This window comes from Amycolatopsis vancoresmycina (assembly GCF_000716785.1).
In the GTDB taxonomy this organism is placed as follows: Bacteria; Actinomycetota; Actinomycetes; order Mycobacteriales; family Pseudonocardiaceae; genus Amycolatopsis; species Amycolatopsis vancoresmycina.
Map to the genome: position 1 here is coordinate 1 of NZ_JNYY01000006.1, position 54,740 is coordinate 54,740.

Below are 54,740 nucleotides of genomic sequence, written 5' to 3' on the forward strand. Positions count from 1 at the left end.
TTCATCAACCTCTCCATGATCACTATCATGACCAGGCGCCTGACCCGCCAGAAACAGCGGGCCAGGACCACCTAACCAAGATCCAAGACAGGCTCTAACGAACAACCCCGTACGCGCGATCAAGCGCACCCACGATCTCCTTACGCAGCCCGGCGCCGACGGCGATCGTCGCCGCGGAACCGACCGTGTGCTCGCTGCCGTCGCGGTCGACGACGGCCCCGCCGGCCTCGCGCACGAGGAGCACGCCGGCCATGGTGTCCCAGGGGTTGTTGGACAGGATCAGTGCGGCGTCGAGCTTTCCGTCCGCCACCCAGGCGAGGTCGATGGCCGCCGTGCCGAGCATTCGGATCTTCTGCGCCCGCGCACCGAGGTCCGACAGCAGCGTCAGCCGGGCGCGGTTCTTCTCCTCGGCGAGTTCACCGATCGCGAAGTCGCCGACGGCGATCATCGCGTCGCGAAGCGCCGTCGCGGCCGACGCGCCAACGCGCTCTCCGTTCGCGAAAGCACCTTCGCCGCGCGCGGCGGTGTACGTGACGCCGAGGTACGGCAGCGCGATCGCGGCGACTGTGCTGTGTTCGCCGTCCACCAGAGCCAGGGAAATCCCGCAGAGCGGAATTCCGCGGGCGAAGTTGGCGGTCCCGTCGATCGGGTCGAGCGCCCACCACCGGCCGCCGCGCTCCCCGCTGCGGCCGCGCTCCTCGCCGAGGATGCCGATCTCCGGCGTCTCGGCGGCGAGGAACGCCCGCAGCGCGTCCTCGACCGCCGTGTCGACGTCGGTCACCAGGTCGCGATCGCCCTTCGCGGAAACGGAAAAACTCGGGCGCGACCGGACGATCTCCGTCGCCCTCGCCACGGCCTCGCGCGCGACGTCCAGTAGTGCGGCATGCTCGGTCATGCTCACCAACCTAGTGAAGGGCCGCGGTCATGACCGATCTGTTCCCGCTCGCCACCACCGCCGACGAGCAGCAGCGGCGGGCGTCGGTCGCGGTGCTGCCGGTCGGCAGCTTCGAGCAGCACGGCGCGCACCTGCCGCTGGCGACCGACACGATCATCGCGGCGACGCTGGCGAAAGCCGTCGCCGACGCCCACCCCGTGCTCCACCTGCCGCCGATCACGATCTCGTGCTCGCACGAGCACGCGGGGTGGGCCGGCACGGTGAGCATCTCGGCCCGGACGTTGCACGCGGTGGTCACCGACGTCGCCGCGTCGCTCCGCGCGTCGGGCGTGGAGCGGCTCGTGCTGGTCAACGGGCACGGCGGCAACTACGTACTGTCCAATGTGGTCCAGGAGGCGGCCGGCGCGATGGCGCTGTTCCCGGGGGTCGCGGACTGGCGGGCGGCGCACACCGCGGCCGGCCTGCGGACCTCGCTGGACGACGACATGCACGCGGGCGAGCTGGAGACGTCGATCCTGCTGCACGCCCACCCGCACCTGGTCGGCCCGGGACACGAAACGGCCGACCACGTCACCGACCGGGAACACCTGCTGACGCTGGGCCTGCGGGCGTACACGGAGTCGGGGGTGGTCGGCCGTCCTTCGCTGGCGAGCGCGGCGAAGGGGCACGTCGTGCTGGACACCCTGGTCCAGCGCTTCCCCGCGGTGCTCGAGGTGCTCACCTCGTCGTGAGTGGTAAGGCGGGTTCTAACCCGCCTTACCACTCACGAGCCGGCGAAGGCCTGGTCCAGGTGCGGGAGGAGGTGGGCCATCCGCTCGGCTTTCGTCCGGAGGTAGCGCAGGTTCTCCGGGTTCGGCGGAACGAGCAGCGGAACCTGCTCGCTGATCCGGATTCCGTAGCGGGTGAGCTGTTCGACCTTCTTCGGGTTGTTGGACAGCAGCCGCACCGAGCGGATGCCGAGGTCGGTCAGGATGCCCGCCGCCGCGTGGTAGTCGCGGGCGTCGACCGGGAGGCCCTGCGCCACGTTCGCGTCCACCGTGTCCAGGCCCTCGTCCTGCTGCAGCCGCATCGCCTCGAGCTTCGCGAGCAGGCCGATCCCGCGGCCCTCGTGGCCCTGGACGTACACCAGCACGCCCGAGCCCTCCTCGACGATGCGGTCCAGGGCCGCCGCCAGCTGGTCGCCGCACTCGCAGTGCGTCGAGCCGAAGACGTCGCCGGTCAGGCATTCGCTGTGCACCCTGGTCAGGGCGCCGAGCGGGGAGACGTCGCCGTACACCAGCGCGACCTGCTCGGTGCCGGTGCGGTCGAGGTAGCCGACCGCGCGGAACGTCCCGTGCCGGGTCGGGAGCCGGGTCTCGACCACCCGCTCGACCACGGCCCGGCGCGGCAGATCCCCGACGACCTCACTTGCGGTCATGACTTCAACCCCACTTCCGATTCCAATCCGGGGCCGGCCGCAACGCGCGGAGCGGGCACGGCACCGGTGTGCGGAGCGCGGGTCACGCGGAACCCGGCGACACTCCGGACGAGCAGGACACCGGCGCCGGGCAGGCTCGCGACCAGCGTGAGCACGCCGTAGACGACAGCGACGGTGACACCTTGGGCGGCCCCCAGACCGGCCGCGCCGAAGAGCAGGGCGCAGACGCCCTCGCGCGGGCCGAAGCCGCCGATGTTGAGCGGGAGGCCCATCGCGAGCAGCGCGAGGACCATCAGGGGCACGAGCTGCCACACCGGCGCGGCCACCCCGGCCACGCGGGCGGCGACGACGAACAGCGCCAGGTGCCCGGCCAGCGTCGCCACCGACAGGAAGCCCACGCTGGGCCAGGTCTCGCGGGTCAGCAGGCCGAGCCGGACGTCGGCGAGGGTGACGGCGAAGCCGCGCCGGAACTTCGACGGGCTGTGGATCCAGCGCCCGCCCAGCAGGCGGCCGACGACCAGCCCGGCGACGGCGGCCAGCACGACGACCACCCCGGCGACCACGACGACCTCGCGGAACGCACCGGGCACCACCGAAGGCGCCCCGAGCACGACGGTGACCGCGGACGCGATCAGCACGACCTGGCCCGCGGTGCGTTCCAGGACGACGGCCCGCACGCCGCGCGGCACGTCCCCGCTGTCCCGGCCGTGCTGGACCGCGCGGTGGACGTCGCCGAGGACGCCCGCGGGCAGCACGCCGTTGAGGAACAGCGCGCGGTAGTAGTCGCCGACCGCGGTGCGCAGCGAGAGCCGCAGGCCGAGCCGGGTGGCGACGATCTGCCAGCGGCCCGCGCTGAACAGCGTCGTCGCGAAGCCGATGACCAGGGCGGCGAGCACGCCGGGGACGCTGATCCGGCCGAGCCCGTCGAGGAAGGCGGCGCTGCCGAGCTGCCAGACGAGGACGGCGAGGATGCCCGCCGCGCCGAGGATCCGCAGCCAGGCGAGTGCGCGCTTCACGCCGCCACCTCCAGGCTCGGCGGCAGGACCAGCAGGTCGCCGTGGTGGATGACCGCGTGCAGCTCGCCGGCCGCCGCCATCTCGAGCCGCCGCTGCAGGTAGCCGTCGGCGACCGGGCGCAGCTGGGGCAGCTGCTCGACGGCGGCGCCGACCCAGCCCTCGAGCCACTGCCGCTGCAGTTCGGCCTGGTCCGGGCCGAGCCGCCACGCGCTGTCCGCGCGGACGACGGTGGCACCGAGCCTGCTGAACGCGGTCGCGGCGACGTCGACGGCGTTCGGGCCGAGGAGGCGGCGGCCGTCTTCGGTGACCCGGCGCTGGTGGGCGTTGAACGCGGCCGCGAGCGCGGGGTCGAGGGGGTCGGCGGGCGAGAGCGCCACCTTGCCGGTGACCGACAGCATCAGCAGCGCCGCGCAGCCGGCTTCGACGACCGCCGTGGCCAGTGCGGTGATCTCGGCCCTGGTCAGCAGGTCGAGCAGGGCGGACGCGGTGACCAGCGACGTCCCGGCGAGGTCGGCGGCCCGCAGCGCGGTGATGTCCCGCTGCTCGGCGACGACGTCGACCGGGCTGCCGTCGAGCGCGGTCTCCGGGAGGCTCGCCTGCGCGCGGCTGAGCAGGTCGCGGTCGTGGTCGTGCAGGATCCAGTGCTGGGTGCCGGGCAGCCGGGCGGCCAGCCAGCGGCCGAGCGAGCCGGTGCCGCAGCCGAGGTCGCGGACGACGAAACCACCCCGGGGGGTCCGGGGGGCGGAGCCCTCCCGGGCGGGGTGCGGGGGTTGCACCCCCGCAGTCTCAGCGAGGAAGTCGCGCAGCGGGTCGACGAGTTCGGTGGCGCGGGCCGCGGCGTCCGCGGGTTCGCGCAGGTAGAGCCAGTCCGGGGCGAACGCGGTCATGCCGCCGCCTCCTGCCGCAGGAGGATGTCGGCGATCCGGCGGGCGGTGTCGTCCCAGCCGGTCAGGGTCTCGCGGCGCAGCCTCGCCGACGCGCGCAGCCGCGTCCGCAGCGCGGGCTCGGTGAGCCAGCGGCGCAGGGCCGCGCCGAGCGCCTCGACGTCGTCGCCGGGCACGAGCATCCCGGGCACCGAGCCGTCCGGCGCGACACCCACCGTGTCCGGCAGCGCGTCGACGTCGGTGGTCAGCACCGGCACGCCACGGGCGAGGGCCTCGGTGACCACCATGCCGAAGGTCTCGGCGCGCGACGGCAGCACGAGCAGGTCGGCGGTGTGGTAGGTCGCCTCGAGCGCCGCGCCGGTGCGGGGGCCGGTGAGCGTGAAGCGGGCGCCGAGCCGGTGCTCGCGCAGCCGCTCGACGTACTTGGTCTCCCGGCGGATCCCGCCGACGCACTCGCAGGTCCAGCGCAGGTCGGCCACGGTCTCCAGGGCCTGTGCGAGCACGCCCTGGCCCTTGCGCGGGGTCACGTTGGCCACGCAGACCAGCCGGGACACGCCGTCGGTGCCGACGGCCGGCGGCGCCGGGTCGACGCCCGGCGTCACCGAGTGCACGCGGTGCGGGGCCAGGCCGTGGTGGTCGATCAGCCGGCGGGCGGCCCACTCGCTGGTCGCGACGACCGAGCCGGCGGCCCGCAGCGTCTCGCGCTCCAGCGCGTCGAGCTCGGCGGCGAGCGCGGGCGGCAGGCCGGTCTCGTCGGCCAGCGGCAGGTGCACCAGCACCGAGAGCGAAAGCCGCCGCGCCTGCGGGACGACGACCTCGGGGACACCGCACGCGACCAGGCCGTCGAGCAGCACGGCCGAGCCGGTGGGCAGCGCGGAGAGGAGGTGGCCGAGGACCGCGCGGGCCTCGGTGTCCGGCCGCGGCCAGCTGCCGGCGACGGCGATCTCGTGCACGTCGAGGCCGGCCGCGGCGAGCCGGTCGCACAGGCGGCGGTCGTAGGTGTTGCCGCCGCTGGGGACGGACGAGTCGTCGACGTCCCCCGGGAGGATCACGTAGAGGGAGTTCACAGGGCACGCTCGTAACTCGCCCAGGCGACGTGCGATTCCTTCAGCGAGACGGCGATGCCTTCGAGGCCGCGCGCGCCTTCGCCGAGGCGTCCGGCGTGGACGGCGTCGGCGAGGCGGTCGGCGACGACCTTCGCGAGGAACTCGGTGGAGGTGTTGACGCCCTTGAACTCCGGCTCGTCGTCGAGGTTGCGGTAGTTCAGGTCGCTCAGCACCGCCTTGAGCTCTTCCGTGGCCTTGCCGATGTCGACGACGATGTTGTCCTCGTCGAGCTCGGCCCGGCGGAAGGTCGCATCCACCACGAAGGTCGCGCCGTGCAGGCGTTGCGCGGGTCCGAAGACCTCCCCGCGGAAGCTGTGGGCGACCATCACGTGGTCACGGACGGTGATGCTGAACACCAAGACCTCCGATGCGTTCGGGTGGACGTGGTCACTGCGGCTGATACATGACACGGAGGCACAGGGCGGAAAGTTCATTCGCGGCCAGCCTGGGTAACACGGACGGAAGATCCTTAAACGCGCACTCGCCGCTGACCAGCGCTTCGAACGCCGGATCGGCCAGCAGTTCGAGGGCGACGGCGAGGCGCTCGGCGTAGTCGCGGTCCGGCCGGGCGACCGTGCCGACCTGGCTGCTGCGGATCACCAGCCGCCGCGAATGGAAGTTCTCGCCGAGCGGGACGCGCACCCGGCGGTCGCCGTACCAGGACAGCTCGACGACCTCCCCTTCCGGCGCGAGCAGTTCCAGCGCGCGGGCCAGCCCGGCTTCGCTGGCGCTCGCGTGCACGACGAGGTCGCAGTCGCCGAGCGCCTGCTCCGGCGTGGCGAAATCGACGCCGAGCGCGGCGGCGATGGCCGCCTTGGCCGGGTCGACGTCGACCAGCTGGACCCGCGTCGCCGGGAAGCCGGTGAGGAGCTTGGCGACGCTCGCCCCGACCATCCCGGCGCCGATGACGGCGATCCGGTCGCCGAGCCGCGGCCGCGCGTCCCAGACGGCGTTCACCGCGGTCTCGACCGTGCCGGCGAGGATCGCGCGCCCGGGCGGGACGGCGTCCGGCACCGGGGTCACGGCCGTCGCCGGGACGACGTACGCGGTCTGGTGCGGGTAGAGGCAGAAGACGGTCTTGCCTTCGAGGTGCGCCGGGCCACGTTCGACGACGCCGACGTTGAGGTAGCCGTACTTGACCGGGCCGGGGAACTCGCCCTCCTGGAAGGGCGCGCGCATGACGTCGTGCTGGCTCGCCGGGACGCCGCCGCGGAAGACGAGGGTTTCGGTGCCGCGGCTGACGCCGGAGCACAGCGTGCGGACGAGCACGTCGTCCGGCCCCGGCGTGGGCAGCCGCGCCTCGCGCAGCTGTCCCGAGCCGGGACGTTGAACCCAGAAAGCCTGTTCCACGTGTTTCTCCTCAGCGGGCGACCGGAGGCTGGTGTCGCCACCCTATGAGCAATTCGCGGAGTCGACGATGATCAAACACGACCTTCTCCTGCGTGCGGTGATCCCGGCGCCGGTGCTCGCCGCGGGGGCCTTCGCGGGCGGGTTCTCCCTGCTCGCGTGGGCGACCGGCGTGGTGTACGGCCTCGCGCTGGTGCTGCTCACCGAGTGGGGCCTGCGCCGCAGCGGGCGCGCTGCCTTCGGGCCGGCGGACTGGATCACGTTCGCCCGCGCGGTGCTCGTCGGCTGCGCCGCGGCGCTGATCGCCGAAGGCGGTTTTTCACTCGGCTGGCTGGTCGGGCTGGTCGGCGTGGCCCTGCTGCTGGACGGCCTCGACGGCCAGGTGGCCCGCCGCACCGGCACGGCGTCGGAGTTCGGGGCGCGCTTCGACATGGAAGTCGACGCGTTCCTGATCCTGCTGTTGTGCATCCAGGTGTCCCGCACGCTGGGGCTGTGGGTGCTGGCGATCGGCCTGATGCGGTACGTGTTCGTGGCGGCCTCGTGGACGATGCCGTGGCTGACCGCGCCGCTCTACCCGAGCATGGCCCGCAAGACGGTGGCGGCCGTGCAGGGGGTCGTGCTGGTGGTGGCGGTGTCCGGGCTGCTGCCGGTTTCACTGACCTTCGCGGCGGTCGCCCTCGCCCTGGCCTCGCTGACCTGGTCGTTCGGCCGGGACGTCGGCTGGCTGGCCCGGCACCGCGTGGCGCCGGCCCGGATCATCACGCTCACGTCCCTGCGCCGCCCGCTCGGCTACGGCCACAACCAGGCCGCCTAGCCCGATTCGCGGGCCGCGCGGGCCCGGCGTTTGCCCTCGTGCATCGCGGCCACCCGGGCGATCGGGATCGTGTGGCCCTCCTCGACCAGGTCCGCCGGGAGCACGAACGGCTCCGGCATCTCCGCCGTCCACGGGTCGCCGCTGTCCAGCAGGTCCGGGACCGTGTGGACGGTGAAGTCGCCCGGCTTGACGCCGTCGACGTCGGTCCAGCGGACCGGGAACGACACCGGTGCGCCCGGGCGGTGGCGCGGGCTGTAGACCGAAATCACCGTCGCGCCGCCGGCACGGGTCGAGTCCAGGAACACCTTGCCTTCGCGGCGCTCGACCACGAACTCCGTCGTGCCCAGGGCCGGGTCGATGCGCTCGGCCCGGACCGCGACCGCGCGGGTCGCCGCCGCGATGTCCTCCATCGACTGGCCCGGCGCGAGCGGCACGAAGACGTGGACGCCCTTGGAACCGCTGGTCTTGACCGCGCCGTCGAGGCCGTCGTTGCGCAACGCCTCCCGCACCAGCTTCGCGGCGCCCACGGCGAGCGAAAACGGGGCGTCCGCGGGCGGGTCCAGGTCGAGGATCAGGTGCGTCGGCCCGTTCGCGACGTCCCGGCGGAACAGCGACGTGTGGTACTCGATGGCGCGCTGGTTGCCGAACCACAGCAGCGTGCGCAGGTCGTTGCACAGCGCGTAGGAGACGTCCCGTTTGGACGTCTCGGCCCACATCGAGGCCCGCTCGACCCAGTCCGGGGTGTACTTCGGCAGGTTCTTCTGCATGAACGGTCCCTGCCCGCGCAGCACCCGCAGCACGGTCAGCAGCCGGTCGTGCAGCTCCGGCAGCATCCGCTCGGCCACCGCTTCGAGGTAGTCGAGCATCTCCCGCTTGGTGACGCCCGATTCCGGGAAGACCTCCTGGTCGAGACTGCTCAGCTTGACGCCGTGCCGGACTTCGTCGCTGCTCATCGGCCCACCCTTGCGCCCCCGCGCAGAGCGGTCAACTCTCAAACAGGCGGACGTCCGGTGCGCAGCCGCCACCGCAGATCGGCGAGGAAGACGTTGTACGGGAACCGCCGCAGCGGTCCCGGCAGCAGGCGGACGACCCGGCCGAGCCCGGCCAGCAGCGCGTCGAACCGGCGCTGGTCGGCGGCGGTCCAGGGCAGCCGCATCTCGTCGCGGAAGCGCTGCGGGAGGAACCCGGTGGTGACGAACCGGTGGAACCGCCGTCCGGGCACGGCCAAGACGCGGGGCAGGAACTCCAGGTCGACGATCCGGGTGAGGTAGCGGCGGACGGTGTCGTCGATGCCGACCGCGGCCAGCCCGCCGGTCCAGTACTCCTCGAAGGCCGCGCGGTCCGCGGGCCACATCTCCGGCCGCACCTGCAGCGTCGTGCCCAGTGGCGCGGCGGCGGCGTAGAACCGCCCCGGCTCGCCGCCGGCGATGGCGACGTGGACGTCCTCGAAGCCCTTGTACAGGCAGGCCGCGACCCACAGCTGCAGCTCGGTGTCGAAGGCGTTGTAGGCGACCGGGCTCGACGCCGTCGAGTGCACCTGTGCGTGGGCCCGGTTGACGCCCCGGCGGTAGGCCGCGCGCTCGGCGTCGGTGCCCATCGTCGCGACCGCGAGGTAGGTCAGCGTGGTGCGGGTCCGCTTGACCGGGTGGCGGAAGAGGTTGCCGCTGTCGACCCGGCTCTCCAGGACGCCGTAGCCGACCGGCGCGCGGGAGAGCTGCATGATCACGTTCGCGCTGCCGGCGAGCAGCCCGGCGCCGACGACGGCGTCGCGGAGGGCGGTGTCCGTCACCCACCCAGGGAACGCCGTTGTTGACGGCCAGTCAAGAGCGGTAGGCCGCCCGGGCGAACGCGATCAGGGCGCGGGCCGCCGGGCTCAGCGGCCCGTCCGTCCGCCACGCCAGCGCCAGCACGCCCCGCAGGGCCGGCCCGCGAATCCCGGCCACCTGCAGCTCCGCTTGGTGGTACCGGCCGAGGGACTCCGGCACGATCGCCACCCCGAGCCCGCGCGTCGCCAGCTGCACCAGGACGTTCGGGTCGGCCGCCTCGAACGCGATCCGCGGCGTCAGCCCCGCCCGCGCGAACGCCGCGTCCAGCGCCGTGCGCAGGCCGGTCCCCTTGGGCAGGGCCATCAGCGGGAGGCCGTCGAGGTCGGGGATCGCCACCTCGACCCGGCCGGCCAGCGGGCCGTCAAGCGCGGCGACCGCCAGGAACGGCTCGTCGAGCAGCACCTGCGTCGCGATGCCGGGCGGCGGCGGGGTCGAAAGGCCGACGACGGCGAGGTCGAGGCGGCCTTCGCGCAGGGCCACGAGCATGGTGTCGGAGTTGGCCTCCGACAGCGTGATCTCCACCGCCGGGTACCGCTCGTGGAAGCCCGCCAGGAGGTCCGGCAGCCGGACCGGGCCCGCCGACGTCACCGCGCCGATCGCGACCTGACCGCGAACCAGCCCGGCCAGCTCTTCGACGGCTTCGCGCACGCCCTGCACCGCCGCGAGCGCGGCGCGGGCGTGCGGCAGGGCGGCGGCGCCGACGTCGGTGAGCCGGACCGTCCGGCCCGAGCGGTCCAGCAGCTCCTGCCCCAGCTCCCGCTCCAGGCGTTTGACCTGCGCACTCACTCCGGGCTGGGCGACGTGCAGCCGCTCCGCCGCGCGCGTGAAGTTGCCCTCCTCGGCGACGGCGACGAAGTACGCGAGCTGGTGCAGTTCCATAAGCAGCAATTCTAACCAGCAGAAAAATCAGATCTTGGACTTCTGATCGGGCTCGCCCGAAGCTGGAGGCATGAACCTCCTCCACCCCGGCCAGGACGGGTACGCCGAAGAACTCGCCGGATTCCAGACGGCGGTGCCCACCGCACCCGCCGCCGTCGTCGCCGCCGAGAGCGCCGAAGACGTCGTCGCCGCGGTGCGCTACGCCGCCGAACACCGGCTGGCCGTCGCGGTCCAGGCCACCGGGCACGGCCTGACGGCGGGCACCGACGGCGTCCTGATCAGCACCCGCCGGATGACCGGTGTCGAGATCGACGTCGCCGCCCGCACCGCCCGCGTCGAGGCGGGTGCCCGGTGGGAAGCGGTGATCGCGGCCGCCGGCGAGCACGGCCTGGCGCCGCTCAGCGGCTCGTCCCCGGACGTCGGTGTCGTCGGCTACACGCTCAGCGGCGGCTTCGGGCTGATGGCCCGCCGGTACGGTCGCGCCGCCGACCACGTCCGCGCGCTCGACGTCGTGACCGCCGACGGCGAGCTCCGGCGCGCCGAGCCCGGCTCAGACCTGTTCTGGGCCCTGCGCGGCGGCCGCGCCGGCTTCGGCGTCGTGACGGCGATCGAGTTCGAGCTCCTGCCGGTGCGCGAGCTCTACGGCGGCAGCCTCACCTTCGACAGCGCCGACGTGCCTGCCGTGCTGCGGGCCTGGCGGACGTGGTCGGCGGCCGCGCCGGACACGCTGACGACGTCGGTGGCCATGATCCCGTACCCCGACCTGCCGATGGTGCCCGAGCCGCTGCGCGGGAAGCACGCAGCCCAGGTCCGGATCGCCTACCTCGGCGAGGACGGCGACTCCCTGGTTGCACCGCTGCGGGCTGTCGCGCCCGCCCTGGCGGACACGCTGCGGGTGCTGCCGTTCACCGAGTCCGGCTCGATCGCGGCCGAGCCGCGGCAGCCGCACGGCTACCACGGCACCAACGCGACGGTGTCCCAGCTGAACGACGCCATGCTCGACGCGGTCCTCGAACACGCCGGCCCGGGCGCGGCGACCCCGCCCGTGCTGATCGTCGACCGGCTGGGCGGCGCGCTCGCCCGGACGCCGGAGACCCCCGGCGTGGGCTGGGACCGCTCGGCCGAGTTCGTCGTCCGGGCGCTGTCGGTGGTCGGCGACGACGGTGTCGCGGCCGTCCGGCGCGCGCACGCGAAGCTGTTCGACGCACTGGCGCCGTGGACGACCGGCCGCCTGCTGCCGTTCGTGTACGGCGAGCACGCGCCGGAGGAGGTCGCGGAGGGCGTTTACCCGGCCGCGGACCTGCGGCGGCTCCGCGAGCTCAACCGGCGGTTCGACCCGGAGAACGCCTTCCGGGCCCGGTAATGCGGATCCGGCCGGGGAAATGGCCGGGAAATCGGGGCCATATACTCGGCCGGTCGATCACACCTATGGGGGACCGCCTTGCGCACGATGAGCCACGAGGACTACCTCGGCATGCGGCGGTTCCCCGGGCTCGACGGCCTGCGCGCGCTCGCCGCGACGATGGTCATCTTCTTCCACTTCGGCGGGCCGAACTGGACGTGGCTGTCGGGCTGGGTCGGCGTCTACCTGTTCTTCGTGCTGTCCGGTTTCCTGATCACCACGCTGCTGCTGCGCGAGCAGGACCGGACCGGCCGGATTTCGCTGTCGAACTTCTACCTCCGGCGCGTGTTCCGGATCCTGCCGCCGTACCTGGTGATCCTCGGCGGGATCATCGCGTTCGTCCTGCTGCGCGCGGAGTTCCTGGAACGCGGTTTCCCGCGGGCGCTGAAGTACTACCTGACGTTCATGAACGAGTTCTTCCCGTCGACGGCCGACCACGCCGCGGACAACTTCTTCAGCGGCTCGTGGACGCTCGGGATCGAGGAGAAGTTCTACCTCGTCTGGCCGTTCCTGCTGGTCGCGATCGGGATCGGCGCGGCGAAGCGCAAGTTCCTGCTGGTGGCCGCGGCGATGGTGGTGCTGCTGGCGCTGGTGCCGCTGACCAGCGGCTGGGCGCTGGCAGGCTCGAAGGTCGCGATCTACCACTCGACCATCCACTACTTCATCCTCGCCGGCGGCTGCCTGCTGGCGATCACGCTGCACTACCGCCGCGGCTACGCGCTGCTGAAGCCGTTGACGCACCCGCTGGCGGCGATCCCGATCGTCGCGGCGTTCGTGCTGCTGCACGTCAACCTGGACACCGTGTGGACGGCGTCGGGGCAGAACCTGTGGTGGCTGGTGGCGTACGCGGGGCTGACGATGCTGCTGCTGATCGTGCTGGTGAGCCCCGGCCCGCTGCGCTGGCTGCTCGGCACGGCCCCGATGCGGTTCGTCGGCGAGCGGTCGTACTCGCTGTACCTGCTGCAGGGGCCGGTGCACTTCGCCGTCGTGCAGGCGGTGCCCGGGCTCGCCCAGAGCCGGACGGTCTCGGCGCTGGTGGTGTTCCTGGTCGGCCTGGCGATCGCGGACCTGATCCACCGCTGGGTGGAGAAGCCGCTGATCGACGTGGGCAAGCGGGTGATCCAGCGCAAGGAGGAGCGGCGCGAGCGGCGCCTGGAAGCGGCCCGGCCGGCGACCACGCCCGCCGAGCCCGCCCCCATCGGTTCCTAGCGCTCCAGCACGACGATCGGGATGAGCCGGGAGGTGTTCTTCTCGTAGTCCGCGAAGCCCTCCGCGTGCGCGACCATGCCCGCGTACAGGCGGTCCCGCTCCGCGCGGTCGGCGATCACCGTGGCCGTGGCCTCGAACTTCTCCGTGCCCACCTCGAGCGTGACCTTCGGGTTCGCCACCAGGTTGTGGTACCAGGCCGGGTTCTTCGGTGCGCCGCCCATCGAGGCCGCGACCACGTAGCGGTCGCCGTCGCGGGTGTAGACCAGGGGCGACAGGCGCTCGGCGCCGCTCTTCGCTCCGATCGTCGTGAGCAAGAGCACGTTCTTGCCCTCGAACATGCCGCCGACCCGGCCCTCGTTGGCCCGGAACTCCTCGACGATCTGCTTGTTGAAGTCGTTCATCTCGGATGGCGTCGTCATGGGATCCCCTGTTTCTGGCCGGTACGCTCGACCGACGCGAGGTACGCTCGAGCCAAAGCGTTTGCTTTGCAAACAAAGTTACCGAGAGGAGGCAATCGGTGTCAACGGAGGCCGGACCGAGTGTCGAGGACGGCGTTCGGCAGCTGCTGCTGCTCATGCCCCGGCTGGTCGGCCGCGCGAAGCGGACACCGGTGCCGGCGGAGCTGAACGGCTGCGCGCTGGCGCCGCGGCACCTCTCGCTGCTGTCGTACCTGCTCTTCGACGGCCCGATGACGGTGACCGAACTGGCGGCCCGCCTCCAGGTGGCGCCGACGACGGCGAGCCTGATGGTCGGCGACCTCAGCCGTCAGGGTGTGCTGAACCGCGACGAAGACCCGGCGGACCGCCGCCGCACGATCGTGAGCATCACCCCGGACAAGCGCCCGGCGGTCGACGCCTGGCTCGCCCGCGGCGCCAAGGCGTGGAGCGACGCGCTGACGCCGTTGACCCCCGCCGAGCGCCGGCTGGTGATCACGACGCTCGAAGCCTACGAACGCGGCACCTGCGAAGGGCCGGGCTGCTAGTCCTCGCCGCGCTTTTCGCGGGCGAGCTTGCGCTGCGCCTCCGCGCGCTCCCGGCACTTGCGCAGGAATTCCTCGTCGTCGTCCGGGTTCGTGGCCGCGAACCGGCCCGGGCGGTCGTACTCGGGGAACGCCGTCGCCTCGCGCTCGTACCGGCCGCGCGCCCGCGTCACCTGCTGCGGACGGCCCGCCACCAGCCAGACGATCGAGCCGACCAGCGGCACCACCAGGACCAGCAGCAACCACAGCCCCTTGGGCAGGTTGCGGCAGGACGATTCGTCCGTCGTGATCACGTCGACCAGGCAGAAGATCCACAACCCGAACGTGACGATGCCGAGCAGACCATCGAAGTACAGCAATTCCCGACCTTCCCCCAGACGATGAACGCGGTAAGTCTTAGCAGAGCCCGCCGGCCGGCCGGCTGCGGGCCACCTGCAGCACCGCGGGCATCCGGAGATTCGGCGCCGCCACCCACGTCGTTTCCCGTTCTGTCAGGCGGAAACCGCGCAACGCCTCGAGAACGCCGGTCGCGAGGGCCTCGGCGTGCCGCGAGCCGGGGCAGGCGCGGGGCCCGGCGCCGAACGGCGTCCCGGTGAGCGGCACCGTGACGTCCTCGCCGCCGATCCGGCGGCGGGTGGCGAGCACCGGCTGCTCCGCGGGTTTTCCGGTCAGCGACGCGAAAAGCCGGTTGCCGATGAGGCCCGCCGTGGCATCGCAGGCTTGGACGAGCAGGCCGATCCGCGCCGCCGTGCGTTCGCCCGGCCCGCCGCAGGCCGCGATCAGGCGGCCCAGCGCCGCTTCGGCGGCGGCATCGGGGGTCACGTGCGGGTGGTACGCGGCCGCCACCGGCACCACGTCGGCCGAGACGTCCGGCAGGCCCAGCGCTTCGGCGAGCACCCCGACCGGCACCGGGCGCGCGATCGTGGCCATCACGTCGACGACGTCGAGACCGGCCGTGAGCCGGCAGGTGCGTTCGAAAGCTTTGTGCTGCAACGAGTCCGCGTCGACCGGCGCCAGCGCGTCCACCGCCAGCGCCCGGCGCCGGACGTGGTCGGGGCCGTTGCTGAAGCGGGCGACGGACGCGCGCAGCCAGGCGATGCTCCCCGGTGTCACTTCGTCGGGCACGGGCGGAACCGGAGCGGAAAGCGCAGTCATACCGCGAAGTTAGCCGCGGGAAACGTCGGCGGACGCCGAAGTGTCAGAGCACCGACGACACCGGGAACCACGTGGCCTGCGGACCGTTGCAGCGCGTCACGCGCGGGACGTCGTGCTGGAACCACCACGCCTCGGTGACCCGGCCGTCCGGCAGGCGGTACGTCGGCGGGCCGGCGACCCGCGCGAGCCCGGCGGCCCGCAGCGACCGCGCGCTCGCCACGTTCCCCACCTCCGCGCCCGCGCGCACCCGCGGCAGGCCCAGGTGGTCGTGCGCCAGCGTCAGGCCGGCCGCGAACAGCACCCGGCCGTGGCCGCGGCCGCGGTAGTCCGGAGCGAGGTAGCCGCCGGTCTCCGGGCCGCCGTCCTCGCCGGTGTGCACGCTGACCAGCCCGACGCAGCGGTTGGCCGCGACGTCGATCATCACCAGGTCGACCGACTGCGGGTCCGGCGCCGCCCAGTCCGGGCCGGTGCCGGGCACGACCCGCAGCGCGTCCGCCCGGGACGGCTCGGCGACGATCGAATCGCGCTGCCAGCCGAGCCAGCGCTGCGCGGCCGGATCGCTGCCGCAGGCGACCGCGGCGGCGTACTCCCACGCGGTCGGGGTGCGGAAGAGGAAGCGCCCGGCGCGCACCACATGGCCCTGCCGGTCGCAGGCCCGCTTGGTCATCAGGCGGCCGCGGCGGGTGAGCCGGTCGAAGATCCCCTTGGTGGCTGGCTGCATCGCGGCGAAATCGTAGCGGAGCGATCCGGGCCGGAGTTGCTATCGTGGCCCGATGACGGCCGTACCCGACGCAACCGAACTGGACGGCTCCGGCCGGGCGGCCCAGCCGCGTCAGCTCATCGTGACGGTGTACGGCCTCTATTCGCGCACCGAAGGCGGCTGGCTCTCGGTCGCGTCGCTGATCGACCTGCTCGCCGCCGTCGGCGTCGACGAGCCCGCCGTGCGCTCGTCCATCTCCCGGCTGAAGCGGCGCGGGATCCTCGAAGCGGTCCGCCGTGACGCGACGGCGGGCTACGAGCTGTCCGACGAAGCCCGCGAGATCCTGCGGGAAGGCGACGAGCGGATCTTCCGCCGCGGGCGCGCGACTCCAGCCGACGGCTGGCTGCTCGCGGTGTTCTCGGTGCCGGAGACCGAGCGCCACAAGCGCCACCTCCTGCGCGCCCAGCTGGCCCGGATGGGCTTCGGCACCGCGGCCTCCGGCGTCTGGATCGCGCCGGCCCACCTCCACGGCGCGACCGAGGAGGCCCTGACCCGGCTCGGCCTGGCCGGGTACGCCGACCTGTTCCACGCCGACCACCTGGCGTTCGGCGACGTCGCGGCGAAGGTCCGCGAGTGGTGGGACCTCGACCGCCTGGACGAGCTGTACACGACGTTCCTCGACGAGCACGGCCCGGCGCTGCGCCGCAAGCCGGTGACCGAGGAACAGGCGTTCGCCGACTACATCCGGGTGCTGACCGGCTGGCGGCGGATGCCGTACCTCGATCCCGGGCTGCCGGCGGAGTTCCTGCCGCGTGACTGGTCCGGGATCCGCGCGGCGGAGCTGTTCTTCGAGCTGCACGCCCAGCTGGAGACCCCGGCACGAGCGTACGTCGCGAAGGCCATCAAACTCACCTGAGCCCCGGCGCAAGTTGTCGTGAGTGGTAAGGCGAGTTCTAACCCGCCTTACCACTCACGACCGCGAAGCCTTGGACCTCGACCAGGGCTTCCTCGTCCCATAGTCGGGAGACGCCGATGCCGGCCATCGCCGGGTACTCCGTGCCCGCGAGCCGCTTCCAGACCCGGCCGATCTCGCGGGCGTTGGCGCGGTAGTCGGCCATGTCGACGATGTAGATCGTCACGCTGCAGAGGTCCTCCGGGGTGCCGCCGGCCGCGCGCAGGGCCGCCAGGAGGTTGCCGAGCGCGCGTTCGAACTGCTCCACGACGCCGTCGCCGACGATCCGGTTCGACGCGTCCAGCGCCGTCTGCCCGGCGAGGAAGACGACCCGGCCCTCCGCCACCACCGCGTGCGAGAACCCGGACGGCTTGCCCAGCTCCGGCGGGTTGATGCGTTCCATGCCGGACACCGTACGCCATCTTTCGCGTCATTGACGGTCGTACCGCTGACGACATACCCTGGACATGTGCGAATCGCGGTCATCGGTGGCGGCCCGGCGGGTCTGTACTTCGCCGCGCTCGCGAAGCAGCTCGGTCCCGGCCACGAAATCACCGTCTGGGAGCGCAACGCGCCGGACGACACCTTCGGCTTCGGCGTGGTGTTCTCCGACGAGACGCTCGGCGGCATCGAGCACGCCGACGCGGCGGTGCACGAGGCGATGAAGGCCGAATTCGCCCGGTGGGACGACATCGACGTGCACTACCGCGGCACGGTCACCACCTCGGGCGGCCACGGCTTCGCCGCGATGAGCCGCAAGCGCCTGCTCGGCATCCTCCAGAGCCGCTGCGGCGAGCTCGGCGTCGGCCTGCACTTCCGGGAGGAAGCACCGGCCGACCTCTCGGGGTACGACCTGGTCGTCGCCGCCGACGGCGTCAACTCGGCGATGCGCGCGCGGTACGCCGAGACGTTCCGGCCGAGCGTCGAGACGCGCCGGTGCCGGTACATCTGGCTGGGCACGGACCTGGTGTTCGACGCCTTCAAGTTCTACGTCCTCGAAACGCCGGCCGGGATCATGCAGATCCACGGCTACCCGTACGGCCGCGACGGCAGCACGTTCATCCTCGAGGTCCAGGAGGACGTCTGGCAGCGGACGTTCGGCCCGATCGCGGCGGCATCGCTGAAACCCGGCGAGAGCGACGAGAAGTCGATCGCGCTGATCCGCGAGCTGTGCGCCGACGTCCTCGACGGCCACCAAGTGATGGCGAACAACTCGAAGTGGGTCTCGTTCGGCACGGTCCGCTGCGAAACGTGGGTGCACGAGAACGTCGTCCTCCTCGGCGATGCCGCGCACACCGCGCACTTCTCGATCGGCTCCGGGACGAAGCTCGCGATGGAGGACGCGCTCGCGCTGGCCGCGTGCCTGCACGAGAACGACGGCGTGACGGAGGCGCTGAAAGCCTACGAGCTGGAACGGCGGCCGGTCGTCACGTCGACGCAGCGCGCCGCGCAGGCCAGCCTGGAGTGGTTCGAGAACATCGCGCAGTACGCCCACCAGGAGCCGCCGCAGTTCGCGTTCAACATCCTGACGCGCAGCCGCCGCGTCACCTACGACAACCTCCGCCTGCGCGACCCCGAGTTCGCGGCCGAGCTCGACCACTGGTTCGCCCGTTCGCTCGGGACCACTTCGCGGCCGCCGATGTTCCAGCCGTTCTCCCTCGGCGAGCTGGAGCTGCCCAACCGGATCGTCGTGTCGCCGATGGACATGTATTCCGCTGTGGACGGTGTGCCGGGCGACTTCCACCTGGTACACCTGGGAAGCAAGGCCCTGGGCGGCGCCGGGCTGGTGATGACGGAGATGGTCTGCGTCTCCCCCGAGGGCCGGATCACGCCGGGCTGCGGCGGCCTGTACACAGCGGAGCAGGAAGCCGCCTGGAAGCGGGTCGTCGACTTCGTGCACACGCAGACACCCGCGCGCATCGGTGTCCAGCTGGGACACTCCGGGCGCAAGGGCTCGACGAAACTCATGTGGGACGGCATCGACGAGCCGCTGCCTTCGGGCAACTGGGAGCTCTGCGCCCCCTCGCCGCTGCCGTACTCCTCGCGGAACCAGGTCCCGCGCGAACTGTCCACATCGGAGCTTTCGGAGATCCGTTCGCAGTTCGTGGCGTGCGCCGAAGCCGCCGCCCGGGCCGGGTTCGACGTCCTCGAGCTGCACTGCGCGCACGGCTACCTGCTGTCGTCGTTCCTCTCGCCGCTGACGAACCAGCGCACCGACGCTTACGGCGGCTCGCTGGAAAACCGGCTGCGCTTCCCGCTCGAAGTCTTCGACGCGGTCCGCGCGGTGTGGCCCGCAGGCCGGCCGATGACCGTCCGGATCTCGGCGACCGACTGGTGCGAGGGCGGCATCGACGCCGACGACGCCGTGGAGATCGCGCGGGCGTTCGCCGCCCACGGCGCCGCGGGTATCGACGTCTCGACCGGCCAGGTCGTCAGCGAGGAACGCCCGCAGTACGGCCGCAGCTACCAGACCCCGTACGCCGACCGGATCCGCAACGAGATCGGCGAGGAGTACGGGATCGCGGTGATCGCGGTCGGCGCGATTTCGTCCTACGACGACGTCAATTCGCTGATCCTGGCCGGGCGCGCGGACCTCTGCGCGCTGGGTCGCACGCACCTCTACGATCCACAGTGGACGCTGCACGCGGCGGCCGAGCAGGGGTACCCGATGCCGTGGCCGAAGCCGTTCGCCGCGGGCAGCCGCAAGCCGCAGACGGGCCGCTCCGACGGGCCGGAGCCGCGTCTCGACCTCGTCCGGTCCGGTCCCGCCGGTACTGCCCATGCCCGCTGGCGACCGGGAGCTTCGTCATGACCTTCGCGCTGAATCCTGCACAGCAGGCGTTCGCTCTTGAGGTGCGGCAGCTGGCAGCCGAGCAGCTGCTTCCGCTCGCGGAGTCCGGTGTGGAGGGTTCGGTCAACCGCCCGCTGCTCAAGGCGATGGGCGCACTCGGCCTGCTCGCTCGGCTCTTCCCCGGCGTCGCGTCGGGCACGCCGTCGAGGCAGGCGGCCGCGACGGACCTGTGCATCCTGCGCGAGAACCTCGCCATGGTCAGCACCGAAGCCGAGACTGCGCTGGCGTTGCAGGGCCTGGGAAGTTACCCGGTGCTGCAGTCCGGGCAGGACGATCAGGTGGCTCGCTGGCTGCCGGCGGTGGCGGCGGGCGACGCGGTGGCGGCGTTCGCGCTGACGGAACCGGACGCGGGCTCGGACGCGGCAGCCCTGTCGCTGGCGGCGGAGCCCGACGGCGACGGCTGGCGGCTCACCGGGACGAAGATGTGGATTTCCAACGCCCCGGAAGCGGACTTCTACACGGTGTTCGCCCGCACCACCCCGGGCGCGGGCTCCCGCGGGGTCAGCGCGTTCGTCGTCCCGGCCGACCGCCCCGGCCTCGGCGGCGAGCACCTCGACCTGGTCAGCCCGCACCCGATCGGCACGGTGACGTTCGACGGCGTCTCCGTGCTGCGTGAAGAACTGCTCGGCGAGGAGAACCGCGGTTTCGCCGTGGCCATGCGGACCCTCGACCTGTTCCGCCCGAGCGTGGGCGCGTTCGCGGTCGGCATGGCCCAGGCGGCACTGGACGCCACTGTGGACCACGCCGGCGAGCGCGAGGCGTTCGGCGGGCCCTTGATCAAGCAGCAGGCGGTGGCCCACACGCTGGCCGAGATGGCCACGCGCACGGAAGCGGCCCGCCTCCTGGTCTACGCGGCGGCGGGAGCGTACGACGCGGGCGAGCAGAACCTCGGCGGCCGCGCGGCAATGGCGAAACTGTTCGCGACGGAGGCGGCCCAGTTCGTCGTGGATTCGGCGGTCCAGCTGCACGGCGCCCGCGCGTTGCGCCGCGGGCACCTGTTGGAGCACCTGTACCGCGAGGTCCGCGCCCCGCGGATTTACGAGGGCGCATCGGAGATCCAGCGGACGATCATTGCGCGCTGGCTGGCTTCCGCTCGAGCCACCACTGACTGAGCAGCAGCAGGCTCAGCACGCTCAGCACGCCGGACACCGCGGCCGCGGTGAGGATCATCGTGGTCTTGTCCCCGCCCCGCGGCAGGACCAGCAGGAACCCGACCGGTGACAGAGCGCGGGTCATCAGGGTGTTCATGCACATGGCGAAGCTGCGGACCATCCACTTGCGATGGTCGCCGTACCGCCGCCGCCGGATCGCCCGCCACCCGGCGATCGTGAAGCCGAGCCAAAGCAGGGCGGCAACGACGTCGATCGCGCCGGCGAAAACGTAGACCCGCCCGATGCGCCGGTGCGCAACGGGGTGCGTCCGGCGCAGCCAGGGCCAGATCTGCAGGATGACACCGACGATGGCGACCGTGCCGAAGGCGATGTGGGCGACGAGGAACCACGGCTACCCCCAGGGTCGGCTGCCCACCGACGCTAGGGACGCCCGCCGGCGGCGGCCATGGGGCAGGCCGCCGCCCCGGCGGTAGGGAACGCCCTACCGCCGGAAAGGGTCAGCTGCCCCGGACCCGGCGGACCGTGTCCCGGTAGAAGTACCCGCTCTGCTTGATCGTCCGCTCCTGCGTCTCGTAATCCACCCGGATCAGGCCGAACCGCTTCGCGTACCCGTAAGCCCACTCGAAGTTGTCCAAAAGGGACCAGGCGAAGTAGCCGCGCACGTCCGCCCCCGCCTGACGAGCCGCCGCCACTGCCGCGATGTGCGAGGCCAGGTAAGCCGTACGCCCGTCGTCGCGGACGAAGCCGGACGAGTCCGGGTCGTCGTCGAAGGCCGAGCCGTTCTCCGTGATGTACATCGGCAAGCCCGGGTAGTCCTGGCCCAGCCGGGTCAGCAGCTCGGTGAACTTGCCCGGGAGGATCTCCCAGCCCATCGCCGTCGTCGGCTCGCCGAACGGGATCACCCGGGACGCCGGTGCGCCGTCGGCGTCCACTGTGGACCCCGACTCGTCCACGCCCGAGAACTGCTGGCCGAAGTAGTAGTTCACGCCCAGGAAGTCCAGCGGGGTGGAGATCACGTCGAGGTCGCCGTCCTGGACCGGGAGGCGGACTCCCCGCGCGGCCAGGTCGTCCACCACGTCCGCCGGGTAGCGGCCGTGGACCAGCGGGTCCAGGTAGATCCGGACGCCCAGGCCGTCCGCCTGACGCGCCGCGCGGACGTCCTCCGGCGAGTCCGTTGCCGGGTCGGCCGTGCACATGTTCAGCGTGATGCCGAACTGCGTGTCGGCCGGGGCCGCCTCGCGCATGCGCTGCACCGCCAGCCCGTGGCCCAGCAGCAGGTGGTGCACCGCGTGCAACCCCGCCGCGTAGTCACGGCGGCCCGGGGCCATCACGCCGTGGACGTACCCGTGCATCGCCGAGCACCACGGCTCGTTCAACGTCGTCCAGTGCCGCACCCGGTCGGAAAGCCGGTCGAAAACCAGCATCGCGTAGTCCGCGAACCGGTACGCCGTGTCGCGGGCCGGCCAGCCGCCCGCGTCCTCGAGCTCCTGCGGGAGGTCCCAGTGGTACAGCGTCAGCCACGGCGTGATGCCGCGGCTCAGCGTCTCGTCGACGAGCCGGTCGTAGAACCCGATGCCTGCCTCGTTGACGCCGCCGCGGCCGCGCGGCTGGACCCGGGGCCACGCCACCGAAAACCGGTAGGTGTCCGCCCCGAGTTCGGTGACGAGCCCGATGTCGGACGGCATCCGGTGGTAGTGGTCGCACGCCACGTCACCGTTGTCGTTGTTGTCGATCGCCCACGGCACCTGGCAGAAGGTGTCCCAGATGGACGGTGTGCGCCCGTCTTCCGCGACCGCGCCTTCGATCTGGTACGCGGCGGTCGCCACGCCCCAGCGGAAGTCCGGCGGCAGGGTGTCGATCAGCGCCTGCTGCTCGGCGGTCGCGGCGGTGGTCTCGGTCAAGGCGGCTCTCCTCCAGGGGTATCGGCGTTCAGGGAGCGACGGGGTGCAGCCAGCACGCCACTTCGCGCGCGGGATCGCCGGGCGTGCCCAGCAGGGGCACGCGGTCGGGGCACGGCTCGAAAGCCTTGGGGCACCGCGGGTGGAACGCGCAGCCGGACGGCATCCCGCGCGTGTCCGGCGGCGACCCGGGGATCCCGGCCAGCTCGCGCCGCGGCCCGCGCAGCGCGGGGAACGAGTTCAGCAGGCCGTGGCTGTACGGGTGCAGCGCGTCCCGGTAGAGGTCGGCCGCCGGGGCCTGCTCGACGATCCGGCCGCCGTACATGATCGCGATCCGGTCCGAGAACTCCACCAGCAGCGACAGGTCGTGCGTGATGAACAGGACCGAGAAGCCCAGCCGTTCGCGCAGTTCCACGAGCTGGCCGAGGATCTGCCGCTGCATCACGACGTCGAGCGCGGTCGTCGGCTCGTCCATGATGACGATCCGCGGTTCCAGCGCGAGCGCCATCGCGATCATCACGCGCTGCCGCATGCCGCCGGACAGCTGGTGCGGGTACGCCTCCAGCCGGTCGGCCGAGATGCCGACCAGCTTCAGCAGATCGCGCGCCCGCGCGACACGACCCGCACGCGTGGACCGCGGTTCGTGCGCCTTGATGACGTCGACCAGCTGCGTGACCACCTTGTGCACCGGGTTCAGCGAGTTCATCGCGCCCTGGAACACGATGGACGTCTCCGCCCACCGGAAGTCGCGCAGCTGCCTGTCCGTCAGCCGCAGGACGTCGTAGGGCTCGCCGTCGGCGGGGTGGTAGATCACCTCGCCGCCGCGGATGACGCCCGGCGGGGCCAGCAGCCGCGTCAGCCCGTAGGCCAAAGTGGACTTCCCGCTGCCGCTTTCCCCGGCCAGGCCGAGCACTTCGCCGCGGTGCAGCGTCAGGTGCACGTCCCGGACCGCGCGCACGGCCTCGTCGCCGACGCCGTAGTCGACGTCGAGTCCCTTGATTTCCAGCACCGGGTCCATCATGGCCGTTCCTCCCGCCCGAGCACGGGCGTGAAGCCCACCCGCATGCGATGCGTCTTCCCGTCGGCGCCCTTGACGCGCGCCTTGCCGCTGCCGCGCAGCCGCGGGCTGACGAACTCGTCGATGCCGAAGTTGAGCAGGGACAGCGCCGTGCCGAGGATGGCGATCGCCAGCCCGGCCGGCACGAACCACCACCACGCGCCCTGGGCGAGCGCCTGCTGGCTCTGCGCCCAGAACAGGATCGTGCCCCAGTTCCAGTTGGACAGTCCGGAGACGCCGACGAACGCGAGCGTGATCTCGGACATCACGGCGAAGATCACCGTGCCGACGAAGCTGGACGCGATCACCGCGGTCAGGTTCGGCAGGATTTCGAAGAAGATGATCCGCCACGTCGATTCGCCGGTCGCCCGGGCCGCTTCGACGTATTCCCGGCCTCTCAGCGACAACGTCTGCGCCCGGAGGACCCGCGCGCCCCACGCCCACGACGTGAAGCCGATGATCACCGCCACCAGGATGTCGCCGCCGGTGGGCACCGCGCTGCCGATGATGATGATCAGCGGCAGCGCCGGGATCACCAGGAACACATTGGACAGTGCGGACAGACCCTCGCCCGGGGTGCCGCCGAGGTACCCGGACGTCACGCCGACGATCACCGCGAGGATCGTCGCCACGATCCCGGCGGCCAGCCCGACCAGCATCACGCTGCGGGTGCCGACCACGACCTGGCTGAAGATGTCCTGGCCGAGGTGGGTGGTGCCGAACCAGTGCCGCGCCGACGGCGCCTCCAGCAGATCGCTGCTGCGCGCCGACGGGTCGTACGGCGCGATCCAGTCGCCGATGATCGCGATCACCAGGAAGAAGCCGATGACGGCGACCCCGGTGACGGTCTTGCCGCCGGTGAGGAACCGGAAACGGCGCCGGCGCGCGACCGCTTCGAGCGGGAGGGCCTGGGCGGCCTTGACGTCCGCCGCGGGGACAGCCATGTCAGCCCTCCTTCCGGGTGCGCGGGTCGAGCGCGAGGTAGGCGACGTCGGCGAGCAGGTTCGCCACCAGCACCGACAGCGTGATGATCAGGAAGATGCCCTGCATCAGCGGGTAGTCCTGCGAGCCGACGGCCTGGAACAGCTGGTAGCCGACGCCGGGGTAGGAGAAGACGATCTCCACCAGCAGCGTGCCGCCGACGATGAAGCCGAGCGCCAGCGCGAAGCCGGACACGCTGGGCAGCAGCGCGTTGCGCGCCGCGTAACCCACCATCACCCGGCGTTCCGGCAGGCCCTTGGCGTGCGCGACGGTGACGTAGTCCTCCGACGCGACCGTGACCATCATGTTCCGCATGCCCAGGATCCAGCTGCCCATCGAGCTGATCAGGATGGTCAGCGCGGGCAGCAGGCTGTGCTGGATCGCGCTGCCGATGAACGAGCCGTCCCAGCCGGGCACGGTGCCCGGGTCGTAGCCGCCGGACGACGGGAAGAAGCTGCCCGGGCCGGCCAGGATCGTCAGCGCGATCAGGCCGAGCCAGAAGTACGGGATCGACGACAGGAACGTCGTCACCGGCAGCAGGCCGTCGACCCACGAGCCGCGCTTCCAGCCGGCGACCACGCCGAGCCCGGTGCCGATGGCGAAGCCGACGACCGTGGTGATGCCGACCAGGATGATCGTCCACGGCAGACTGTCGGTGAGCAGGTCGGACACCGGCGTCGGGAAGAACGTGAACGAGATCCCGAGGTCGCCGCGGAAGAGCTGGCCCCAGTAGTCGAAGTACTGGGAGATCAGGCTTTCGTTCTTGTCGAGTCCGAACAGGACGTACAGCGACTCGATGGCGTCCGCGCTGATCATGCCCTGGTTCTTGGCGATCAGCGACTGCACCGGGTCGCCCGGGATCAGCCGCGGGATGAAGAAGTTGATGGTGACGGCGGCCCACGCGGTGAAGACGTAGAAGCCCAGCCGTTGCAGCAGGTACCTCATCGGGCGGCTCCGTCGTACAGCCAGCACGCGGCCCAGTGGCCGGGCGCGTCACCGACGTCGAACCGCGGCGGCAGCTCGGTTTCGCACCGGGCCATCGCGACCGGGCAGCGCGGGTGGAACCGGCAGCCGGACGGCGGGTCGATCAGGCTCGGCGGCTCGCCGGACCCGCGTTCGGCCGGTGTCTCCGCCGGGTCGCCGCCGCCCGCGATCCGGTCCGGGTCGGGGGCGGATTCGATGAGCAGCCGCGTGTACGGGTGTGCCGGCCGCTGCGTGATGGTTTCGCTGTCGCCGCCTTCGACCATCCGGCCCGCGTACATCACCATGGTGTCGTCGGCGAAGTAGCGCGCGGACGCGATGTCGTGCGTGATGTACAGGATCGCCAGGTGCAGGCGTTCCTTGAGGTCCCGCAGCAGGTTCAGCACGCCGAGCCGGATGGAGACGTCCAACATGGACACCGGCTCGTCGGCCAGCAGCGCCTCCGGGTCGGCGCCGAGCGCCCGCGCGATGGCGACGCGCTGGCGCTGCCCGCCGGACAGCTCGTGCGGGAACTTGTCGATGTACCGCTCGGGTGGGGTCAGCTGGACGCGCGAGAGCAGCTCGTGCAGCGACTTCTCGAGGTCGTCACCCGCGCGGCCGTGGATCTTCAGCGCCCGCGTCAGGTGATAGCGCACGGTGTGCACCGGGTTCAGCGACGCGAACGGGTCCTGGAAGATCATCTGGACCCGGCGGGCGTAGGCCCGGAACGCCTTGCCGTGCTTGACGTTCACCGTCTCGCCGTGCAGCCGGATGTCGCCGCCGGTGCGCGGGTAGAGGCCCGCGAGCAGGCGCGCGACCGTCGACTTGCCCGAACCGGACTCGCCGACCAGGGCGGTGACGCGGCCCCGCCGGAGCGTCAGGGTGACGTCGTCGACGGCCTGGATGCTGCGGCGAGGGCCGGTCAGCGCGGCCCGGCCCTTGCGGCGGACCGGGAAGTGCTTGGTGAGGCCCGCGGCTTCGAGGACCACGGGGAGGTCCCCCTCCGACCCGACGGCGACGGGGTCGGAGGGGGACTGCTCGGTCGTCACGGCTGAATCCGCCATCGTCAGGCCGCGGGCTTGAGGTGCAGGACGATGTCGAGCGCGTTGCGCAGCGTCGGCTGGGCCGGCGCGTACGGGTTGGCGTCGTCCGGCCAGCCGACCCAGTTCTTCGTGCTGTACTCGCCGCCGGAGTTGGCCGCCGACGTCGGGATCATCGGCTGCTGCTCGATCATGATCTTCTGCAGCGTCGCCATCGCCGCGGTGCGGGCGGCGTCGTCCTCGGCGTTCGCGTAGGTCTCCAGCGCCTTGGTCGCCTCGTCGTTCTTGTAGCGGCCGTAGTTGCCGTTGATGCCGCCCTGGCCGGTCGGCTTGTAGCGGTTGCCGTCCATGACGTCGCGGTACATGTCGTACGGCGTCGACCCGTCGTTGGTCCAGTGCATCAGGCCCTCGAAGTCACCGGTGTCGACCGACTTCATCCAGGCGTCCTGGTTCATCTTGTCGACCGTGGCGGTGATGCCGATCTGCGCCAGGTTGTCCTTGATGATCTCCAGGTCGGTGATGTAGTCCGACCAGCCGGACGGGACGGTGAGCTTGATGGTGACCGGCTTGCCGCTCGGGTCGGCCAGCTTGTCGCCGTTGAACTTGTAGCCGGCGCCGGTCAGCAGCGCCTTCGCGCCCGGGACGTCGACCTGGACCGACTGGCCCTTGTACTGCGGCGCGATGAACGGGTCGCCCGCGGGGGTCGGGATGCCGGTGACCTGATCGTTCTTCGGGTAGAAGTAGCCGGCCTCACCCTGGTTGAAGATGTCGTCGCGGTTGATCACCTTGTTGATCGCCTGGCGCAGCTTCGCGTCGTTCCAGGGCGCCTTCTCGGTGTTGAACCACAGGCCGTGGACGGCCAGCTGCGCGGGGAACCACAGCTTGTAGTGCTGCGGGTCCTTGTTGGTGTAGACAGCCTTGTAGTTCGGGATGAACACGAAGCTCCACTCGGCAGCCCCGTTGACCAGCGCGCTGACCTGCGCGTTGTTGTCGGTGTAGGAGGTGTAGCGGATCTCCTTGACCTTCGGCGCTTCCTGCCAGTACCCGCTGTCGCGCCGCACGACGATCATCGTCTGCGGGGTGGCCGACTTGAGCGTGTACGGCCCGGTGCCGATCGGGTTCTTCACGAGGTCGAGCGCCGGGTTCTTGACGTCCTTCCAGACGTGCTTCGGCACGACGAGCGTCTGGAGGATCTTGACCTGGTTGACGAACTGCGAGTTGTCGAAGGCCAGGGTGACCTGGTTGCCGGCCGCGGTGATGTCCTTGTACGGCACGGCGTCGACGTTCAGCGCCTTGTTGTCGCGCAGCAGCTGGAAGGTGTAGGCGACGTCCTCGGCGGTCATCGGCTGGCCGTCGGAGAACTTGACGCCGTCACGGACGGTCAGGACGAGCTTCTTGTAGTTGTCCGACCAGTCCCACTTGGTGGCCAGCCACGGCTTGCCCGGCTCCTGCGGCTTGACGCGGTTGAGCATGACGAGGGGCTCGTAGATCATCCACCGGTAGCCCATGTTCGACAGGGCGGAGGTCTCCAGGAACGGGTTGTTGTTCTCCGCCTGCGGGCCGTCCGGCTTGCCGACGTTGAGCACGGCGTCCGGGTTGCTCTGGGCGGCGTTGGAACTCCCGCCGGAGCACGCCGTGAGCCCGCTCAGCGCGGTGACGGCTATGAGCGCTGCAACGATGGAGCGCTTGACTCGCATCGGTTCCTCCTGGTCATCGACGACTTGCTTGCTGTCGACTGGTAGCGAGCCCCGACCGCCGGCGACCGAACGACGTCCCGAAGTCAACCCGGGTGACTCGGGTCACGTCAATAACACGGCGGTAACTTTTTGTGCCTAAGTTTAAGTACTGAAAGAACTGGCGGTCTGTACCTGTTGATCGAACTACTCCTTGCGACGCAAGGGTTTCAGCCGACGCGGCCACCGTTCGCCAGCAGCTGGGCGATCGGCAGGGTCGCGGCGCCGAGCGCGACCGCCTCGGGCCCGAGCCGGCCCAGGACGACCTCGGTGCGCTCCGCCAGGTAGTCCAGGGCGTGCCTGCCCACCGCGTCCCGGACCGCGGGGAGGATCGCCTGCCCCATGATCGCCCCGGCCGAGCCGGAAAGCACCACCCGATCGGGGCTGAGCAGGTTGATCAGGTTGGCGATGCCGATGCCCAGGTACTCGCCGGTCTCGGCGAGCACGTCGGCGGCGGGGCCGCCGCCCCGGGCTTCCTCGACGATCCGGGCCAGTTCGCCGTCGCTTTCGTCCCCGATGACCGGTTCCTTGCCGACGCGGGCGGCGTAGTGCCGAACGATCGCCTCGGTGCCGACGTAGGCCTCCAGGCAGCCGTGCGAGCCGCACCGGCACGCCGCCCCGGCCGCCTTGACGACGGTGTGGCCCCACTCGCTGGTCGTGATGCCCGGGTGCGAGCGCCCGGCCGTCGCGACGGCGGCCCCGACCCCGACGCCGAGCAGGGCGACGATGGCGCGTTCGGCCCCGCGGCCGGCCCCGCGCCAGGTCTCGGCCTGGCCGAGCGTCCGGGCGCGGTTGTCCAGGTGCAGCGGCGCCTGGATGTGCGGGTGGATCAGCTCGGCGAAGTCCACACCCCGCCAGCCGAGGGTCGGCGCGTGCACGATCCCGCCGTCGCGGACCGCGCCCGGCACGCCGATGCCGACGCCGAACACCGCGGCCGGATCGCCGCCCTCGAGCACCTCGGCGACGCCCGTGCGCACCAGGCCGGCCACTTCGTCCGGGTCGAGCCGGGTGCCGACGAGCGGGTGGCGCACGGTCCCGAGGGTGCCGAGCGCGCAGTCGAACAGGCCCACCTCGACGTGCGTCTCGCTGACGTCCACCCCCACGACGTGCCCGAAGTCCGGCCGGACGGCCAGCAGCGTCCGGGGGCGCCCGCCGTCCGATTCGACCGATCCGGCCTCGGCCACGACGCCGTCGGCGATGAGTTCGGAGACGACGTTGGTAACGGTGGCGGCCGAAAGTCCCGATTCAGCTACCAGTTCCAGTCTGCTGACGGGACCGCGGAGGTAGAGCGAGGAGAGCAGTGCCGCGCGGTTGTGCCGCCTGAGGTCACGGGTCGTCTGGCGCACCACCTGGGTCACCGGGAGGATTCTGCCAGACACACCCAGTTCGAGCCTTAGTTCAGTACTTAATACATAGCCACAACTTACGGTGATCAGGCATCCTGTCAGTGAGCCGGTAAGAAGTTAGATGGGTTGCCCATGGCGAGCAAGCGCACCACCGTCCGTGATCTGCGGCGGCACAACCGATCCCTGCTGCTGTCGAAACTGTACTTCGACGGCCCGCTGTCGAGGCACGAACTCAGCCAGCTCACCGGATTGAGTGCCGCCACGGTGAGCAACGTGACCGCCGAACTGGGCGAAGAACGCCTGATCACCGAAGCCGGCCAAGTCGAGTCGGACGGCGGCCGCCCGCGCGTGCTCCTGCGCGTCGACCCGGCGTACGGGCACGTCGCAGGCGTGGACATCGGCGAGACGGGGGTCAAGGTCGAGCTGTTCGACCTGGCGATGAACCGCCTGGCGACGGTCGAGCACCCCCTCCCGAAGGCCCCCGACCCGGCAACGGCGGTCGAGCAGGTGACATCGGGCCTGCGCGAGGTGTTCACCGGCGCGGGCATCGACGAACCGGCCGTGCTCGGCGTCGGCATCGGCGTGCCGGGCACGGTCGAGCAGGGGTCCAGGGTGCTGGTCCACGCACCGACGGTCGGCTGGGACGGGGTCCCGTTCGCGGCACTGCTGCGCGAGGCCGGCATCGGGTTGCCGCTGTTCATCGACAACGGCGCGAAGACGCAGGGCCAGGCGGAGATGTGGTTCGGCGCCGGCCGCGGAGCCCGCCACGCGGTGATAGCGCTGCTCGGCTCGGGCGTCGGAGCGGCGGTGGTGACGGACGGAACGACGTACCGAGGGTCGACGAGCAGCGCGGGCGAGTGGGGCCACACGACGATCGCGTACGGCGGCCAGGAGTGCCGCTGCGGCTCACGGGGGTGCCTGGAGGCGTACATCGGCGCGGGCGCGGTCCTGGCGCGGTACCGCCGAGCACGCGGCAAGGACATCCCGGGCGAGGACGAGCAGGCCCAGTTCGCGGCCCTGTTGTCATCGGCCCCGAAATCGAAGACGGCGGCCCGAGTCCTCGACGAAACGGCGGGCTACCTGGGCGCAGGCATCGCAAACTTGATCAATTTGTTCAACCCGGAGCGCATAGTGATCGGCGGCTGGGCAGGCCTGGCTTTGGGCGAGCAGCTCCTACCCCGAATCCGCGAGGCGGCGGGCAAGCACGCACTGCGGCACCCGTTCAGCCAGACATCGATCCAGCTGGGGTCCCTAGGGCTGGACGCGGTGGCAACCGGAGCGGCAACGCTGCCGGTGGCGGACCTGCTGGAGCAGGGAGCAACGTCGAGAATCGCAAAGCCGGGAGCCCCGGACTCCGACGCGGCGTAGACAGCGGCGCAAGCCGCGGCGCAGCCGCCCCACCACCGACCACCCAACGAGCAGCGGTCAAGCAAACAGGCCCCCGACGAGAACCCAGACCTCCCCGGGCACCCCGATCCGAAGCCAGAACACGGCCGGCGGTGCCGGGTCAAGGCACGCTTTCCCGCCTTGACGCGGCACCGCCGGCCGTAGTCACAATGCCGGCTTCGGGGTGCCGGAGGAACGCAAAGCCAGAGGTACCGGTCCAGGAGAGGACCGGAGTGCCCCACTGACCGGGAACCACCCACACCGTCATCACCAACCCTTAATTCGGGTTGAAAAAAATGACCCACCCGAGTGTTGCCCGGCTTGTCTGGACCATGCATACTTTGTTGCCAAGCACAACAAAGGCACCACGCCGCCACCCGCGCCCCGCCGCGCGGGCCCCGGCGAGCACACGCACGGTCACGCCTGCCGCCGCCCCGGCACGCGCGGCCACCTCCCCTCCCCCGCGTTCCGTGCTGCGCGCGGAACGCCGGTCCCCACGGTGAGAGAGGCGACAACGATGTCCACCTCCAGGAAATCCCGCTGGGCGGCACTCTTCGCCGCCTGCGCGCTGCTCGTCCTCGGGCAGCAGGTCCTCACGACGACGGAAGCCGCCGCCGCGGCCACCTTCACCGACGACTTCAACGGCCCCGCGGGCGCCGCCGTCGACGGGTCGAAGTGGCAGCTCGAAACCGGCGACAACGTCAACAACCACGAGCGGCAGTACTACACCTCCGGCACCAACAACGCCCAGCTCGACGGCCAGGGCCACCTCGTCATCACGGCCAAGAAGGAAAACCCCGGCAACTACAACTGCTGGTACGGCCGCTGCGAGTACACCTCGGCCCGGATGAACACCGCCGGCAAGTTCAGCCAGGCCTACGGCCACTTCGAGACGCGCATGAAACTCCCGCGCGGGCAGGGCATGTGGCCCGCGTTCTGGATGCTCGGCGGCGGGAACTGGCCGACCGACGGCGAAATCGACATCATGGAGAACGTCGGGTTCGAGCCGAACACCGTGCACGGCACCATCCACGGCCCCGGCTACTCCGGCTCCGGCGGTATCGGCGCGGCCTACAACGGCCCGAACTTCTCCGACGACTTCCACACCTACGCCATCGACTGGGCGCCCAACCAGATCAAGTGGTACGTCGACGGCAACCTGTACCAGACGCGCACGCCGGCGGACCTCAACGGCAACCGCTGGGTGTACGACCACAACTTCTTCGTCATCCTCAACCTCGCCGTCGGCGGGTACTGGCCCGGCGATCCCAACAGCAGCACGCAGTTCCCGCAGCAGCTGGTCGTCGACTACGTGCACGTGACGAACTCCTCGAGCCAGGGCGGCGGCCGGACCGGGACCATCACCGGCATCGGCGGCAAGTGCGTGGACGTCGCCGGCGCGAACAGCGCCAACGGCACGCCGATCCAGATCACCGACTGCAACGGCAACGCCGCGCAGAGCTGGACCGTCGGCACCGACGGCACGATCCGCGCCCTCGGCAAGTGCCTGGACGTGAACGCCGCGGGCACCGCGGACGGCACACCGGTGCAGCTCTACGACTGCAACGGAACCGGGGCACAGCAATGGGTGGTGACCGGCGCGAAGGACATCGTGAACCCCAACGCGAACAAGTGCCTCGACGCGACCGGCAACTCCAGCGCGAACGGCACCCGCCTGCAGATCTGGACCTGCACCGGCGGCGCGAACCAGAAGTGGACCACGCCCTGACCCACACCCTCGTGAGTGGTAAGGCGAGTTCTAACTCGCCTTACCACTCACGACCTCACAAGGAGATTCCCGTGCGGCGAATTGTCGTCGCGCTGATGGGGTGTGCCCTGTTAGCGCTGTCACTCACCACCGGCTCCGCCCAGGCGGCGGTCGAGGCGGGTCCGTCCGCGAGCCAGCTGCTCGCCAAAACCCAGTCCTGCCAACAGATCTCGAACGGAAGGTATTCCTTCGACGAAGGCGGCGCGGCAACTGTGCCCGTCTGCCAGGCGAACGGCGCGGTGTTCTTCACCGCCGACATGGACGTCGACTGCGACGGCGTCCGCACCACGCAGTGCAACGAGAACACCGACTGCTGCTTCTACCCCGACACCGCGTTCCACACTTCGACCGACCAGCCCCTCAACGCGGCGCAGCTGCCGTACATCGTCCTGCCGCAGCCGACGTCCACCTGGGACTACCGCAACTACGGCATCGACGGCGGCTCGGTCGTGGCGGTGATCTACAACAACCAGGTCACCTACGCCGTGGTCGGCGACACCGGGCCGACGAGCATCATCGGCGAGGCGTCCTACGCCACCGCCGCCAGTCTCGGCATCAACCCCGACCCGAAGAACGGTGGCACCGAGGGTCCGGTGACGTACATCGTGTTCCCGAACACGCACGTGAACCCGATCGAGAACCACGCCAACGCGGTCAGCTTCGGCGAGCAGGTCGCGACGCAGTTCGCGGGAGGCACGACACCGCCGCCGACGCAGAACGCGGGGTCGATCACCGGCATCGGCGGCAGGTGCGTCGACGTCGCCGGCGCCAACAACGCCAACGGCACCGCCGTGCAGCTCTACGACTGCAACGGCACCAACGCCCAGCAGTGGACGGCCGGCAGCGACGGATCCCTGAAGGCGCTGGGCAAGTGTCTCGACGTCACCAGCGCGGGCACCGCGAACGGCACGCCCATCCAGCTCTGGGACTGCAACGGCAGCAGCGCCCAGAAGTGGACGGCCAACGCGGCGAAGAGCCTCGTGAACGCCGGCTCGGGCAAGTGCCTCGACGCCACCGGCAACTCCAGCGCCAACGGCACCCGGCTCCAGATCTGGACCTGCGGGTCCGGCACGAACCAGAAGTGGACTCTGCCATGAGAAAGCGTTCTCTCCTCGCGGCGACAGCCGCCGCAGCGCTCACCGCGGCCACCTTCGCCGTACCCGCGCAGGCCGCGGGCGAGACGGTCAACGTCTGGCTCACCACCACCAGCGACGCCGGCGGCCGGACGGTCACCCGCGGTCTACAGCAGCAGACGCCGGTCACCTTCGCCTCGGGCACCGGCACCGGTGGCGTGACCATCAACGTCAACGAAAACACCACCTACCAGCAGTTCGAAGGCGGCGGCGCGTCCTTCACGGACACCGCGGCCTGGCTGATGAACTCCAGCGGCGCGCTGTCCCAGTCCACTCGCGACGACACCATGCGGAAGCTGTTCGACCCGACCAACGGCATCGGGCTGAGCTTCATCCGCAACCCGCTCGGCGCGTCCGACCTGGCCCGCTACAGCTACACCTTCGACGACATGCCCGCCGGCCAGACCGACCCGAACCTGACGCACTTCTCGATCGCCCACGACCAGGCCGACGTGCTGCCGCTGACCAAGCAGGCCAGGCAGCTCAACCCGCAGGTCAAGGTGATGGCGTCGCCGTGGAGCGCGCCGCCGTGGATGAAGGACAACGACAGCTACCTGCTCGGCTGGGTCGAGTCGCAGTACTACCCGGCTTACGCGCAGTACTTCGTCAAGTACCTCCAGGCCTACCGGGACGCGGGCGTGCCGGTCGACTACGTCTCGATGCAGAACGAGCCGACGTGCTGCTCGAGCTACCCGTCGACCAACTGGAACGGCGCCGGCTTGGCGTACTTCGCGAAGAACAACCTCCTGCCTGCGCTGCAGGGTGCCGGTCTGTCCACAAAGGTCCTCGCGCTCGACTGGAACTGGGACACCTACGCCTCCTACGGCGCCCCCACCATGGACGACGCCGCGATCCGCAACCACCCGAACTTCGGCGGCGTGGCGTGGCACGGCTACGGCGGTGACATCGCGCAGCAGACGACCGTCCACAACCAGTACCCGAACGTCAACGCTTACTCGACCGAACACTCCGGCGGCACCTGGATCTCGAACCAGCAGGCCGAGGACATGAACAACATCGTCGACTACACGCGCAACTGGTCGAAGAGCGTGACCAAGTGGAGCCTCGCCGTCGACCAGAACATGGGCCCGCACAACGGCGGCTGCGGCACCTGCACCGGCTTGATCACCGTCCACAACGGAGACTCGCGCAGCGGGCAGGTCGACTACACCGTCGAGTACTACACGATGGGCCACCTGACGAAGTTCGTGAAGCCGGGCGCCTACCGGATCGACTCGAACGACAGCTCGGCCGTGCGCAACGTCGCCTGGAAGAACCCGGACGGTTCGAAGGCGCTCATCGCGTACAACTCCGGCACGGGCAACCAGAGCGTGCGGGTGAACTGGGGCAACTCGTCGTTCACCTACACCCTGCCCGGCCGCACGTCGGCGACGTTCACCTGGAACGGCACCCAGGGCAACGGCGGTGGCACCGGCAAGACCGGGCCGATCACCGGCCTCGGCGGCAAGTGCATCGACGTCGCGGGCGCGAGCAACGCCAACGGCACCGCGGTCCAGCTCTACGACTGCAACGGCTCTGGCGCCCAGCAGTGGACGGTCGGCAGCGACGGAACGCTGAAGGCGCTCGGCAAGTGCCTCGACGTCACCGGACAGTCCACAGCGGACGGAGCCCAGCTCCAGCTCTGGGACTGCGGCGGCACGGCGAACCAGCGGTGGGCCGCCACCGCGGCCAAGGACATCGTCGGCGCGGGGTCGAACAAGTGCGTCGACGCGACAGGCAACTCCAGCGCCAACGGCACCCGGTTGCAGATCTGGACGTGCACCGGGGCCGCCAACCAGAAGTGGAACGTGCCCGCATGAAGATGACAGCAGCTCTGGGTGCGCTCGCAGCCGCCTCGGCGCTGGTGCTCGCCCCGGGTGTCGCACAGGCGGCGACGGGCCCGATCACCGGCATCGGCGGCAAGTGCGTCGACGTCGCCGCCGCGAGCACCGCCAACGGAACAGCCGTCCAGCTCTACGACTGCAACGGCACGAACGCTCAACAGTGGACAGTCGGCAGCGACGGTTCCCTGCAGGCACTGGGCAAGTGCCTCGACGTCACGAGTGCGGGCACCGCGAACGGCACCACCATCCAGCTCTGGGACTGCAACGGTTCCACCGCCCAGAAGTGGACGGCGAACGCCGCGAAGAACCTGGTCAACACCGGCTCGGGCAAGTGCCTCGACGCCACCGGCAACTCCAGCGCCAACGGGACGCGGCTGCAGATCTGGACGTGCGCGAGCACGGCCAACCAGCAGTGGACGCTGCCGAGCGGGAACACGACACCGCCCGGCCCCGGCGCAATGGCCGTGGCGCCCTACCTCTACAACGGCTGGGGCGACCCGCCGAACCCGGCGACGATCATGAGCGCCACCGGCGTCAAGTGGTTCACGCTGGCGTTCGTGCTGTCCAACGGCTACTGCAACCCGCAGTGGGACGGCGGCCGCGCGCTGACCGGCGGCGTCGACCAGGGCACGATCAACACCGTGCGGGCCAACGGCGGCGACGTCATCCCGTCCTTCGGCGGCTACTCCGGCAACAAGCTGGAGTCGTCGTGCGGCAGCGCGGGCGAGCTGGCGGCGGCCTACCAGAAGGTGATCAGTGCCTACGGCCTCAAGGCGATCGACATCGACATCGAGGCCGACGCCTACAGCAATCCCACGGTGCAACAGCGCACGGTCGACGCGCTGAAGACGGTCCGGGCGAACAACCCGGGCATCAAGCTGTACGTCACCTTCGGCACCGGCCAGTCCGGACCGGACAGCAGCCTGGTCAACCGGGCCGCCCAGGCCGGGCTCACGGTCGACGGCTGGGTCATCATGCCGTTCGACTTCGGCGGCGCCGGCCAGAACATGGGCACGCTGACACAGCGGGCGGCCGAGGGGCTCAAGAACGTCGTCAAGAGTGCATACGGCTATGACGACGACACGGCCTACCGGCACATGGGCATCTCGTCGATGAACGGCATCACCGACAACAGCGAGACGGTCACCCTCGCCGACTTCACCACGATCCTGGGCTACGCGAACGCGCACCACCTGGCCCGGCTGACGTTCTGGTCGGCGAACCGCGACCGCCCCTGCCCGGGCGGCTACCCGAACAACGACACCTGTTCGGGCGTTTCCCAGCAGGCGTGGGACTTCACGAGGATCTTCGCCCGCTACGCCGGCTGACCCGGCACCACGAAGGCCCGGCCGGAACCCCGGCCGGGCCTTCGCGCGTGCTGGGCTGCCGGGCCGCGGCGCTCTGGGGAAGCGGCGACCCGGCAGCGAGGGGCCCCGCCGGCCGCTGGGGGTCTCCGGCGGCGGAACCGCTCCCGAGGTTAACGACCGGATGTCGCGTCCGGCTCGTGCTCGGGCCGTCCGGCCGTCAAGCCTGCCCGAAACACCCCGTCACTCGGCCGCGACCGCCGCGCGGGCCGCTTCCGCACGGTCGGCGTACGCGCCGACCAGCTGCTCCTCCGCGTCTTCGAGGTACTTCATCAGCAGCTCCTCCGCACCCGGGCCGTCGCCGGCCTCGATGCGGTCGAGGATCTCGTGGTTGCGCGGCAGGTAGCGCTCGTGGAACCGCCGCGGCTCGGCCATGATGTGGAACACCAGCCGCAGCTCGGCGGTCAGCCGCCCGACCAGCTCGTTCACCCGTTCGCTGCCCGACAGCGCGGCCAGCTCCTGGTGGAACCAGACGTTCGCGGTGCCGAGGTCCTTCCAGTTGCCGGTGCGCGCGGCCTCGTCGCCGATGTCGACCTTCTCCTTGATCCGTGCGAAGGACGCCGGCTTCGCCGTCACCCCGCGGACCGCCGCGCACTCGATGATCTTGCGCACGCGGTAGATGTCGACGACGTCCTCGACGCTCGGGATCCGGACGAAGACCCCGCGGTTGAGCTCGTGGGCCAGCAGCCGCTCGTGCGTGAGCAGCCGGAACGCCTCGCGCAGGGTGTTGCGGGAGACGCCGAGCGCGTTGCCGATGTCCTGCTCCGACAGCCGGCCGCCGGGCAGGAAGAAGCCCTCCGCGATGCGCTTGCGGAGCACGCCGGCGACGCGCTCGGCCGTGCTCTTGCGCGTGACCAGGCCGCGATCGGCTTCGAGGCCGGCGGCGCCGCTGTCTTCGATGACCACGACGGCGATGGTACCCGTCACACTGAGGACGATGTAATTGCCGTCTTGTGGAATTGTTCAACAATCTCTACCGTGTGAGGCACGCCACGATGAGAGACACTGGCCAGGAGGTGCCCCATGACTGCCACTACCGCAACCGAGGCCCGGCCGTTCGACTGGTTCCGCACGCTGGGGAAACGGGGACGCCGCGCCTTCGCCGGCGCGTTCGGCGGGTACGGCCTGGACTCGTTCGACTACCAGACCCTGCCGCTCGGCCTGGCCGCGATCACCGCGTACTTCGGCATTTCGAGCGGTGAGGCCGGGCTGCTCGGCACGACGACGCTGGTCGTGTCGGCCGTCGGCGGGGTCGGGGCCGGCATGCTGGCCGACCGGATCGGCCGCGTCCGCACCCTCCAGATCACCATCGCGATGTACACGATCTTCACCGTGCTCTGCGGCTTCGCGCCCAACTTCGAGACGCTGCTGGTCTTCCGCGCGCTGCAGGGCCTCGGCTTCGGCGGCGAGTGGGCGGCCGGCGCCGCGCTGGTCGCCGAGTACTCGCAGGCCAAGTACCGCGGCCGGACGGTGGCGTTCGTGCAGAGCGCGTGGGCGGTCGGCTGGGGCCTGTCGGTGATCGTCTACACCGTCGTCTTCAGCGTGGCGAGCGACGACGTGGCCTGGCGGATCATGTTCTGGACCGGCATCATCCCGGCGCTGCTCGTGCTGTGGGTCCGCAAGAGCGTCCAGGACGCACCGCGCGCCGAAGAACGCCTGAAGGCCGAACGCCCGAAGGGCACGCTGGGCAAGATCTTCAAGGCCGACCTCCTGCGCACGACGTTCTTCGCCGCGCTGCTGGCCACCGGCGTCCAGGGCGGGTACTACACGATCTCGACGTGGCTGCCGTCGTACCTGAAGAAGACGCGCGAGCTGACCGTGATCGGAACCGGCGGCTACCTCGCGTTCCTCATCACCGGCGCCTTCGTCGGGTACGTCTGCGGCGGCTACCTGACCGACCTGCTGGGCCGCAAGAAGACGTTCCTGACGTTCGCGCTGCTCTCGGCCGCGCTGATCGTCGCGTACACCCAGATCCCCAAGGGCGCCAACGGGCTCGTGCTGGTGCTCGGCTTCCCGCTCGGCTTCTCGATGTCCGCGATCTTCAGCGGCTTCGGCGCCTTCCTCGCCGAGCTGTACCCGACCGCGCTGCGCGGCACCGGGCAGGGCTTCACGTACAACTTCGGCCGTGCGGTCGGCGCGATCTTCCCGACCGTCGTGGGCTTCCTCGGCGCGGGCGGCGCGATCGTGTTCGGCGCGATCGGGTACGGCATCGCGGTGCTGGCCCTGCTCGGCCTGCCGGAGACCCGCGGCATCGAACTCGTGGACTGAGGGGGCGCGATGACGACCTTCGACGAGCCGGCCACGTACACGCCCGCGCAGGCGCGAGCGGCGTTCCGCACCGGCACCGCCCACCCCACCACCGGCTGGGCCGGCGGCTTCACCCAGACCAACCTGATCGCCGTGCCCGAGGACTGGGCCTACGACGTCCTGCTGTTCTGCACCCGCAACCCGCAGCCGTGCCCGCTGCTCGACGTCACCGACCCCGGTGACCCGGCCACCCGGCTGGCCGAGGGCGCGGACCTGCGCACCGACCTGCCGCGCTACCGGATCTGGCAGAACGGCGTGCTGGCCGGCGAGGTGTCCGACGCGACCGGCCTGTGGCGCAGCGACATGGTCGCCTTCTCCATCGGCTGCAGCTTCACGTTCGAGACGGCTTTGGCCGCCGAGGGCATTCCGCTGCGGCACGTCGACCAGGGGCGCAACGTCGCGATGTACGTGACGAACCGGCAGTGCGAGCCCGCCGGGCGGCTCTTCGGGCCGATGGTCGTGTCGATGCGGCAGATCCCGGAGGACCGCGTCGACGACGCCGTCCGGATCACCCGGGCGATGCCCGCCGTGCACGGCGGCCCGGTGCACGTCGGCGACCCGCGCGCGCTGGGCATCGCCGACCTGGCCCGGCCGGACTTCGGCGATCCGGTGGACGCGGAGCCGGGCGACGTCCCGGTGTTCTGGGCCTGCGGGGTCACGCCGCAGGCGGCGCTGATGGCGTCGCGGCCTCCCTTTGCGATCACGCACGCGCCGGGGTACATGTTCATCACCGATCGGTACGACAGCGAATACCGGGTGGGCTGAAATGGATCTGAACAGCGACCTCGGCGAAGGCTTCGGCGCCTGGAAGATGGGCGACGACGAAGCCATGCTCGACATCGTGACCAGCGCGAACATCGCGTGCGGGTTCCACGCGGGCGACCCGTCGGTGATGCGGCGGGTGTGCGGACTGGCAGCCGAGCGCGGCGTCGCGATCGGGGCGCACGTCGGCTACCACGACCTGGCCGGGTTCGGCAGGCGCGCGCTCGACATCGCCCCGGACGACCTGGCGGACGAGGTGCTCTACCAGATCGGCGCGCTCGACGCGTTCGCCCGCGCGGCGGGCAGCCGCGTGACGTACGTGAAGCCGCACGGCGCGCTGTACAACACCGCCGCGGTGGACGCCGAGCAGGCCGCGGCGATCGTCGACGGCCTGCGCCGGTACGACCCGGCGCTGGCGCTGCTCTGCCTGCCGAACTCGGAGATGCAGCGGCAGGCCGAGGCGGCGGGCGTGGTGGCGTACGCGGAGGCGTTCGCGGACCGCGCCTACACCGCGGACGGCAAGCTCGTGTCGCGCAAGCAGCCGGGCGCGGTCATCCACGACGCCGACGTGGTCGCCGAGCGCGCGGTCGGCATGGCGACCGGCGGCGTCGTGACGGAGGACGGCACCAAGCTCGACGTCCGCCCGGACTCCCTGTGCGTGCACGGGGACACGCCGGGCGCGGTCGAGCTGGCCCGGCGGATCGAGGCGGCACTGACCGGGGCGGGCATCCAGCTCGGCGCGTTCACCGGATGACCGTCCGGCTGCTGCCGTGCGGGCGGCGCGCGGTGCTGGTGGAGACCGCCGACGTGCTGGGGTTCCAGGCGGCTTTGACGCAGTCGCTGCCGGACGGCGTCGAAGAGCTGGTCCCGGCGGCCCGGACGCTGCTGGTCCGCTTCGACCCGTCGGTGACCGACGCCGGCCGGCTGGGCGAGGTACTGCGCCGGGTGTCCCCTGTGGACAGTGCGGTGGCGGACGCGGGCGAGGTGGTGATCCCGGTGGTGTACGACGGCGAAGACCTGGCCGACGTCGCCGCGGAGACGGGGCTGAGCGTCGATTCGCTGGTCTCGCGGCACACCGCGGGTGCGTACGTCTCGGCGTTCTGCGGCTTCGCGCCGGGGTTCGCGTACCTGGCGGGGTCGGACCCGGTGCTGCACGTGGCGCGCCGGTCGTCGCCGCGGACCCGGATCCCGGCGGGCTCGGTGGCGATCGCGGGCGAGTACAGCGCGGTCTACCCGAGCGCGTCGCCGGGCGGCTGGCGGCTGCTGGGCCGGACGGACGCACCGGTGTGGGACGTCGAGCGCGACCCGCCGAACCTGCTGCCCCCGGGCACGCGCGTGCGGTTCGAGGCGGTGCGGTCGTGAAGCTCGAAGTCGTCCGGCCCGGGTTCGCGACGACGGTGCAGGACCTCGGCCGCCCGGGCCACGCGGCCCTCGGCGTCGGCCGCTCCGGCGCCGCCGACCGCGGGTCGTTCCGGCTGGCCAACCGGCTGGTCGGCAACCCGGAAGGGGCGGCGGCGCTGGAGGTCACGCTCGGCGGGCTGGTGCTGCGCGCTTCGGCAGTGACGACGGTGGCGGTCACCGGCGCTTCGTGCCCACTCTCGAAAGGCGGCCCGAACGGGCCGATCACCTTGCGGCCCGGCGAGGAACTGGCGCTGGGCACGGCGGTTTCGGGACTGCGGTGCTACGTCGCGGTGCGCGGCGGGATCGACGTGCCGCCGGTGCTCGGTTCCCGGGCGACGGACACGCTCGGGAAGCTGGGCCCGCCGCCGCTGACGGCCGGGACGCTGCTGCCGATCGGGCCTTCCCCGCAGGCTTTTCCGGTGGTGGACCTCGCCCCGCGGGCAGCTTTGCCCGCGGAACCGGTGCTGCGGGTGACGCCGGGCCCGCGTCGCGACTGGTTCAGCGCGCCGGACGACCTGCTGTCCACTGTGTACACAGTCTCGCCGGATTCGGACCGCGTCGGCATCCGGTTCACCGGCGCGGCGCTGGCCCGGGCGCGGCACGGCGAACTGCCGTCGGAAGCGTGCGTGCCGGGGTCGCTGCAGGTCCCGCCGTCGGGCCTGCCGATCCTGTTCCACGCCGACCACCCGACGACCGGCGGTTACCCGGTGATCGCGGTCGTCGAGGAGGCCGACCTCGACCTCGCAGCCCAGCTGCGCCCCGGCCAGCCCGTGCGCTTCCGTCCCGCGTCGTGAGTGGTAAGGCGGGTTCTAACCCGCCTTACCACTCACGACCACCAGCCAGGCGGCGTTCGTGACCGCGATCGCGAGCCACGCCGCCCAGGCCGCGCCGGGGGCGAGCCAGGTGGTGGCGACCCCCAGTGCCACCGTCACCACCAGCGGCCACGCGCGCGGCGCCCGGCGCGGGCTTCGTTCGGCCAGGTAGGCGTCGAGCGCCTCGGCGACCTGGTCGTCGATCTCGTCGCGCAGGCGCGCGTCCAGGTCAGACATGGGCCGGCACCGGCCGGGGCACGGCGACCGACAGGCACGCCAGCGCCAGCGGCACCTCCAGACCGGCCATGAGCAGCGAAAACACCACGTCGTCGCCGGCCGTCACGACGTCGAACCACGCGTCGGCGAGCAGCAGCGTCGCCGTGGCGATCGCCGCGAACGGCGTCCGCGGGTCGCCGCGGCCGACCAGCCAGGCCGTGAGCAGCAGGCCGGTCGCTTCCGCCGCGTCGAAACCGGTCCAGGCCAGCCGCCAGTGCTGCGCCTGCACGACGTCCGGCAGCGTCAGCCCGAGTACCGCGATCCACGGCAGCAGGGCGAGTCCCGCCGTCCAGAAGAGCTTCTTCATGCGAACCCCCGAGTTCTCTCCCGGCCCACGGTAGCGACTGCAGAGGTTCTTTGCAAACAATCTCTGTAGTACCCTGCGGTCATGGTCCAACGCCCCGAAAAGCGCGTCCTGACCGGCGCGGATCTCAAGGCCTTCTACAAGGCCCTGGCCAACCCGGTGCGCCGCGACATCCTGTCCTACCTGGGCAAACACGGCGAAGCGAACTCGACGAGCGTCGCCAAGGCCCTCGGCGAGAGCACCGGGACGACCAGCTACCACCTCCGCCGGCTCGCCGACCTGGAGCTGATCGAGGAGATCGACGGCCGCGGGGACGGCCGCGAACGCTGGTGGAAGTCGCGGGCGAAGGACATCTACACCCCGCCCGGCCTCGAGCTGGCGCCGGACGAGCGCGAAGCGATGCTCAAGCTCGGCGCGCTCAAGATGAGCCACGACCTGAGCCTGGTCACGCGCGCCTACGCGGGGTACGAGAACTCCGAGGGCTGGAACCAGATCTACCGCTCCGGCCTGCACCTCACGCGGGAGCAGGTGACGTCCTTCGTCGAGGAGTACCAGAACCTGGTGTGGAAGTACGTCACCGAGCCGGGGCAGCACCCGGAGGGCTCGCGGGCGGTCGCCGTCCGGTTCATCGTGGTTCCGGAGGAAGAGTCCACAGAGGACTAGAGGCCGGACACCCGCAGCGTGATGTTCAGCCGCCCGTCGAGGCCGAGCGCCGGGTCCGCCGTGCCCGGCAGCGTCTTCGGCACGCCGTGGTAGGCCAACCGGGACGGGCCGCCGAACACGAAGACGTCACCCGAACGCAGCTCGACGTCGGTGTACGGCTTGCCGCGAGTTTCGGTGTTGCCGAAGCGGAAGACGCAGGCGTCGCCGAGGCTGACCGACACCACCGGCTCCAGGCTGCGCTCGTCCTTGTCCTGGTGCAGCCCCATCTTCGCGGCCGCGTCGTAGAAGTTGACCAGCGCGATGTCCGGCTCGTAGGGCCGGGCCTCGCCGTACGCGGCCGCCAGCGCGCGGCGGCCGAGGTCGCCGAGCCAGTCTGGGAACGGCAGCACCGGGGTGCCCTCGCCGGTCGTGCGCGAGTAGCCGTACGGGTACCAGTGCCAGCCGAGGCAGACCGACTTCACCGACATCACGCCGCCGTTCGGCAGCCGCGTGTGGCGGTAGCCGGACCAGCCGCGGCAGGCCGCGACGAGCTCGCGCTGTTCGTCGAAACCGAGCCAGTCGGGCAGGTGCACGGCGCCGGGCGCGATCTCGGCGCGCGGGCGCGGCAGGAGGGCGTCCATCACCTCGATTGTGCCGGAGATTCCCGCCGGACACGTTCGGTGATCGTCGAGGGGACAACGCGGTGACCGCGGAACGTGACACCGGCGCTGGTGAACAGCCGCAGGAGTCGCCCGAATGGTCCAACGGGCGGCTCCTGCGGCCGAATCCCCTCGCTTTGGGCCACCATGAAATGACGTTCCCACACCTGAATGTCACAAGCCAGCGTGGATCAGCTACAAACGGGTCACTTGACCACGGCGCCGCCGATCAGTCGCGGAACGTGACGACGGTGACGCCCGCCCGCGCCGGCACGGGGTCGTTCATCGCGGCCAGCGCGGCCGGTACGTCGTCGAGCCCGATGCGCCGCCCGATCAGCGCGGCCAGGTCGATCCCCGCGGTCTCGACGACGCGCAGCAGCTCCGGGTACTCGTGCGCCTGGAGCCCGTGGACCCCGACCAGTTCGAGCTCGCCGCCGACGACCCGGTGCATCGGGATCGGCGCGACGCCCTGCGCGGGCGGCATCAGCCCGGCCTGGACGTGCCGGCCGCGCTTGCGGAGGCTGCCGACCGACGCCGCGCAGGTCGACGGCGAGCCGAGGCAGTCGAGCGAGACGTGGGTGCCGCCACCGGTCAGCTCGCGGACGTGCGCGGCGACGGCTTCCGGGCCGTCGAACGCCGAGGAGTCGACGGTGACGGCGGCACCGGACTTCGCGGCGAGCTGCAGCGCCGCCGTCGAGACGTCGACCGCGACGACCTTGGCACCGGCCGCGACGGCCAGCAGCACCGCGGAGATCCCGACGCCGCCGCAGCCGTACACCGAGACCCACTGGCCCGCGGTGACGCGCCCCTGCCGCAGCACGGCGCGGAACGCCGTGCCGAACCGGCAGCCCAGCGCCGCGGCCTCGGCGGCGCCGAGCGAGTCCGGGAGGGCGACGAGGTTCGTCTCGGCGTGCTCGATGGCGACGCGCTCGGCGAAAGAACCCCAGTGCGTGGCGCCGGGCTGGAACTCGCGGTCGCAGATCTGCTGGTCACCGCGGGCGCACTGGGCGCAGGTGCCGCAGGCGCAGACGAACGGCACGGTGACGCGCGCGCCGAGCTCCCAGCCGCAGACGCCTTCGCCGAGCGCGACGATCCGGCCGGCGAGCTCATGCCCGGCGACGTGCGGCAGCGTCACCGCGGTGTCGTGCCCCTGCCAGGTGTGCCAGTCGCTGCGGCAGACGCCGGTGGCGTCGACCTCGATCACCGCACCGCCCGGCGCGGCCACCGGCTCGGGCACGTCCCGCACGACGGGCGGGACGCAGAACTCCTCCATGACGACAGCTCGCATGTCCGCGAGCCTAATCGTCGCTCAATTGAGCGCGTGGAACCGCGCTCTCGCCCGCGGGGGACCGAGGAGTTTGCTGAGCGAGCCGTCCGGCACGTTCAGGATGTCCTCGAGATTCCGCAGGGCCAACAACGATTCCGGCCGCTCGGGCCGGCACCGCCCCGACTGCCAGTGGCTGAGGGTGGCCAGGCTGACCGTGGTTCCCCTGCCGCGCAAGCGATAGCGGATCCGCTCGAGGCCGAGGCCGCGGGCCCGGATCGCCGCCCGCAGGGCCACGTCGAACGGTCCGGCTGCCAGCAGCCGGCTCAGCTCCGCCTGTTCCCCCCGGTCTATGGTGCGTGTTCGCTGACCGGTCATCACAACGCTCCGAAGCACTCCCGTTTACAGAACATTGGAGCGTAGGCGCAGCTTCCCAAGATCGGAAGGGCCCTCACCCACCTGCCTTGCGCGTCTCGTCCGCGATCGCGGCGAACGGTTCCGCGTAGCCGGAGTTGATCGTGACGTAGGAAATCCCCCACCGTTCCCGCCACCGGAGAAGGGTTTCCGCGGCCGCGGCGGGGTCGGCGGGCAGCACGGTGACGGCCCCGCCGGCGACGAGTTCGGGCACGTCGGCCCCGGCCCAGCGCGCGATCGACGGCGACGGTTCGGTTCCGACGGCCATCAGGTTCAGGCCCAGTTCGATGTCGGGCAGCCGTGCCCCGGCAAGCTCTCGGAATCGATCCACAATGGACTGCGCTTCGGTTTCGGTGGTCTTCGGCGCCCAGCTGAACGTGACGGTGTCGGCTTCTTGCGCGGCGAGCGCCAGCATTTTCGGCCCGCCGCCGGCGAGCATCAGCCGCGGCCGGTCGGCTGTTCGCTTGAGGTGTGCGATGGTGGCGGCCATCCGTGTGATGCGCTCACCCGGTGAGGGGAACTCCCGCCCGAGGCTCTTCGCGTGCTCGTCCGCCCCGGGCCGCCCGACCCCGAGCCCGAGCTCGAACCGGCCGCGGGTCTGCCGGTGCAGGGTCTGCGCCTGCCAGTCGAGCGCTTCGGGCGTGCGGAAGGGATCGGCGAGCACGAAGGTGCCGACGGTGAGATCGATGGTGACCGCGGCGGCGGCCCCGAGCAGCACGAAGGGATCGGCGGTCCCGACGGGGTCGGTGGCGAGCAGGGTGTCGAAGCCGAGCTTCTCGACCCGTTCGGCTTGAGCGGTCCACGAGGTGAGCCCGGGCGAGTAACCGGCGACGACACCGAAGCGGAAGGGTTTCATGCGAGCCATGGTCTTGCGGAGGGGGTTGTCACCACATCCGCTCCACGACGTCACCCGCGCGTACGCCGCTCAACGTCATAACGCCTTGATCACCGACGGTAACAGCTGCGAAGGCTCCGACGTCTGTACGCACAGTTCCGGCGACGAGAGTGAGAACGGACCGATGACCACTGAAGCCAACGCCGAGCAGGAACCGCAACCTCAGGCCCTGCCGATGTCCGAGTTCGCTCAGCAGCCGATCCGGCGAAAGCGCAAGCCGCTGCTGCTGTTCGCCGCCGCCTCCATCGTCGTCGTGCTCGTCACCGTTCTCACCGTCGTCCTCACGACCGCGGGCAGCACCGCCGTCAACGGCACATTGACCCTGCTGTGCGACATGCAATGCACCAAGTCCACCGCCGACGGATACGACGGCTACACGGACCTCAGCGACGGCTCTCAGGTCACCCTGGTGAACGAAAGCGGCCGCGTGGTGGCTACGACCGAGCTCCATCGGACACCCGGTGAACAGACGAAGATCGTCGCCGGGATGTGGGTGCGAACGTTCACCTTCACGTTCGCCGACGTGCCGAGCGCGGAACGCTACGGCGTCCACGTCGGGAACAACAATCGCGGCACGCTCTGGAAAGACGCCGACGAAGCCGAGCGAGCCGGATTCCAGCTTTCCCTCGGCAGCTAGCGCAGGGTGACCGACAACGCCTGCGCGATCTCCTTGCCGATGGCGTGCGTGGCGGCGTCCGGCGGCGAGCCCACCTTGACGACCATCGGCCCGCCGAACGGCTGCCGCTCCACCACCTCGATGCGTTCGCCCAGGTTGATCGCGTGTTCCGTCAGGTACCTGAGCAGCTCCGGGTCGGTGTCCCAGACCCGGACGATCTCGCCGACCGCGCCCGGCTGGAGGTCGTCCAGGATCCGGACCGGCAGCTCCTCCACGCTGCCGTCGGGCGCCGGGATCGGGTCGCCGTGGGGGTCGCGGACCGGGTTGCCCAGCTTCGCCGCGATGCGCTCGACCAGCCTGTCCGACACCGCGTGCTCCAGCGCGTCCGCCTCCGCGTGGACCTCGTCCCACGTGTAGCCGAGCTCCGACACCAGGTACGTCTCGATCAGCCGGTGCCGCCGGAGCACCGACCGCGCCAGCAGCCTGCCGTCGGCCGTCAGCTCGATGCCGCGGTACGGCACGTGGGTGACCAGGCCCAGCTGGGACAGCTTCGTGACCATCCCCGACGCCGAGGACGGGCTGACCTCCAGCCGGCCGGCGAGCGACGTGTTGGTGACCGCCTCACCCCGCTCGACCAGGCCGTAGATCACCCGGACGTAGTCCTCGACCGACGAGGACCTCCGGACCGAACCATCTCCCATGCCGCACACGATACGGGGCCGGGTACTTTCTCGTGAAAGTTCACGGCCGCCAGCGGTAGCGGATCCAGCCCGGGACCGGCTCGGCGCCGAGCTGGGCGTAGAACGCCTCGCCTTTCTCGTTGCCCGCCTGCATGTCCCACTCGACGCGGCCGCTCGTGCGGTTGCGCAGCTCGTCCAGCAGCTCGCTGCCGAGCCCGAAGCGCCGGTGCGCGGGCCGGACGAACAGGTCGTCCAGCCAGATCCCCGGCCGCGCCTCCCAGGTCGAGAAGTTCCAGCTGCAGAACGCGAAGCCGGCCACCGTGCCGGGCTCGCCGGGCGGGGTCGCGATGAGCACCCACGCCTTCGGGTCCGGCCCGAACAGGTGGCCGCTCATCTCGGCGCGGTCCAGCTTCAGGTCGTGGTTGTCCTCGTAGACGGCGTGCTCCTCGATGAGCGCGCAGATTTCCTCGCTGTCTTCGAAGACGGCGTCGCGGACGGGCATCTCGCCTCCCGGTTTTGTCGGTGGTGGTCGTTACTGTCGGGCTCGGAGGTGGTCGATGTCACCAGAGGAGAAGTTCGAGGACCTGGTCGACGAGTTCACCGGACGTCCGGGCATCACGCCACCCGGCACGACCGGCGGGTTCGGGCGCACCGCACTGCGCGCGCACGGCCGGATCTTCGCGATGTTCGTCCGCGGGCAGCTGGTGCTGAAGCTGCCCCGGGCCAGGGTCGACGAACTGGTCGAGGGCGGGCACGGGGTGCGTTTCGACGCCAACAAGGGCACCCCGATGAAGGAGTGGCTGGCCCTGGACGCCGGGTCGCCGCAACCGTGGTCCGCGCTCGCCGAAGAAGCACTCGAACACGTGGGAAGGAAGTGAGCCATCACGCTTGATAACGCAGTTCACCGCCGACGGCGGTCCCTTGCACGCTGACGTCGTCCAAAGCGGACTCGTCCAGGGGCGAACCGGACAACACGGCGAAGTCGGCGAGCTTCCCGGGTTCGAGCGTGCCCAGGTCACGCTCGGCGAAGGTGGCGTACGCCGAGCCGTACGTGTACGCGCGCAACGCCTGCTCCGGCGTCAGCGCCTCTTCGGGTGCGAAGGGCGCGCCTGACGCCGTGCGCCGATGCACCATGTCGGCCAGGGCGAGCAGCGGCGCGCCGTTCACGACCGGCCGGTCCGAGGACGCGGGCAGCACGCAACCCGCGTCGAGGAGGCTTCGCAGCCGGTAGCACCAGGGCATGCGTGAGTCACCGAGCGCGGCGCGCATGCCGTCGCCGAGCTCGTTGACGAACCGGCCCTGCGGCGACGGGATGATGCCGAGCGACGCGAGCCGGGTGAGCTCCGGGGGCTGGAGCACCGCGCAGTGTTCGATGCGGTGCCGGTGGTCCGTGCGCGGCGAAGCAGCCAACGCGGCTTCGTAGGCGTCGAGGACGACGGTGATCGCGCGGTCGCCGATCGCGTGCGTCGCGATCTGCCAGCCCGCTTCGTGGGCGCGGCGGATCGTGCGGGCCAGCTCGTCTTCGGGCACCTGGAAGTAGCCGCGGTTGCCCGGCTCGCCGTCGAACGGGTCGTGCATCGCGCAGGTGCGCCCGACCAGGGAACCGTCGGCGAACAACTTCATCGGGCCGACGCGCAGCCACTCGTCGCCGAGGCCGGTGCGCAGGCCGAGGTCGAGGCCGAAGCCGGCGTCGTCGGGCAGGTCGTGCAGCACGCTCGCGGCGACCATCACCGTGCTGCGCACGCGCAGCACGCCGGTGTCCCGCGCCTGCTGGTAGGCCGCCAGCTCGATGGGTGTCTCGCCGACCAGGCCACCGCCGATGCCGGCTTCCTGGACACTGGTGATGCCCTCGGCCAGGTACCGCTCGGACGCGCGCTCGAGCCCGCGCACGACCCGCTCGACGGGGGTCGGGTAGGTGAGCGGCCGCAGCAGCAGCTGCGCCTGCTCGCGGAGCAGGCCGGTCGGCGAGCCGTCCGCGTGGACGACGTCGCCGCCGACGGGCACGTTCGCCAGGTCGAGCCGGTCGAGCACGGCCGAGTTGACCACGGTCATGTGGCCGGACGTGTGCTTCAGCCGCACGAGCATCCCCGGCGCGGCGCGGTCGAGGCCGTGGCGGTCCGGGTGCCCGCCCACGAGCTTGTTCTGGTCGTACCCGCTGCCGACCACCCAGCTCCCGGCCGGGAGCGTCGCGGCGCGCGCGGCGACGGCGTCGTAGACCTCCTCGACGCTGCGGCAGTCGCTGAGCGGGACGTCGTCCAGGCCCATGCCGAACCACGCCATGTGGTTGTGGGCGTCGTGGAAGCCGGGCACGACGAAGCCCCCGGCCAGGTCGACCCGCGAACGCGCCGACAGCGAGCGGGCGTCGTCTCCCAGCGCGACGACTCGGCCGTGGAGGACGGCGAGGGCGCTGGTCACGCCGGTGCCCGTCCACACCGTGGCGTTCTCGTAAATCGTGTCGACGCGCATGAGTTCAGAGGCTATCGATCGATCGATCGAACGTCTAGCATCGCCCTCATGCCCACCGTGGAGTTCGCCGTCGAGGACGGCATCGCGCAGATCCGGCTGAACCGGCCCGAGCGGCTGAACGCGGTCGCCGCCGTGCTGGTCGACGACTTCCTCGCCGCCCTCGACGCGGCCGCTCGCAGCGACGCCCGCGTCGTCGTGCTGTCCGGGAACGGGCGCGCCTTCTGCGCCGGCCACGACCTCAAGGAACCCACCCCCGCGGGTGACTCGCGGGCGCGGCTGGACCGGCTCCAGGACGTCACGCGGCGGCTGCGCGGGCTGCGGCAGCCGGTGATCGCGGCGGTGCACGGCTACGCGATCGGCGCCGGCGCGGAGTTCGCGCTCGGCTGCGACCTGATCCTGGCCGCCGAGGACGCCGTGTTCGCGTTCCCCGAGGTGTCGCTGGGCCTGAGCGTCACCGGCGCGGCGTCACGGCTGCTCCCGCTGCTGGTCGGCCCGCTCAAGGCGAAGGAGCTCCTGCTGCTCGGCGAACGCTTCGACGGCCGGAAGGCCGCCGAGCTGGGCATGGTCAACGCCGCCGTCCCGGCCGAGCAGCTCCAGGCCGAGGCGCTGAGCTGGGCGAAGCGGATCGCCGAGCACCCGCCCGCGGCGGCGGCCATGGCCAAACGGGTTCTCGACACGCCGATCGACGTCGAACCCGCCCTCGAACTCGAGGTCAGCCACGCCCTGATCACCGAGCACTCGGCCGCCGTCGCCGCGTCCACCGAAGCCTTCCGGAGCCGGGCGTGACGCCGCTGGCCGAGATCGGCACGCTCGCCCAGCTCGTCACGCGGGCGGCGCAGCTGTGGCCGGAGCGGACGGCGTGGGTGTTCGACCACCTGGACCGGACGTTCACCTTCGCCGAGGTCGACCGCGAAAGCTCCCGCTTCGCCGCGGCGCTGGCGGAACGCGGGATCGGCCCGGGCGACCGGGTCGCGGTGATGCTGCGCAACCAGCCGGACTTCCCGCTGATCTGGCTCGCGCTGGCGAAGATCGGCGCGCAGCTGGTGCCGGTGAACACGAACTACCAGGAGTTCGACGGCGCCCACGTCCTGCGGCACTCCGGCGCGAAACTCGCCGTCGCCGCACCCGAGTTCACCGGCCTCCTCGAGCGGATCGGCCTCACCGAGGTGGTCACGCCGGACCGGCTCGACGCCGCCGGGGCCGCGCCGGAATTCACCCCGGTGCCCGAATCGCCGGTCAACATCCAGTACACCTCCGGCACCACCGGCGCGCCCAAGGGCTGCGTCCTGCCGAACCGCTACTGGACGACCCTCGTGATCGGCCTGGCCACCGACTTCCCCGCCGTCGGCGAGGACGACGTGATCCTGACCGCGCAGCCGTTCCACTACATCGATCCACAGTGGAATGTCGCGTTGGGACTCGCCGGCGGCGCCACCCTGGTCGTGCTGGACCGGTTCCACCCCAGCACGTTCTGGGCGAAGGTGCGCGAGCACGGCGTCACCTGGTTCTACTGCCTCGGGCTGATGCCGACGCTGCTGCTGCGGCAGGCACCGTCCGAAGCCGACCGGGACCACCGCGTCCGGGCGATCTGCGCGTCCGCGATCCCGCACGAGCTGCACGCCGAGCTGGAGCAGCGCTGGGGTGTGCCGTGGTACGAGGCCTTCGGGATGACCGAAACCGGCGGTGACATCCGGATGACCGCCGCCGACCACGACGAGACCGTCGGCACCGGCTGCATCGGGCGGCCCAGCCGGGACCGTGAGGTGCTCATCGCCGGCGACGACGGGAAGCCGCTGCCGCGCGGGGAAACCGGGCAGCTGCTGATCCGCGGGATCGGCCTGATGCACGGCTACCACGACGATCCCGAGGCCACCGCGAAGGCGTTCGCGAACGGCTGGTTCCACACCGGCGACCTCGCCCGGATGGACGCCGCCGGCCGCGTCTACTACGTCGGGCGCACGAAGGACATGATCCGCCGCAGCGGCGAGAACATCTCCGCCGACGAGGTCGAGCGCGCGCTGCTGCTGCACCCCTCGATCAAGCTGGCGGCCGTCGTCGCGGTGCCCGACGAGCTGCGCGGCGAGGAGGTCAAGGCGTACGTCGTGTGCGACGGCGACCGGCCGGAACCCGCCGAGCTCGCCGCGTTCTGCGCCGGGAAATTGGCCTACTTCAAGGTTCCGCGGTTCTGGGCGTTCGCCGGCGAGCTGCCGATGACGCCGTCGGAGCGGGTGGCGAAGGGCGAGCTGCGGAAGGTCGCCGACCCGCGCGCCGGGTCTTGGGACGCGAAGGCGGGCGCATGGCTGTGAGCAGCCGGGAGCGGGTGCGCGCCGCCGCGGTGAAGCTGTTCGCCACCAAGGGGTTCCACGGCACCGGCATCCGGGATCTGGCGCAGGAGGCGGAACTCTCCTCGGCCAGCCTGTACCACTACATGGGCACCAAGGAGGATCTGCTCGCGGAGATCATGCACACCGCGCTGAACCGCCTGCTCGACGCCGCCCGCGAAGCGACCGCGGGCGGCGGGGACCCGGTGCACCGGCTGCGGACGCTGGTCGTGCTGCACGTCCTCGCGCACGCCGTGGGCCCGGCGGAAACCCGGGTGGTGGACAACGAAGTCGACGTCCTGTCCCCGGCCGCGCGCGAGCCCGTCGTGGCCCTGCGGGACGCCTACGAGCGGCTGTGGGCGTCGGCGATCGACGAAGGCGTGGCCGCGGGGGTGTTCCGGGTCGCCCACCCGGCGGTGACCCGGCTGGCGCTGCTGGAGATGTGCAGCGGCGTCGCCAGGTGGTATTCCCCACGTGGCCCGCTGGCGCTGGACGAGCTGGCGGAGCACTACGCGGAGCTGGCGTCGAGGGCCTTGGGCTGCACGTCGGTGCCGGGTGTCACCGACTTGCGGCGGTGCCGGGAAATCGTCGCGAAAGAGTGGGGGGTGTCCGTTTAGCGGCGCTTTTACCTGTGTACGCCTTGCTCAGACGGCGCGGGTGGGGGACGCTCGAAGGGTGACTGAGGAAACGATCCAACTGGAACTGGACGACTCGGGTCTCGCGCCGGGCCTCCCGGCGCCGGCACACCCCCGCGATCAGGTGCAGGATGTCCCCTATCGCCCCGTCGAGTTCCGTGACGACGATCTCCCCGCGGCTCTGGAGCGCTGCGCCAAGTGGCTACGTCAGGCCCAGGAGTGGCTGGGCGAGCCGCTCGACGTCCTGGCCATCCACCTCGACTACGACGACCGCCAGGGTTCGCCGTACTACGACGTGAAGCTCCTGTGCAACGAAGAGGACCTCGCGGGCGTCCCGATCGCCATTCGCAACAAGAAGTAAGCAGGTTCTGGACAGCCGTCAAGACCGCCGGAGAGGGCGGTCTTGACGGCTCTGCCGTCCGGGGCTTCGCCCCGAGCCGGGGGCTCCGCCACCCGGAACCCCCGAAAAGCAGCGTCTCGCGTTCTCAGCCCAGCGTGCTGCCAACCTTGACGTGCCCCTTGAGCAGGTTGCGCGCGATGGTCCGCCGCTGGATCTCGTCGGTGCCCTCGTAGATGCGCAGCAGCCGCAGCTCGCGGTACCACCGCTCGACCGGCAGCTCGCGCGTGTAACCCATGCCGCCGTGGATCTGCAGGACGCGGTCGACGATTTCGTTGGCCTTCTGGCCGCCGTACAGCTTCGCCATCGACTGCGCGTGCCGCGAATCCAGGCCCTGGTCGACCTGCCAGGCGGCGTGCAGCACCAGCCAGCGCAGCGCTTCCAGCTCGACGCCGGAGTCGGCGATCATCCACTGGATGGCCTGCCGTTCGGCGATCTTCTGCCCGAACGTCTCGCGCGTGTTGGCGTGCTCGATGGCCATCGAGATCAGCCGTTCGCACGAGCCGATCGCGCGCGCGGGCAGCAGGTAGCGGCCCTGGCCGATCCACTGCATGGCGAGTTCGAAGCCGCGGCCCTCCTCGCCGAGGATCTGCGTCTCCGGCACGCGGACGTCCTGGAAGATCAGCGACGCCGGGCCCCACTCGCCCATCGTGTCGATGTACTCGGACTTCCAGCCGGCCTCGCGGTCGACGAGGAAGCAGGTGACGCCGCCGTTCGCGCCCTTTTCCGGGTCGGTGATGGCGAAGACCATGGTGAAGTCGGCCTCGTTGCCGCCGGTGATGAAGGTCTTCTCGCCGTTGATGATCCAGTCGCTGCCGTCCTTGCGGGCGGTGGT

General features: G+C 71.2%; 59 protein-coding genes (1 of these 59 running past the window's edge). 25 read left to right on the forward strand and 34 right to left on the reverse strand.

From position 1 onward, the window contains the following. Positions 1-94: 94 nt before the first annotated feature. Positions 95-895 (reverse strand): inositol monophosphatase family protein, encoded by an 801-nt coding sequence (locus OO60_RS14955; RefSeq protein ID WP_033261537.1) that lies wholly within the window; start codon positions 893-895, stop codon positions 95-97. Positions 896-924: 29 nt separating this feature from the next. Here OO60_RS14955 and OO60_RS14960 point away from each other — a divergent pair, with 29 nt between their 5' ends. After that, on the forward strand, positions 925-1,626 hold the full coding sequence (locus OO60_RS14960; protein WP_003105109.1) for a creatininase family protein: 702 nt from the start codon (positions 925-927) through the stop codon (positions 1,624-1,626). A gap of 32 nt (positions 1,627-1,658) precedes the next feature. On the opposite strand, the gene ribA is transcribed toward OO60_RS14960, so the two are convergent. Genes ribA through OO60_RS14990 form a run of 6 tightly spaced genes read right to left on the reverse strand, consistent with a single transcriptional unit; the run spans position 1,659 to position 6,668 of the window. Next, a complete protein-coding gene (ribA, locus tag OO60_RS14965; protein WP_003105106.1) occupies positions 1,659-2,312 on the reverse strand; it encodes a GTP cyclohydrolase II in 654 nt (217 codons plus the stop codon). Continuing rightward, positions 2,309-3,328, reverse strand: coding sequence for a lysylphosphatidylglycerol synthase transmembrane domain-containing protein (locus OO60_RS14970; protein ID WP_003105102.1), 1,020 nt, complete (start codon positions 3,326-3,328; stop codon positions 2,309-2,311). Before OO60_RS14970 ends, ribA begins: the two co-directional genes overlap by 4 nt. Beyond that, entirely contained in the window at positions 3,325-4,215 is an 891-nt protein-coding gene (locus tag OO60_RS14975; protein WP_003105100.1) for a class I SAM-dependent methyltransferase, read from the reverse strand. Before OO60_RS14975 ends, OO60_RS14970 begins: the two co-directional genes overlap by 4 nt. Beyond that, positions 4,212-5,279: a glycosyltransferase family 4 protein gene (locus OO60_RS14980; protein WP_003105097.1), complete on the reverse strand. Its 1,068-nt coding sequence runs from the start codon at positions 5,277-5,279 to the stop codon at positions 4,212-4,214. The genes OO60_RS14975 and OO60_RS14980 overlap by 4 nt, the downstream gene beginning before the upstream one ends. Next, complete coding sequence (locus OO60_RS14985) at positions 5,276-5,674, reverse strand: 6-pyruvoyl trahydropterin synthase family protein (RefSeq protein ID WP_003105095.1); 399 nt, start codon at positions 5,672-5,674, stop codon at positions 5,276-5,278. Before OO60_RS14985 ends, OO60_RS14980 begins: the two co-directional genes overlap by 4 nt. A gap of 31 nt (positions 5,675-5,705) precedes the next feature. Further along, positions 5,706-6,668 carry a zinc-dependent alcohol dehydrogenase gene (locus OO60_RS14990; protein WP_003105092.1) on the reverse strand — a complete coding sequence of 321 codons (963 nt, stop codon included), beginning with the start codon at positions 6,666-6,668 and terminating at the stop codon, positions 5,706-5,708. Between the two features lie 67 nt (positions 6,669-6,735). On the opposite strand from OO60_RS14990, the gene OO60_RS14995 reads away from it, so the two are divergent. Then, complete coding sequence (locus tag OO60_RS14995; protein ID WP_003105089.1) at positions 6,736-7,479, forward strand: CDP-alcohol phosphatidyltransferase family protein; 744 nt, start codon at positions 6,736-6,738, stop codon at positions 7,477-7,479. On the opposite strand, the gene ligD is transcribed toward OO60_RS14995, so the two are convergent. The 3 genes from ligD to OO60_RS15010 are packed head-to-tail and all read right to left on the reverse strand — an operon-like array spanning position 7,476 to position 10,184. Beyond that, entirely contained in the window at positions 7,476-8,432 is a 957-nt protein-coding gene (gene ligD, locus OO60_RS15000) for a non-homologous end-joining DNA ligase (protein ID WP_003105088.1), read from the reverse strand. The two genes, OO60_RS14995 and ligD, sit on opposite strands and share 4 nt — an antisense overlap. A gap of 38 nt (positions 8,433-8,470) precedes the next feature. Next, positions 8,471-9,268 (reverse strand): oxygenase MpaB family protein, encoded by a 798-nt coding sequence (locus tag OO60_RS15005; protein ID WP_003105085.1) that lies wholly within the window; start codon positions 9,266-9,268, stop codon positions 8,471-8,473. Positions 9,269-9,299: 31 nt separating this feature from the next. After that, positions 9,300-10,184 carry a LysR family transcriptional regulator gene (locus OO60_RS15010; protein ID WP_003105083.1) on the reverse strand — a complete coding sequence of 295 codons (885 nt, stop codon included), beginning with the start codon at positions 10,182-10,184 and terminating at the stop codon, positions 9,300-9,302. A gap of 70 nt (positions 10,185-10,254) precedes the next feature. Between OO60_RS15010 and OO60_RS15015 the strand changes: the two genes are divergently transcribed. Next, complete coding sequence (locus tag OO60_RS15015; protein ID WP_003105081.1) at positions 10,255-11,547, forward strand: FAD-binding oxidoreductase; 1,293 nt, start codon at positions 10,255-10,257, stop codon at positions 11,545-11,547. A gap of 87 nt (positions 11,548-11,634) precedes the next feature. Next, positions 11,635-12,795, forward strand: coding sequence for an acyltransferase family protein (locus OO60_RS15020; protein ID WP_003105076.1), 1,161 nt, complete (start codon positions 11,635-11,637; stop codon positions 12,793-12,795). Here the strand turns inward: OO60_RS15020 and OO60_RS15025 are convergent. Further along, a complete protein-coding gene (locus tag OO60_RS15025; protein ID WP_033261539.1) occupies positions 12,792-13,214 on the reverse strand; it encodes a nitroreductase family deazaflavin-dependent oxidoreductase in 423 nt (140 codons plus the stop codon). The genes OO60_RS15020 and OO60_RS15025 overlap by 4 nt on opposite strands. A gap of 98 nt (positions 13,215-13,312) precedes the next feature. On the opposite strand from OO60_RS15025, the gene OO60_RS15030 reads away from it, so the two are divergent. Further along, a complete protein-coding gene (locus OO60_RS15030) occupies positions 13,313-13,777 on the forward strand; it encodes a MarR family winged helix-turn-helix transcriptional regulator (RefSeq protein WP_003105072.1) in 465 nt (154 codons plus the stop codon). Here OO60_RS15030 and OO60_RS15035 read toward each other — a convergent pair. From OO60_RS15035 to OO60_RS15045, 3 genes are read right to left on the reverse strand one after another with little or no spacing between them, the layout of a single operon-like run. After that, positions 13,774-14,133 carry a PLDc N-terminal domain-containing protein gene (locus OO60_RS15035; RefSeq protein ID WP_003105069.1) on the reverse strand — a complete coding sequence of 120 codons (360 nt, stop codon included), beginning with the start codon at positions 14,131-14,133 and terminating at the stop codon, positions 13,774-13,776. The two genes, OO60_RS15030 and OO60_RS15035, sit on opposite strands and share 4 nt — an antisense overlap. Positions 14,134-14,170: 37 nt before the next feature. Then, a complete protein-coding gene (locus OO60_RS15040; RefSeq protein ID WP_209441385.1) occupies positions 14,171-14,929 on the reverse strand; it encodes a cytochrome P450 family protein in 759 nt (252 codons plus the stop codon). A gap of 43 nt (positions 14,930-14,972) precedes the next feature. After that, on the reverse strand, positions 14,973-15,650 hold the full coding sequence (locus OO60_RS15045; RefSeq protein WP_033261540.1) for a GNAT family N-acetyltransferase: 678 nt from the start codon (positions 15,648-15,650) through the stop codon (positions 14,973-14,975). 52 nt (positions 15,651-15,702) lie between these two features. On the opposite strand from OO60_RS15045, the gene OO60_RS15050 reads away from it, so the two are divergent. Then, positions 15,703-16,545: a PaaX family transcriptional regulator gene (locus OO60_RS15050; protein WP_033261541.1), complete on the forward strand. Its 843-nt coding sequence runs from the start codon at positions 15,703-15,705 to the stop codon at positions 16,543-16,545. 37 nt (positions 16,546-16,582) lie between these two features. Here the strand turns inward: OO60_RS15050 and OO60_RS15055 are convergent, their stop codons facing one another. Next, the gene (locus OO60_RS15055; RefSeq protein WP_033261542.1) at positions 16,583-16,984 is read right to left on the reverse strand and encodes a RidA family protein; all 402 of its coding nucleotides are present in this window, start codon (positions 16,982-16,984) and stop codon (positions 16,583-16,585) included. A 66-nt stretch (positions 16,985-17,050) separates the two neighbouring features. On the opposite strand from OO60_RS15055, the gene OO60_RS15060 reads away from it, so the two are divergent. Both OO60_RS15060 and OO60_RS15065 read left to right on the forward strand, forming a co-directional pair. Next, a complete protein-coding gene (locus OO60_RS15060; protein WP_033261543.1) occupies positions 17,051-19,393 on the forward strand; it encodes a bifunctional salicylyl-CoA 5-hydroxylase/oxidoreductase in 2,343 nt (780 codons plus the stop codon). Then, complete coding sequence (locus tag OO60_RS15065; protein ID WP_033261544.1) at positions 19,390-20,544, forward strand: acyl-CoA dehydrogenase family protein; 1,155 nt, start codon at positions 19,390-19,392, stop codon at positions 20,542-20,544. The genes OO60_RS15060 and OO60_RS15065 overlap by 4 nt, the downstream gene beginning before the upstream one ends. Here OO60_RS15065 and OO60_RS45845 read toward each other — a convergent pair. From OO60_RS45845 to OO60_RS15105, 8 genes are all read right to left on the reverse strand, one after another. After that, complete coding sequence (locus tag OO60_RS45845) at positions 20,501-20,914, reverse strand: DUF2306 domain-containing protein (protein ID WP_081911212.1); 414 nt, start codon at positions 20,912-20,914, stop codon at positions 20,501-20,503. The genes OO60_RS15065 and OO60_RS45845 overlap by 44 nt on opposite strands. A 127-nt stretch (positions 20,915-21,041) precedes the next feature. Further along, the gene (locus tag OO60_RS15075; RefSeq protein ID WP_033261545.1) at positions 21,042-22,445 is read right to left on the reverse strand and encodes a GH1 family beta-glucosidase; all 1,404 of its coding nucleotides are present in this window, start codon (positions 22,443-22,445) and stop codon (positions 21,042-21,044) included. Between the two features lie 28 nt (positions 22,446-22,473). Beyond that, the gene (locus OO60_RS15080; protein WP_033261546.1) at positions 22,474-23,463 is read right to left on the reverse strand and encodes an ABC transporter ATP-binding protein; all 990 of its coding nucleotides are present in this window, start codon (positions 23,461-23,463) and stop codon (positions 22,474-22,476) included. Further along, the gene (locus tag OO60_RS15085) at positions 23,460-24,443 is read right to left on the reverse strand and encodes an ABC transporter permease (protein ID WP_033261547.1); all 984 of its coding nucleotides are present in this window, start codon (positions 24,441-24,443) and stop codon (positions 23,460-23,462) included. The genes OO60_RS15080 and OO60_RS15085 overlap by 4 nt, the downstream gene beginning before the upstream one ends. 1 nt (position 24,444) lies before the next feature. Beyond that, positions 24,445-25,425, reverse strand: coding sequence for an ABC transporter permease (locus tag OO60_RS15090; RefSeq protein ID WP_033261548.1), 981 nt, complete (start codon positions 25,423-25,425; stop codon positions 24,445-24,447). Beyond that, entirely contained in the window at positions 25,422-26,489 is a 1,068-nt protein-coding gene (locus OO60_RS15095) for an ABC transporter ATP-binding protein (protein ID WP_033261549.1), read from the reverse strand. Before OO60_RS15095 ends, OO60_RS15090 begins: the two co-directional genes overlap by 4 nt. A gap of 17 nt (positions 26,490-26,506) precedes the next feature. Beyond that, positions 26,507-28,177, reverse strand: a complete 1,671-nt coding sequence (locus tag OO60_RS15100; protein WP_033261550.1) for an ABC transporter substrate-binding protein — start codon at positions 28,175-28,177, stop codon at positions 26,507-26,509. A 206-nt stretch (positions 28,178-28,383) separates the two neighbouring features. After that, the gene (locus tag OO60_RS15105) at positions 28,384-29,571 is read right to left on the reverse strand and encodes an ROK family transcriptional regulator (protein WP_033261551.1); all 1,188 of its coding nucleotides are present in this window, start codon (positions 29,569-29,571) and stop codon (positions 28,384-28,386) included. 120 nt (positions 29,572-29,691) lie between these two features. On the opposite strand from OO60_RS15105, the gene OO60_RS15110 reads away from it, so the two are divergent. From OO60_RS15110 to OO60_RS15130, 5 genes are all read left to right on the forward strand, one after another. Further along, positions 29,692-30,927 carry an ROK family transcriptional regulator gene (locus OO60_RS15110; RefSeq protein WP_003070549.1) on the forward strand — a complete coding sequence of 412 codons (1,236 nt, stop codon included), beginning with the start codon at positions 29,692-29,694 and terminating at the stop codon, positions 30,925-30,927. 535 nt (positions 30,928-31,462) lie between these two features. Continuing rightward, entirely contained in the window at positions 31,463-32,674 is a 1,212-nt protein-coding gene (locus OO60_RS15115) for a glycoside hydrolase family 16 protein (protein WP_003070552.1), read from the forward strand. A 71-nt stretch (positions 32,675-32,745) separates the two neighbouring features. Beyond that, on the forward strand, positions 32,746-33,810 hold the full coding sequence (locus OO60_RS48180; protein ID WP_280513806.1) for a glycoside hydrolase family 75 protein: 1,065 nt from the start codon (positions 32,746-32,748) through the stop codon (positions 33,808-33,810). Next, positions 33,807-35,666: a ricin-type beta-trefoil lectin domain protein gene (locus OO60_RS15125; RefSeq protein ID WP_003070561.1), complete on the forward strand. Its 1,860-nt coding sequence runs from the start codon at positions 33,807-33,809 to the stop codon at positions 35,664-35,666. The genes OO60_RS48180 and OO60_RS15125 overlap by 4 nt, the downstream gene beginning before the upstream one ends. After that, positions 35,663-37,018, forward strand: a complete 1,356-nt coding sequence (locus OO60_RS15130; RefSeq protein WP_003070564.1) for a chitinase — start codon at positions 35,663-35,665, stop codon at positions 37,016-37,018. The genes OO60_RS15125 and OO60_RS15130 overlap by 4 nt, the downstream gene beginning before the upstream one ends. A gap of 219 nt (positions 37,019-37,237) precedes the next feature. Here OO60_RS15130 and OO60_RS15135 read toward each other — a convergent pair whose 3' ends face one another. Then, the gene (locus OO60_RS15135) at positions 37,238-37,960 is read right to left on the reverse strand and encodes a GntR family transcriptional regulator (protein ID WP_033261709.1); all 723 of its coding nucleotides are present in this window, start codon (positions 37,958-37,960) and stop codon (positions 37,238-37,240) included. A gap of 117 nt (positions 37,961-38,077) precedes the next feature. Between OO60_RS15135 and OO60_RS15140 the strand changes: the two genes are divergently transcribed. From OO60_RS15140 to OO60_RS15160, 5 genes are read left to right on the forward strand one after another with little or no spacing between them, the layout of a single operon-like run. Further along, entirely contained in the window at positions 38,078-39,322 is a 1,245-nt protein-coding gene (locus OO60_RS15140) for an MFS transporter (RefSeq protein ID WP_003070569.1), read from the forward strand. 9 nt (positions 39,323-39,331) lie between these two features. Continuing rightward, entirely contained in the window at positions 39,332-40,126 is a 795-nt protein-coding gene (locus OO60_RS15145; protein ID WP_003070572.1) for a putative hydro-lyase, read from the forward strand. A gap of 1 nt (position 40,127) precedes the next feature. After that, complete coding sequence (locus OO60_RS15150) at positions 40,128-40,877, forward strand: LamB/YcsF family protein (RefSeq protein WP_003070575.1); 750 nt, start codon at positions 40,128-40,130, stop codon at positions 40,875-40,877. Next, on the forward strand, positions 40,874-41,485 hold the full coding sequence (locus OO60_RS15155; RefSeq protein WP_003070578.1) for a 5-oxoprolinase subunit B family protein: 612 nt from the start codon (positions 40,874-40,876) through the stop codon (positions 41,483-41,485). Before OO60_RS15150 ends, OO60_RS15155 begins: the two co-directional genes overlap by 4 nt. Next, positions 41,482-42,318, forward strand: coding sequence for a 5-oxoprolinase subunit C family protein (locus OO60_RS15160; RefSeq protein WP_033261552.1), 837 nt, complete (start codon positions 41,482-41,484; stop codon positions 42,316-42,318). The genes OO60_RS15155 and OO60_RS15160 overlap by 4 nt, the downstream gene beginning before the upstream one ends. A gap of 15 nt (positions 42,319-42,333) precedes the next feature. Here OO60_RS15160 and OO60_RS15165 read toward each other — a convergent pair whose 3' ends face one another. Then, positions 42,334-42,573 (reverse strand): hypothetical protein, encoded by a 240-nt coding sequence (locus OO60_RS15165; RefSeq protein ID WP_004561320.1) that lies wholly within the window; start codon positions 42,571-42,573, stop codon positions 42,334-42,336. Next, a complete protein-coding gene (locus OO60_RS15170) occupies positions 42,566-42,919 on the reverse strand; it encodes a hypothetical protein (RefSeq protein WP_004561319.1) in 354 nt (117 codons plus the stop codon). The genes OO60_RS15165 and OO60_RS15170 overlap by 8 nt, the downstream gene beginning before the upstream one ends. Positions 42,920-43,000: 81 nt before the next feature. On the opposite strand from OO60_RS15170, the gene OO60_RS15175 reads away from it, so the two are divergent. Next, positions 43,001-43,579, forward strand: a complete 579-nt coding sequence (locus tag OO60_RS15175) for an ArsR/SmtB family transcription factor (RefSeq protein WP_004561318.1) — start codon at positions 43,001-43,003, stop codon at positions 43,577-43,579. On the opposite strand, the gene OO60_RS15180 is transcribed toward OO60_RS15175, so the two are convergent. The 4 genes from OO60_RS15180 to OO60_RS15195 all read right to left on the reverse strand — a co-directional run bounded on the left by OO60_RS15180 (position 43,576) and on the right by OO60_RS15195 (position 46,751). After that, entirely contained in the window at positions 43,576-44,199 is a 624-nt protein-coding gene (locus OO60_RS15180) for an alpha-ketoglutarate-dependent dioxygenase AlkB family protein (RefSeq protein WP_004561317.1), read from the reverse strand. The genes OO60_RS15175 and OO60_RS15180 overlap by 4 nt on opposite strands. Before the next feature lie 247 nt (positions 44,200-44,446). Further along, positions 44,447-45,505, reverse strand: a complete 1,059-nt coding sequence (locus OO60_RS15185) for a zinc-binding dehydrogenase (protein WP_033261554.1) — start codon at positions 45,503-45,505, stop codon at positions 44,447-44,449. Positions 45,506-45,526: 21 nt separating this feature from the next. Continuing rightward, the gene (locus OO60_RS15190; protein WP_033261710.1) at positions 45,527-45,859 is read right to left on the reverse strand and encodes a hypothetical protein; all 333 of its coding nucleotides are present in this window, start codon (positions 45,857-45,859) and stop codon (positions 45,527-45,529) included. Positions 45,860-45,932: 73 nt separating this feature from the next. Continuing rightward, positions 45,933-46,751: an LLM class flavin-dependent oxidoreductase gene (locus OO60_RS15195; protein WP_004561314.1), complete on the reverse strand. Its 819-nt coding sequence runs from the start codon at positions 46,749-46,751 to the stop codon at positions 45,933-45,935. Positions 46,752-46,914: 163 nt separating this feature from the next. Between OO60_RS15195 and OO60_RS15200 the strand changes: the two genes are divergently transcribed. Continuing rightward, entirely contained in the window at positions 46,915-47,427 is a 513-nt protein-coding gene (locus tag OO60_RS15200) for a hypothetical protein (RefSeq protein WP_004561313.1), read from the forward strand. Here OO60_RS15200 and OO60_RS15205 read toward each other — a convergent pair. Both OO60_RS15205 and OO60_RS15210 read right to left on the reverse strand, forming a co-directional pair. Beyond that, positions 47,424-48,107: a metal-dependent transcriptional regulator gene (locus OO60_RS15205; RefSeq protein ID WP_033261556.1), complete on the reverse strand. Its 684-nt coding sequence runs from the start codon at positions 48,105-48,107 to the stop codon at positions 47,424-47,426. The two genes, OO60_RS15200 and OO60_RS15205, sit on opposite strands and share 4 nt — an antisense overlap. A gap of 40 nt (positions 48,108-48,147) precedes the next feature. Then, entirely contained in the window at positions 48,148-48,588 is a 441-nt protein-coding gene (locus tag OO60_RS15210) for a GNAT family N-acetyltransferase (protein ID WP_004561311.1), read from the reverse strand. Between the two features lie 55 nt (positions 48,589-48,643). On the opposite strand from OO60_RS15210, the gene OO60_RS46925 reads away from it, so the two are divergent. Beyond that, the gene (locus OO60_RS46925) at positions 48,644-48,964 is read left to right on the forward strand and encodes a hypothetical protein (protein WP_004561310.1); all 321 of its coding nucleotides are present in this window, start codon (positions 48,644-48,646) and stop codon (positions 48,962-48,964) included. 4 nt (positions 48,965-48,968) lie between these two features. On the opposite strand, the gene OO60_RS15220 is transcribed toward OO60_RS46925, so the two are convergent. Beyond that, complete coding sequence (locus tag OO60_RS15220; protein ID WP_004561309.1) at positions 48,969-50,552, reverse strand: amidohydrolase; 1,584 nt, start codon at positions 50,550-50,552, stop codon at positions 48,969-48,971. Between the two features lie 48 nt (positions 50,553-50,600). On the opposite strand from OO60_RS15220, the gene OO60_RS15225 reads away from it, so the two are divergent. From OO60_RS15225 to OO60_RS15240, 4 genes are read left to right on the forward strand one after another with little or no spacing between them, the layout of a single operon-like run. Further along, positions 50,601-51,338, forward strand: coding sequence for an enoyl-CoA hydratase/isomerase family protein (locus OO60_RS15225; RefSeq protein ID WP_004561308.1), 738 nt, complete (start codon positions 50,601-50,603; stop codon positions 51,336-51,338). Next, the gene (locus OO60_RS15230) at positions 51,335-52,858 is read left to right on the forward strand and encodes an ATP-dependent acyl-CoA ligase (RefSeq protein ID WP_004561307.1); all 1,524 of its coding nucleotides are present in this window, start codon (positions 51,335-51,337) and stop codon (positions 52,856-52,858) included. The genes OO60_RS15225 and OO60_RS15230 overlap by 4 nt, the downstream gene beginning before the upstream one ends. Then, positions 52,849-53,490, forward strand: coding sequence for a TetR/AcrR family transcriptional regulator (locus tag OO60_RS15235; RefSeq protein ID WP_425304648.1), 642 nt, complete (start codon positions 52,849-52,851; stop codon positions 53,488-53,490). Before OO60_RS15230 ends, OO60_RS15235 begins: the two co-directional genes overlap by 10 nt. Before the next feature lie 58 nt (positions 53,491-53,548). Continuing rightward, positions 53,549-53,869 carry a hypothetical protein gene (locus tag OO60_RS15240; RefSeq protein ID WP_004561305.1) on the forward strand — a complete coding sequence of 107 codons (321 nt, stop codon included), beginning with the start codon at positions 53,549-53,551 and terminating at the stop codon, positions 53,867-53,869. A 124-nt stretch (positions 53,870-53,993) separates the two neighbouring features. Here the strand turns inward: OO60_RS15240 and OO60_RS15245 are convergent, their stop codons facing one another. Continuing rightward, positions 53,994-54,740: the 3' portion of an acyl-CoA dehydrogenase family protein gene (locus OO60_RS15245; protein WP_004561304.1), read on the reverse strand. It continues 423 nt past the right edge of the window; 747 of the gene's 1,170 nt are visible here — the last part of the coding sequence; its start codon lies beyond the right edge, outside the window; its stop codon occupies positions 53,994-53,996.

Coding starts and splice junctions, on each gene's coding strand:
- OO60_RS14955 (WP_033261537.1), bottom strand. CDS start 895: ATGACCGAGCATGCCGCACTACTGGACGTCGCGCGCGAGGCCGTGGCG.
- OO60_RS14960 (WP_003105109.1), top strand. CDS start 925: ATGACCGATCTGTTCCCGCTCGCCACCACCGCCGACGAGCAGCAGCGG.
- ribA (WP_003105106.1), bottom strand. CDS start 2,312: ATGACCGCAAGTGAGGTCGTCGGGGATCTGCCGCGCCGGGCCGTGGTC.
- OO60_RS14975 (WP_003105100.1), bottom strand. CDS start 4,215: ATGACCGCGTTCGCCCCGGACTGGCTCTACCTGCGCGAACCCGCGGAC.
- OO60_RS14995 (WP_003105089.1), top strand. CDS start 6,736: ATGATCAAACACGACCTTCTCCTGCGTGCGGTGATCCCGGCGCCGGTG.
- ligD (WP_003105088.1), bottom strand. CDS start 8,432: ATGAGCAGCGACGAAGTCCGGCACGGCGTCAAGCTGAGCAGTCTCGAC.
- OO60_RS15010 (WP_003105083.1), bottom strand. CDS start 10,184: ATGGAACTGCACCAGCTCGCGTACTTCGTCGCCGTCGCCGAGGAGGGC.
- OO60_RS15015 (WP_003105081.1), top strand. CDS start 10,255: ATGAACCTCCTCCACCCCGGCCAGGACGGGTACGCCGAAGAACTCGCC.
- OO60_RS15020 (WP_003105076.1), top strand. CDS start 11,635: ATGAGCCACGAGGACTACCTCGGCATGCGGCGGTTCCCCGGGCTCGAC.
- OO60_RS15025 (WP_033261539.1), bottom strand. CDS start 13,214: ATGACGACGCCATCCGAGATGAACGACTTCAACAAGCAGATCGTCGAG.
- OO60_RS15040 (WP_209441385.1), bottom strand. CDS start 14,929: ATGACTGCGCTTTCCGCTCCGGTTCCGCCCGTGCCCGACGAAGTGACA.
- OO60_RS15045 (WP_033261540.1), bottom strand. CDS start 15,650: ATGCAGCCAGCCACCAAGGGGATCTTCGACCGGCTCACCCGCCGCGGC.
- OO60_RS15050 (WP_033261541.1), top strand. CDS start 15,703: ATGACGGCCGTACCCGACGCAACCGAACTGGACGGCTCCGGCCGGGCG.
- OO60_RS15055 (WP_033261542.1), bottom strand. CDS start 16,984: ATGGAACGCATCAACCCGCCGGAGCTGGGCAAGCCGTCCGGGTTCTCG.
- OO60_RS15065 (WP_033261544.1), top strand. CDS start 19,390: ATGACCTTCGCGCTGAATCCTGCACAGCAGGCGTTCGCTCTTGAGGTG.
- OO60_RS15080 (WP_033261546.1), bottom strand. CDS start 23,463: ATGATGGACCCGGTGCTGGAAATCAAGGGACTCGACGTCGACTACGGC.
- OO60_RS15085 (WP_033261547.1), bottom strand. CDS start 24,443: ATGGCTGTCCCCGCGGCGGACGTCAAGGCCGCCCAGGCCCTCCCGCTC.
- OO60_RS15090 (WP_033261548.1), bottom strand. CDS start 25,425: ATGAGGTACCTGCTGCAACGGCTGGGCTTCTACGTCTTCACCGCGTGG.
- OO60_RS15100 (WP_033261550.1), bottom strand. CDS start 28,177: ATGCGAGTCAAGCGCTCCATCGTTGCAGCGCTCATAGCCGTCACCGCG.
- OO60_RS15110 (WP_003070549.1), top strand. CDS start 29,692: ATGGCGAGCAAGCGCACCACCGTCCGTGATCTGCGGCGGCACAACCGA.
- OO60_RS15115 (WP_003070552.1), top strand. CDS start 31,463: ATGTCCACCTCCAGGAAATCCCGCTGGGCGGCACTCTTCGCCGCCTGC.
- OO60_RS15125 (WP_003070561.1), top strand. CDS start 33,807: ATGAGAAAGCGTTCTCTCCTCGCGGCGACAGCCGCCGCAGCGCTCACC.
- OO60_RS15130 (WP_003070564.1), top strand. CDS start 35,663: ATGAAGATGACAGCAGCTCTGGGTGCGCTCGCAGCCGCCTCGGCGCTG.
- OO60_RS15140 (WP_003070569.1), top strand. CDS start 38,078: ATGACTGCCACTACCGCAACCGAGGCCCGGCCGTTCGACTGGTTCCGC.
- OO60_RS15145 (WP_003070572.1), top strand. CDS start 39,332: ATGACGACCTTCGACGAGCCGGCCACGTACACGCCCGCGCAGGCGCGA.
- OO60_RS15150 (WP_003070575.1), top strand. CDS start 40,128: ATGGATCTGAACAGCGACCTCGGCGAAGGCTTCGGCGCCTGGAAGATG.
- OO60_RS15155 (WP_003070578.1), top strand. CDS start 40,874: ATGACCGTCCGGCTGCTGCCGTGCGGGCGGCGCGCGGTGCTGGTGGAG.
- OO60_RS15165 (WP_004561320.1), bottom strand. CDS start 42,573: ATGTCTGACCTGGACGCGCGCCTGCGCGACGAGATCGACGACCAGGTC.
- OO60_RS15170 (WP_004561319.1), bottom strand. CDS start 42,919: ATGAAGAAGCTCTTCTGGACGGCGGGACTCGCCCTGCTGCCGTGGATC.
- OO60_RS15175 (WP_004561318.1), top strand. CDS start 43,001: ATGGTCCAACGCCCCGAAAAGCGCGTCCTGACCGGCGCGGATCTCAAG.
- OO60_RS15180 (WP_004561317.1), bottom strand. CDS start 44,199: ATGGACGCCCTCCTGCCGCGCCCGCGCGCCGAGATCGCGCCCGGCGCC.
- OO60_RS15185 (WP_033261554.1), bottom strand. CDS start 45,505: ATGCGAGCTGTCGTCATGGAGGAGTTCTGCGTCCCGCCCGTCGTGCGG.
- OO60_RS15190 (WP_033261710.1), bottom strand. CDS start 45,859: ATGACCGGTCAGCGAACACGCACCATAGACCGGGGGGAACAGGCGGAG.
- OO60_RS15195 (WP_004561314.1), bottom strand. CDS start 46,751: ATGAAACCCTTCCGCTTCGGTGTCGTCGCCGGTTACTCGCCCGGGCTC.
- OO60_RS15200 (WP_004561313.1), top strand. CDS start 46,915: ATGACCACTGAAGCCAACGCCGAGCAGGAACCGCAACCTCAGGCCCTG.
- OO60_RS15205 (WP_033261556.1), bottom strand. CDS start 48,107: ATGGGAGATGGTTCGGTCCGGAGGTCCTCGTCGGTCGAGGACTACGTC.
- OO60_RS15210 (WP_004561311.1), bottom strand. CDS start 48,588: ATGCCCGTCCGCGACGCCGTCTTCGAAGACAGCGAGGAAATCTGCGCG.
- OO60_RS46925 (WP_004561310.1), top strand. CDS start 48,644: ATGTCACCAGAGGAGAAGTTCGAGGACCTGGTCGACGAGTTCACCGGA.
- OO60_RS15220 (WP_004561309.1), bottom strand. CDS start 50,552: ATGCGCGTCGACACGATTTACGAGAACGCCACGGTGTGGACGGGCACC.
- OO60_RS15225 (WP_004561308.1), top strand. CDS start 50,601: ATGCCCACCGTGGAGTTCGCCGTCGAGGACGGCATCGCGCAGATCCGG.
- OO60_RS15235 (WP_425304648.1), top strand. CDS start 52,849: ATGGCTGTGAGCAGCCGGGAGCGGGTGCGCGCCGCCGCGGTGAAGCTG.